This window comes from Salinivibrio sp. ML290 (assembly GCF_001995695.1).
Lineage (GTDB): Bacteria > Pseudomonadota > Gammaproteobacteria > Enterobacterales > Vibrionaceae > Salinivibrio > Salinivibrio siamensis.
In genome coordinates this window covers 113,740-170,963 of the sequence record NZ_MUEY01000001.1, presented here as the reverse complement: position 1 = coordinate 170,963, position 57,224 = coordinate 113,740, and the positions used below count along the sequence as shown (strand labels likewise).

The window sequence follows — 57,224 nt, the reverse complement described above, 5'->3', positions numbered from 1 at the left end:
ACGTTCTCAGCTCGTCAAGACTAAAGCCAGCTTGCTGCCCCGCAGTGATCATAGACAATACAGTTAGTGCTTCCGGCGGATAACGTCGGTAGCCATTTGACTGACGAGTCACTGTTTTGAGAAGCCCTATGCGTTCATAAAAACGTATACGCGAGGCCGATAATCCTGATCGGCGCGCAAGTTCTCCAATTTTCATGCTGTTATCGCTCTATATAGATCGCAGTACCTCGGCTAACTATAGCATTGAAGATTCGCCAATTTTGCATGTCGGACTAAAGGAGGGATTAATAAGGTGCTAAAAAATAGCACCTTAAATTCTAGCTCAGCGGCCTTAAATGGCGTAGGAAGCGGCGCTCCGCTAAGCGGAACATCCAAAGGATGCTAAATGTCAGCGCCATATAAAACACGCCGGCGGTCAAAAACGACTCGAACGGCGCATAATAGCGAGAGTTCACTATCCGAGCGGCACCGGTTAAATCGACAATGGTGATAATCCCTGCCACCGCTGAGCCGTGGAGCATAAACACCACTTCGTTACTGTACGCGGGTAACGCACGACGCATCGCACTCGGCAACACAATGCGCGAAAAGGCTTTATAGGGGCTCATGCCATAAGCAATCGCCGCCTCGACTTCCCCTTTAGGGAGGCCATTAATCGCGCCACGGATGATTTCCGCTGTGTAAGCGGCGGTGTTGAGCACAAAGGCCACCAAGGCGCAGAACCAAGCGTGCTGCCACAAGCTGTTCTCGACATTGATCACTTGGCTCAAGCCGTAATAAATCAGATACAACTGAATTAACAGCGGTGTACCCCGGAAAAAATAAATAAACGCCCACGCTGGGTAGCGCCATAAAGGGAATTGCGCATTACGCGCGACCGCTACCGGCACCGCGACCACTAAGCCAATCACCAACGCAGAGGCGACCAGCCATACGGTGGTCCAAAGGCCTTCTAAGTATATCGGCCAGGTTTCGAGTACGAGAGAAAAATCCATGGTCACCTACCGCGTGTGAATGCTAAAACGACGCTCCATCCAGCGTAGTCCCGTGGTCGAGATACTGGTAAAGAGCAAGAAAATCAGTGCAACGGTAAAGTAAAAAGTAAATGGCATTTGAGTTGAGCCGGCCGCCAACGCGCCTTTTCGCACCATGTCATCAAGACCAATAATCGACACCAGCGCAGTGGTTTTGAGCAGCACCAGCCAGTTGTTACCAAAGCCTGGCAGCGCATGTCGGATCATCTGCGGCAGCAAAATACGGCGGAATGCCAAACTGCTGCTCATGCCATAAGCACGTGCGGCTTCCATTTCCCCAGCGTCCACCGCCATGATAGCGCCACGGAAGGTTTCCGCCATGTAAGCACCAAAGATAAACCCGATGGTTAGGATCCCGGCAATAAATGGACTCACATCAATATAGTCAGGTAAATAAGATGTCCAGTCGTGATTGGGGTTTTGACCGGCCATGTATTCGTTAAGCCACTCATTGATGCCATACAAGCTGTTGTTCAGCAGCATTTGACCGCCGTAAAAAATCAGCATCATCAGCACCAGATCAGGGATCCCGCGTATGACCGTGGTATAGACCGTCGCTATCCCACGCAGCCAGCCAAATTTGGAGAGTTTCGCCAGTGCGCCCAGCATACCCAGTAGCATGGCAAGACCTAACGAGAGCAGCGCAACCTGAAGGGTCACCCATGCGCCTTCAAGCAGGGACCACTCGTAACCTTTCAAATCAATCATATGAATCGGGCAGCACTTTCATGCTGCCYGCCTGCCTATTACTCGCCGTAAACGTCGTAGTCAAAGTACTTGGCAGCAATCTCGTCATACACGCCTTTTTCACGCAACGAATCGATCGCTTGGTTGAGCTTCTTGGTCAGTTCTTTGTCTTGCTTACGTGTCGCAATCCCAAAGCCTTCACCAAACCACTCAGGGTCTGTCAGTGACGGGCCGATGAACGCAAACTCGTCACCCCCGTCTTTGTCGAGCAGCCCTTGCTGGAGTGCCGACGCATCGCCAAGGATTGACTCAATACGGCCTGCTTTTAGATCCAGGTAGGCTTCATCAAAGGTGCCATAACGCACGATATCCACCGAGTCACCATAGTTATCAGTCAGGTATTTGTCGTGCGTGGTCGCACGTTGTACACCAATTTTAACGCCCTCTAAGCCCTCTTTGGTAAAGGTCAGATCCGTGCCTTTTTCAGCCACAAATTTATTAGGGATCAGCGCGTATTTGTTGGTGAAGTCAACTTTTCGCTTCCGCTCTTCGGTAATGGACATCGCGGCGATAATGGCATCGTATTTACGTGCCAGCAGTGATGGAATAATGCCATCCCAATCCTGTGCCACAATCTTACACTTTGCCTGCATCTCTTCGCAGAGCGCATTGGCCATATCCACATCAAAGCCTTTCAGCTCGCCTTCGTTGGTGGTCCAGCTAAATGGAGGATAGGCCCCTTCGATACCGAAACGTACGACCTTCCAATCCTTGGCTGCTACGGAGGTTGACCCAACCGCGGCCATTACAGCGGCGGCAACTAGCCATTTTTTCATCTTCCTGTCTCCTGTCGTTTTTACGATGTTGTCAGGGCATTGCCCTATTGCATGGTTATGCTATTGATATTTTTAATAAATAGATTAGTAAATCGATGAGATAAACTGCTGCAAACGCTCTGATTCTGGCGAATCAAACAACTCTTTCGGGTTGCCTTGCTCTTCTACTAACCCTTGGTGCAAGAACATCACATGGTTAGAGACATCGCGCGCGAAGCTCATTTCATGGGTAACCACCAGCATGGTGCGTCCTTCCTCAGCCAGTGAGCGCATCACACCCAACACTTCTCCTACTAATTCAGGATCCAGCGCGGAGGTTGGCTCATCAAACAGCAAGACTTCTGGCTCTACCGCGAGTGCGCGCGCAATCGCTGCACGTTGTTGCTGACCACCAGATAAATGACCTGGGTAGTAATCGCGGCGCTCATAAAGCCCTACGCGGTGCAATAACGCTTCTGCTTCTTCAATCGCTTGTGCCTTAGGCACACCTAGCACATGCACGGGCGCTTCGATAACATTTTGCAGCACCGTCATATGCGACCAAAGATTGAACCCTTGAAACACCATCGCCAGCCGCGAACGAATGCGTTGCACTTGCTTGTCACTGACGGGGATGGGCTCACCGGCACGATTGTTTTTCATTTTGATCAACTCACCGTTGACCCAAATTTCACCGCCCGTGGGGGTTTCCAGCAGATTGATACAGCGAAGAAAGGTGCTCTTGCCGGAACCGGAAGAGCCGATAATGGAAATCACGTCGCCCCGGTGGGCGTCGAGGGAAATACCTTTGAGCACTTGATGCTGCCCAAAGCTTTTTTTAAGTGATTTTACCTGTAGCGCCACAGCATCCGTCATGCGCTAACTCCTGTCATCCGTGAAATCTGTTGTGTTTGTGGTTAAAGCGCACCAAATGCACTGAGTATGGATTGAAAATATCACCCCTCAACGCAATGAGCAACATTTTGTTAACCTTTAAAGTGCATTCATTATAGTCACTATTACTGCATAAAAAGTCAATCGTAAAATTTACTGCTGAAAAAACCAACAATTGCTTTGTCAGCCATTAGCCGTACTAAACCGGCTTTAACCGAGGTAAGTATAGAAGTTAACTTGAAGAAAGCTGGTTATTTTTATCGTGAAAGCTGACAAAAATTAGCGTTGGAGGGGATAGACGTGCAATTTATTTCATTTCAATGCGATCAGCGGTGCGTAACAAAACTGTGAACACCATAGTTAAACGCCTACTAAAAAAGACAGTGGCGCTTTTAAAGTAGGCAGCCTCTCACCTTATGACAGCCGCGCGTCGCGACGTTTCGCTCGCTTCGCTTTAAGTAGCTCTAAGGTGTCACGCCAGCGCTCGGCAAGGCCGGTAGGATCACGCGCCTCCCACTGTTCTAGCGCATAGTCTGCTAGTGCATAGTCCCCAGCTTTAATCGCACTGATGGATAACCACTGCCACAGCATACGATCATCTTTCAGGCCATAAGAGAGCGCCACTTGCGCGGTATCAATCACTTCCTGCCAATGATTAAGCTGATACGCTAACATAACCTGTAGTTTGAGCGTTTGCTTGTCTGGCTCGCTCAAATTCACTTCACTGATCCGGTTTAACGCCGCCACGCGCTGGTCTGTTTTAATCAAACACTGCACCAGAAATAACTGCTCATCACGCGTGGGTAGCCGGGTCAATTGCTGTAATCCCTGTTGCCAATATAGCAATGCCTGCTGTGAGGCCCCCAGCTCCATTTGGCCGGTGGAGAGAGTCCGGTAAAGGGCAATGTCAGCATTGGCACGCGCTAAATACTGGCGTGCCGCTTGGTGCGAGCCCGCTTTAGCGTGGGCGCGTGCGGCCTGCTCTAACCAACGAGGGGCCACATCGGGTTGATTGACCAACTTATCGAATGTCGCTGCCGCCGCCTTAAAGCGTGATAGCGCCACTTCACTGAGCCCTTTGGTTTGCAGGATAAATGCATCCTCCGCGCCGAGCTTTTTCAGCTGGCGCGCATACTCAATCGCCACGTCGAAACGAGACAGGGCATAAGCAGCCTGCATCGCGAAGCGAGCAGAGGTCGGCTGCAGTGTGTGCTTATCGCGGAGCTGGCGGGCATAGTTCAATACTTCTTCATATTGCTCGACTCGAAACGCCAAGCTAATCACGGCAGTTAACGCATCCGCCTCGCTCTCTTTGCTGAGCGCGTTCAATGCCAATGCAAGACGATAGGCTCGGTAGGCTTCGGCGCGCTGACCAAGGTAAAGGTGGGCGATAGCCTGCAAACGTTGCAGCTCCGCACGCTCGGAGGGTGCCAGCGCCTGCTGATCCGATGGAGTCAGCAATGTATCGACCTCGGTGAGCGCATATTGATAGTCGCCGTTTTGAATCGCTGCGCTCACTGTTTCTACCCCCGCGGCCTTGACAACCATTAAAGGACAAAACAGCAAGACACCCAAGCTCAAACAACGCCACTTTGGCATCAGCATGGGAGAACAAACAAACAGGCGGAACAATCGGCGCACCATAAGGATCCATTTTTAGAGGACAATATATCGACTATAACCTATCTTTTTTATTCACTACAGCGAGCAAGCGGTGGCTGTCTTTATTTATTGACACAGATTCAGGATGCCACCACGTCCGCTTTACATCAGGCGAGTTTATCTTACTGTTTTGTAGCACATATTCGCCGCTTAGATTGGTAATTAAATTACATAAATGCTGGTTTATCGGCGAGACCAGAGGAACACAGGGTCAAAAACCTCGGCACAAGTGGGCGTAGCACGTAAAAAAATTACACGGTAATGATCTAAGTCAACATTCTGCGCCCCCCCTGTTGTTAGCATGCTGATAACGAAACAGAACACGGCCACAAGGCCAGCGTTAACAACACATAAAGACTGGCTAAGCCACTGTTTCGAAAGCGTTTGCTTTCTGTACGACGAGGAAATTATGGCAACACATGCTCAAGACCGCAGTGTGAGTCACGAAGAAAAGAGCGAATATCAAAAGAAGCACAAGCCGGCTTCTTCATTTGCCTCCCGCGCTGACTACCTGAATCACGAACTACAAATTATGCGTCCGCGCCGTTGGGGCTTAAACTTGCCTGGCCGTGACTTCCGTTTTGAAATCGAAGACCTTGTCCCAGCGCTCGCGGGTACCATCGGCATTATCGCCATGTACTCTGCTGTGATGATGTCTTGGGCGGATGGTTTAACCGCCGCTTGGGATCACATCACCTTGGGTAAAGCGTTTGCCGTTGAAGTGGCGCGGGTAGAAATGCTTATCCCAGCGCTTCTGTTCTGTGTCCTGTTGTGCGGGTTTATAAACCCACGCGCCAACTTGGCCGGCAACCATGGGCCAATGATTCCGCTGGTCGGGACCATCGCGTTAGCAGGTGCTCACCCATTGGCATTGGGGATTCTGATTGGTGCCTTTGGCCTGATACTCAGTTACCTCAAAGGTGGCTCCAAATTAGTTAATTTGACCAGTCAAGGGGTCGCCGGTGGCTTGCTGATCTTCCTTGGCTTTGGTGGTGCAAAAGGCCAGATTGAGAGTCTGCTCGCATGGGGCGCGGCGATTGATATGGGCTATATCTCCATTTTAATTCTCGCCGTATCGATTGTGATCTATGCCTTCTTAGCGCGCATCGGTAAACGCTGGCTCGCGATTCCCGTGTGTGCGGTCACCGGCGGACTGATTGCTACCGCGCTGGGTGCTGGCTCTTCACTGGAGTTCGTTACTCAACCAGGTGTGCCTAACCTCAATCCGGTTTACTGGTGGGGCTCAACCGAGCAAGGCTGGCAGCTAGGACTTCCTAACCTGTCGCACTTCCTCGCATCCTTGCCATTTGCATTGCTCGCGGTAGCGATGTGGTCACCGGACTTTCTTGGTCACCGTATATTCCAGGAACTAAATTATCCGAAGAAAGCCGAAAAAGTATTGATGGACGTGGATGACACCATGACAGGTTGTTCTATTCGTCAAATGGTCGGGGCCTCAGTGGGTGGCGGTAACATCACCTCATCGTGGGGAACCTACATGATTCCAGCGGCGATTGCGCGTCGACCCATCCCTGGCGGTGCCATTGTATTGGGCCTGTTATGTATTGCCGTTGCCTTGATTGGCTATCCAATGGATGTCGCCACTTGGCCACCCGTGATGACCATCGCGCTACTGTCAGGTGTTTTCTTGCCCTTGCTTGAAGCAGGCATGCAGATGGTGAAAGACGCCAAGTCAAGCCAAGCAGCGGGTATTTGTATTTTCGCCTCCATGGCTGTTAACCCAGTCTTTGGTTGGGCAGTCACTATGCTCTTGGACAACAACGGCCTTATCGGTGATAAAGAGCGTCCTACAACGCTTTCTACCGTTGACCGTCTGGTGATTCCAACCGCCACAGTGATCATTTGTATTGCTGCCATGTTGGCAGTCGGAATGATTCCCGGCATTCCATCTTTGTTGTAATAACATTGCCCCGCTTTCGGGCGGGGTATCCGGATAAATCGATGGGTCGCAGGCGTCAGCCATACTGACAAATACGATGACTGAACCTGGTCCCAATACATATCTTTTTGAAAAGAGTACAGGTAGGTGCAACATGTCTGAGCACGTTTCCAATGCATGGGAAGGATTTGTTGAAGGTAACTGGAGCAAAGAAGTTGATGTTCGTGACTTCATCCAGAAAAACTATACCCCTTACGAGGGCGACGAATCATTCCTAGTTTCTGAGCCAACTGACGCCACTCGCAAACTGTGGGCGCGCGTGATGGAAGGCATCAAGCAAGAGAACGCGACGCATGCACCGGTTGATTTTGATACGTCTGTGGTTTCTACCCTGACGTCTCACGACGCCGGCTACATCGAGAAAGATCTGGAACAGATTGTCGGTCTACAGACTGACGCGCCGCTAAAACGCGCGATGCTCCCGTATGGTGGTATCCGCATGGTTCAAGGGTCATGCGACGCCTATGGCCGCGAACTCGACCCACAAGTGAAGAAAATCTTCACTGAATATCGTAAAACCCATAACCAAGGCGTTTTCGATATTTATACCCCAGAAATCATGAAGTGCCGTAAATCTGGCGTCTTGACCGGTTTGCCTGATGCGTATGGCCGTGGCCGTATCATCGGTGACTACCGTCGTGTTGCGCTATACGGTATCGACTTCTTGATGAAAGACAAGAAAGCCCAATTCGACTCCCTGCAAGAGAAATTCGAAAACGGCGAAGATCTGCAGATGACCATGCAGCTGCGTGAAGAAATTGCAGAGCAGCATCGCGCACTGGGTCAATTGAAAGAAATGGCCGCAAAATACGGCTGTGACATTTCTCGCCCAGCCGAAACCGCGCAAGAAGCCATTCAGTGGACATACTTCGGTTACTTGGGTGCAGTGAAAACCCAAAACGGTGCCGCCATGTCGCTTGGCCGTACCTCTACCTTCCTCGATATCTATGTAGAGCGCGATATCGCGGCGGGTAAACTGACTGAAGAGCAAGCGCAAGAGCTGATCGACCACTTCGTGATGAAGCTGCGCATGGTGCGCTTCCTGCGTACGCCTGAGTATGATGATCTCTTCTCTGGTGATCCAATTTGGGCAACAGAATCTGTTGCCGGTATGGGTGTTGACGGTCGTCCACTGGTTTCACGTACCAGCTTCCGTTTCCTTAACAGCCTATACACCATGGGGCCAAGCCCAGAGCCAAACATCACCGTGCTTTGGTCTGAGCAGCTACCAGAAGGCTTCAAAAAGTTCTGTGCCAAAGTGTCTATCGACACCTCGTCTATCCAGTACGAGAACGACGATCTGATGCGCACTGACTTTGACAATGACGACTATGCGATTGCGTGCTGCGTCTCGCCAATGATTGTTGGTAAGCAGATGCAATTCTTTGGTGCCCGTGCCAACTTGGCGAAAACGCTGCTCTATACCATCAACGGTGGTATTGACGAGAAGCTGAAAATCCAAGTTGCGCCTGAACACGCGCCAATGACTGACGAAGTGTTGGACTATGACAAAGTCATGGACCGCATGGATCACCTGATGGATTGGCTGGCTAAACAGTATGTGACTGCCCTAAACAGCATTCACTTCATGCACGACAAGTACAGCTATGAAGCGGCGCTGATGGCTTTCCACGACCGTGATGTGTATCGCACCATGGCATGTGGTATCGCGGGCCTCTCGGTAGCAGCTGACTCATTAGCCGCGATTAAATACGCCAAAGTGAAGCCTGTTCGTGACGAAGACGGTATTGCTATCGACTTTGATATCGAAGGCGAATACCCAGCATTTGGTAACAACGACGAGCGTGTTGACCAAATCGCTTGTGACCTGGTTGAGCGCTTCATGAACAAAATCCGTTCACTGAAGACCTACCGTGACGCGGTGCCTACCCAGTCTATCCTGACTATCACTTCAAACGTGGTATACGGTAAGAAAACGGGTAACACGCCTGACGGTCGTAAAGCCGGCATGCCATTTGGCCCAGGTGCTAACCCTATGCACGGCCGTGATGAAAAAGGCGCGGTTGCGTCACTGACATCTGTCGGTAAACTGCCATTTGCTCACGCCAAAGACGGTATTTCTTATACCTTCTCTATCGTGCCAAATGCACTGGGTAAAGATGAGAACGCACAACGCGCTAACTTGGCAGGCTTGATGGATGGTTACTTCCACCACGAAAGCGGTCAAGAAGGTGGCCAGCACTTGAACGTCAACGTGATGAACCGTGAAATGCTGCTGGACGCGATGGAGCACCCTGAGAACTATCCTCAGCTGACCATCCGTGTTTCTGGTTACGCGGTACGTTTTAACTCGCTGACCAAAGAGCAGCAACAAGACGTGATTACCCGTACCTTTACCTCTTCACTGTAAGAGATAAATAAGGGTTAACGCCTAAAGAAAAAACCGCCGGCAATGCTGGCGGTTTTTGTTTGTCTGTCGTTTTTCAGCGCTATGTCTTGCTTTGTCCGGGGGCAACGCCAAAAAGCCGACGCCCAACGAACAGTTGTTTAACCTGCCAGCTAGGCGCAATCAGCCATTACCCCACTTCAAAGCGGTCCAACTTACTGTCCAACTCACGTGCTGAATCGGCAAGCAGCTGGCTTTGCTCGGCAAGGTGCGACGCCGCACCGCTCACTTCGTTGGCCGAGTTGTGAATATTACTCACATTTTGGTTCATCTCTTCCGACACCGTCCCCTGCTCTTCTGCCGCCGCGGCGATTTGTACCACGCGGTCATTCGAGCCATGTAAGGCACTCACCATTTCCTTCAACTGCGCTTGGGTTTCTAGCGCCGTATTGACACTGTCTTCACTCGATTGATGACTTGATGTCATTGCCTCAGCGGCCTCAATCGCATTGTTGGTGAGCGATTCAATCGTGCCTTGAATTTGAGTGGTCGATTTTTGCGTGCCTTGAGCGAGCGAGCGCACTTCATCGGCCACCACCGCAAAGCCACGGCCTTGCTCACCCGCTCGCGCCGCTTCAATCGCCGCATTGAGTGCCAGCAGGTTAGTTTGCTCAGAGATGCCTTGGATCACCGTCGCCACATCACTGATCTCCATCACCCCTTGCTTCACTTGATTCACCAATTTATCCGCTGCGGCAATACGCTCAGCAACGTTGCGGATACTGGCCACCGTGCTATCTAGCTTATGGTTGCTATCTTCCGCCATCGACGAAATATCGTTGGTTGCTTGCGCAGTTTGCTCAGCGTGATCGGCAACATCGGCCACGGTAGCCGTCATTTCGTTCATCGCCGTGGCGAGCTGCTCAAGTTGTGCGCGCTGCGATTGAATGCTTTGCGCACTTTCCTCACTGGCTGACGCTATGGAGGAGGCCATGGTCGATGATTGCTTGGCTTCATCATGCGCAACACGCAGCGCCTCGCGGACACTGCTCATCGCGGTATCCATTCGCCGAGCGAGTTTGCCAATTTCGTCATGACGGGTATAACCACACTCGACCCGAAGATCGCCACCAGCAATGCGATCGAATTTTTCCACCAGCTCATCCAAGGGCACCACGATATCGCGGCTGACAAACCCACCGGCTACCAGCAAGATAGCGCCAGATAACAGGGTTAAACCACCGATTTGCCACGCAGATTGTATCACCCGCTCCTCAATATCACTGACATGCACGCCTGAGCCAATAATCCAATTCCAGCCATCAACGCGTTTCACATAGGAAATTTTCGGCTTCATCTCGCCCTCAGGTGAACGCCAGGTGTAATCGAGCACGCCGCCCTGCGCGCCTTGACTGACTTGTACCATCTCTCGCCAGTGGTGCTTGCCGTCACCATCGGTCAGCCCATCCGCACTGGTGCCGTTTAGCTTGGGCTTGATCGGGTGATTCACAATGGTGAGGTCGGGCTTGAGTACCCAAAAGTAATTATTCCCGTCGTAACGCAGTTTATTAAGCTGCGCGATCGCTTGTGCCTTTGCTTCTTCTTCGCCAATTTGTGGTGCCTGCTGGCGATAATAGGCCACCACACTTTGCGCCACCTCAATATTGGCACGCAAGGAAGCCGTCCGTTCAGCATAAGACTGCTCCCGCTCTTTGTTGATGGTGTACGCGCTGATCCCTGCCAGCAACACAACGGCAACCAGCATTAGTGCAACAAGCTTATTTTTCACTCTCAGATCACTGATTTTTCTCATTATAAGTCCTAGCATTTGCTTTGATCCTAGCCTGACACCAAGCATCTCCTTGCTTGCATGCAACCTGGCATAAGCATGTATCGCTTTGGCGACGTGTCGCACGTAAGTTTGGACAAAAAAACGAAAAGTCACAAAATCTGCATGGAATTTATCTGGTTAACGTCTCATTCGCTAGGCGACGAAAAACTGGAACTGTGATCAAGCTACGACAGGGATGCAACATAGAAGAAATACGAAGGTGAGAAGTGCGAAAAAGCCAGGAATTCCCTTATCTTCACACTGGGTTTGTAATAAAATGACGGTATAGCCATTCGCAGTCTGGAGACAGCTATGTCGACAATTGGTCGCATCCATTCGTTTGAGTCCTGTGGCACCGTAGATGGCCCTGGCATCCGCTTTATTGTCTTTATGCAAGGCTGCTTGATGCGGTGCAAATACTGCCATAACCGTGATACGTGGGACACGCACGGCGGCAAAGAAGTCACCGTGGATGAAATAATGAAAGATGTGCGTGCTTATCGCCATTTTATTACCGCCTCGGGTGGCGGGGTGACAGCATCTGGCGGTGAGGCCATGTTGCAACCTGAGTTTGTGCGTGACTTTTTCCAAGCCGCTAACGCAGAAGGGATCCACACCTGTTTAGATACCAACGGCTATATTCGCAAACATACCCCGGTGATTGATGAAGTCCTTGATGCCACCGATTTAGTGATGCTGGATTTGAAGCAACTCAACGATGAAGTCCACGAAGACTTAGTGGGCGTATCAAACCGGCGAACGCTCGACTTTGCTAAGTACCTGCACAAAATTGGGCAAAAAACCTGGATTCGTTACGTGGTTGTCCCCGGCTACACCGATGATGACGACTCTGCCCATCGTCTTGGCCAATTTATTCAAGACATGGATAACATCGAAAAAGTTGAGTTACTTCCCTACCACCAACTCGGCGCGCACAAATGGGAAGCGCTGGGTCATGAGTACGAACTGCAAGACGTCTCGCCCCCATCAAAAGAAGTGATGGATAGCGTCAAAGCGATTATTGCCAGTTACGGTCACAGTGTCACCTACTAAGCGTTAACCCCATAAAGCCGGCCATGCAGCCGGCTTTTTTCGCCTTACATCTCGCGTCGCCGCGCCTTCGTCATTCGAATGGCTTCTCGAATAATACAGTCACGCAACGGGTTATCCGCCGCGTCTGCTCGCCAGATAAACGACAATGTGCGGCGCATATTTAGCTCCGGCACATTCAGCGCCACCAGCTCTTCGCGTTCTATCCACTTCTCGACATCAAGATACGGCAAGCAACTGAGGTAGTTGGAGTTAGCCACCAAGGTGCGCAATACTGGCACCTGCTCATACTCACGACGCACATCAAGATCTTCGATAACGCCATGAATGGCACTATCAAAACTGTGTCGCGTCCCCGCTCCCGGCTCTCGCAATACCCACTGGGCTTGCTCAAGTTGCGCCAAACTTACTTGATCGCGCTGCGCGTAAGGGTGATGCTTGGCTGCCACCACCACCAAATGGTCATGGCACCACACCTGTTGCTTCAACCGGCTGTCGTCACAACGCCCTTCAATGATCCCCAAGTCGTGCTGATACCGACGCACACTATCAATCACCTTCTGGGTATTTTTCACCGTAAAGTCGATTCTCAGCTCGGGAAAATCACTATCAATAATACTGATAAGGTCTGGAATTAGGTGTTCTGCTGCGGTCTGACTGGCAATTAAGGCAATATCACCACTAATAATGTGCTGCCCATCAAACCCTGCTTCAATTTGTTGCGCGTCAAACAACAGTTGTCGTGCTTTGGGTCGCAACCATGCTCCCCAATAGGTGAGCTGCATTTGCTTACCTTGGCGCTCAAAGAGCGGCCTACCGAGTAGCTTTTCAAGCTGTGAAAGCGCCATGCTGGTCGCCGACTGAGTTAACGCTAAATGGTCGGCAGCACGGCTCACACTGCCCATCGCGGCAATCGCTTCAAACACAGCGAGCTGCTTGAGTGAGTAGCGCATCTAGGATCCTTACTGTCTGACTTTGATGACATTAGACTATCAATTTTTGTGATTATTACCCTAAGAAATATCAATTTTACTCCTGATAACCACACGCATAGGCTGGATTTATTCACATTCAGTCTAAAAAGGAGTACAACCAGTATGTTTTTTTGTCTTCAAGGTCGGGCACACATTGCCAAAAGAGGAGGCAGCCGATGGTAACCCCTATCCACACTGACGGCCCCGCTGCGCTGCTGGTGCAAGCCGAACAATACGCAGAGAGCAAATCGCGCAAATCGACCCGTATGGCCGTCGGGCTGGCGATGATGGCAGGCCTATTTATCGGGTTGGCATTCGTGTTTTACCTCACGGTGACCACGGGGAGCACGGCCGGCTGGGGGCTCACTCGGCTGATGGGCGGACTGGCCTTTAGCATGGGATTAATTCTCGTGGTACTCGGCGGGGCCGAGCTATTTACCAGCACGGTGCTGTCCATGCTTGCTCGCGCCAACGGCAAAATTAGTACACGTAGCCTGCTTTATACCTGGGCAAGGGTGTATATCGGCAACTTATGCGGCGCGCTATTGTTGGTGCTGATCGTGATGGCGGCGGGTTTATATCAGCTTGATGATGGACAGTGGGGGCTCAACGCTCTTCATGTCGCGCAGCACAAGCTGCATCACAGCTGGCTGCAAGCGTTCTCCCTCGGTGTGCTTTGTAACTTGCTCGTTTGTCTGGCGATTTGGATGACATTCACCTCGCAAAACCCGCTGACCAAAGCCGTGATGGTGATCTTACCTGTTGCCATGTTTGTCAGCACCGGTTTTGAGCATAGCGTGGCCAATATGTTCATGGTGCCTTTGGGCATGAGCATCGCCACCTTCGCACCAGACAGCTTTTGGCAAGCGGTGGGCAGTTCCCCCGCGGCCTTTAATGACGTCAATCTCATCCAGTTTATCAGTGCCAATTTAATCCCCGTCACCCTTGGCAATATCGTCGGTGGCGCTGGCCTGGTTGGTATGGGCTATTGGCTGATTATCAACCCAGAAAGAGAACACAAAACCGCGCACATTTCTGCATTGACGCTCCCGTCTGCGCCTTATTCTGAGAGACCTATTATGACCCAAGAAACCTTAACTATTGAAAACAACATGCAATCGGCTCAGTGTGCTTTAAAAGCCCAGCAATTTGTGGCGGACGCCCTAGAGCAGCTCAACCGCACCAAGCTTCAAGGCGCCCCTGTGGTAGACAGCCAAAATCAACTGGTTGGCTTTTTCTCGGTGCAAGATGTCTTAGTGGATCTATGGTGGAATGACTATCAACCCGACATGGATGCCAAAGTTGAAGATCTGATGCGCACCGAGGTACAAACCGTTGAGGCAGACCAATCGGTGATTGAGCTGGCGCAGTACATGAGCATTGATAACCAAGTGCTCTATCCGGTCAGTGATGCGGGCATTGCCACCCGCTTTACCAACCAATCGGCATTAGAGCGCGCCAAAACGCAAACACTGTCTCGTCCCTATATTTATCCGGTGATGAAAGACGAGCGCTTGGTGGGGGTGATCACGCGCGCCGATGTGATTCGAGCACTCGCGCCACTTTACGGTAATGCAATGGATATCCTTCCCGCCGATGCGAAAGAAGGCTTAGTCACCGCCTAACACTTAGTCACCACCTAACACAGAGATAGCCGTTATCGATCACGCCGCCGGTCAATACTGGCGGCATTTTTCATCGAGATGTTGCCGTCATCGCCGCATTGACACACGGCCTAACGCTCAGGTGATAAATACTCACGGTCATAAAAGGTGCGTAGCCAATGAGGCCGATATACCGCCATCACTGTCACCGCCATGCCATTTAATAACGCCTCAGGGAACCACATCAGGAGTGCAATTTGCAGATAGTTATGGACAATGTCTTGCCAGCTATGTCGCTCTGCCAGCCCGTACCACAACGATGTCACGGACAGCTGGAATACCATGGTCAGCGCCGCGCCGATAAAAGCGGCGATAAAAATATAAATAAACAGGTGGCGGGTTAAATAATGGTAACTGAGCGCGAAAATCGCATAACTAAAAGTGATTGGCAGCACCGCCGTGGTGAGCGCGGTCATCCCCAAGTCCGCGACAGGGACAAAACCAAACACCGCCATCAGTGTTAGAGGCACAGTGGCAATCCAAATAGCGATACGCCAACCATGGCACAAGGCGAGCGTGGTCACGCCTAAAAAGTGGATATCTAGCCCCGCTTTGATCCCTGCTTGAAGCGCCCATAAAGCAAACAACACCACCGCCGAGGAAAACGCCAAATGCTGGTAACCGGTTTCTTGACGCAGCTTAGAAAAAAATTCCGGCGGATAGGTTCGATACAGCACCGCTGCCCACAATAACCAGCCACTCCATTGCCAACCGCTCACTTCGGCGAACTCAAACATATTCAATCCCTAGTCACTGACCTTTTCTACCTTTGACTGACACAACAACTAGCGGGTGATAAACGTGCTACGGACATAGCCCAGATCAAGATTTCCCCCTCATAGAGCTGGTAGTCTCTATTTATTCCCTCATCAATTGATGAATGACTATTGTACCTTTGAGAGTTAAGAGGCCAACCGCGATGGATATGACCCCTGCACAACGTCTAATTTTATCTAATCAATACCAATTAATGTGCCACCTCGATCCCTCTAATAGCGAAAAGTATCGCCGCTTACAAACCATTATTGAGCGCGGTTACAGCTTGCAAATGGCAGAAGTGATCAGCCAGTTCGAGGCGCTATGCGAAACCCAGTGTCGTGAGATCATTGATATCATGGAAATGCACCATGCCATGCAGGCCTCATACAACCTCTTGGACGACGCCAACCAAGCCGCCTTATCACCGCGCCGCGTTCAATTCTGGGGCTTCGACGCCGCCACCGAAGGTGCGTTAGTGCATTATGTCCGCTTTCTTGTCGATACGGAGGGACTCTATCCGCAATTCGATCAGGGCGAGCATCGCTTTAACAGCCAAATGCCCATGTTGGACAAATACCGTCGCATGCTGGATGTATGGCGTCATTGCCCGCGCCAATTCCACTTAAGCTTAACCGAGATTGAGCAAATCCTCGCCGCCTAAACCGCAGAGCGCGACCATCCCGAATCCCAGCCGCCCGCGAGGCGGCTTTTTATTTGCGCGTCTCGCGCTTGTCGAATCCATCGCAAGCCCGTACCCTTAAGCCCATTCACGCTAACACACCGAACGACCATGATTTATCGATGCCCACTGTGCCAACAGTCTCTGCAAGCCACCTCACGTGGCGCCTATTGCGCGAACAATCACCAATTTGACCGCGCCAAAGAAGGCTACCTCAATTTGCTCCCCGTGCAATTTAAGCGCTCTAAAGATCCGGGCGACAACAAGGCCATGACCCAAGCGCGTCGGGCGTTTTTAAACGCTGGCCACTATGCGCCTATGCGCCAAGCGATGATTGACGCTCTCACCCAAGCGCTCGATGGCGAGCACAAAACCATCTTGGATGTCGGCTGTGGTGAAGGGTACTACACCCACGCGATTGCCGATCAAACCGCAGAGCAACAATGGTCGGTACACGGATTAGATATTGCCAAAGTGGCGGTGCGTTATGCGGCCAAGTGGTACCCACAGTGTCAGTTCTCGGTTGCCTCTTCCCAACGCCTGCCGTTTGCCGACAACAGCTTGGATGGTGTGGTACGGATTTATGCGCCCTGTAACGGTGAAGAGTTAGCGCGCGCGATTAAGCCTGGCGGCGTGGTGGTGACGGTTACGCCAGGTCCACGTCATCTATTTCAGCTAAAAGCCGGTATCTATCAAGAGGTGCGTTTACACGAAACGCCACCTGAAGCCCTACCAGGCTTCCAACTTGAAAGTGAGCACTCACTGCATTACTCGATGACATTGGCAGGTGAGCAAGCCCTGACTCTGCTGCAAATGACGCCCTTTGCCTGGCGCGCCTCGGATGAATGGCGTGACACCTTAGCGAACAGCGAGGCCTTTGAGTGCGACGCCGACTTCACCCTGCGCGTGTATCGCCATCACGCCGCCGAGCAATGATAGCCAAGGAGACATCCCATGAAACAAGGTCGCGTATCGGTTCGTATCATCAGCGCCTGGCTCGCCGCAGCCTGCATCGTATTCACCAGTTCGACGCTTCATGCAAAAACCGATGCGCTTGCCACTTTATTTGACTACCAAGTCACTCGCGCAGAGGGCGAATCATTGAGCCTGACCCAAGTGGCCCGCCAAGTGGCGGATGCCGATGTGGTACTCATTGGCGAATGGCACGGCCATCCAGGCGTGCACCGCTTTCAAGCTGAGCTACTCAGCCAGCTCGCCTCAGAACACCCAGTCGCCCTGTCGATGGAGCAATTCAGTCGCGATACACAACCCGTGCTTGACCAATATCTTGCTGGCGAGATCGGCGAAGACACATTAAAGCGACAAGCCAATGCATGGGATAATTATGATGGCAGTTACCGGCCCTTGATTGAACTGGCCAAGCAACGCCAAATCGAGGTGATTGCTGCCAACGCCCCCAAGCGACTGGTGCGCTGTATTGGTCAGCAAGGCTTGTCATATCTCGATAGTCTGTCCGAGCAACAGCGTAGCTGGTTTGCCGACACCATAGATACCCAAGATTCACCGTATAAGCGCAAGTTTAAGGCCAATATGCACCATGGCAGCGCCAGCCAAACAGACGCCCAGTATGCGGCTCAGCTTGCGTGGGATGCCACCATGGCCGAAAGCATCGTCGATCACCATACCGCTCAACCTGACAGCCAAATTGTGCATATCGCCGGGCGCTTTCACATCGCCGAAGGGTTGGGAACCGCGGCACAAATTCACGCCCGTAACCCTGAACTGCGCATTGCATTGATCACCGCGGTAAGCGACCAAGCCATGCTAAGCGACGACGCGCCCGACTTGCGCTTACACGTGCTACCCATGCCACAGCGCTGGCTGTCGATGGACGAAATGCGCCAAGCGGTGAGCCAAATGAAAGGGCAAGGTGCCGCCCAGTGCAAGCGCGCCACAAATAGCTAAGCGCTCACGCTTTCCCACAGACACTGTCCCACATACAAAAACGCCGACCAAACGGTCGGCGTTTTTGTTGTCGCTTCTTCTCTATATCTGTTCGCTAGTCGATAGCGACGACGCCGCGTGTCTGTTAGAACCAACGCTCCAACGCAGCGCGATCTACTTTAAACGCGCGGCTTAACGCATGCGCAAGCTCTTTGTATCGAGGCTGGTTTTTGATCGGCTGCATCGCATGTCCTTCACTGGTGATCTTTTGATGCAGCTCGCGATACCAACCCGCAAGCGCTGGCGGCAGAGGCGTATCACGACGCTTACCCAACCACCACAAACCTTGCACCGGCAAGCTCAATGCAAACAAGGCCACAATCACCGCCTGCGGCAGCCCTTGTACATTATTGGCCGACATCTGTAATAACACGCTAATCGCCGCCACCGCTGGCATCACTTTGATCGCAAAGCGAGTCATGGTAATCACACGGTTCTCGGGGAATACCGGTGCCAACTCCTTTCTCATTGGCCATTCCTGCATGTACTTCTGACCATCTTGCAGGCAACGCCAGATTGACTTATTCGTTGTCATACCTACCTCACTTACTCGTGTGACTCGCTCAGTGTGACACAAGGCGCTGTCACTCAACTTTTACAATAAAAATTAAACAAACTGTTTAAAAACTTTCAAAATTAACCAGTATTGCTCAAAAAATTTTTGTTATCTGTATCAAGTCCCGCTATCCTTAGCGCACTTTATCATTGTTGCTCGGATTCGATTGTCTCGCAACCTAATCTGGTTGTACTCGACGGAGCGTTCATTTATCCAGGACGGATAAAGATGGTTCTTTCCCCGCGACAACGCATGAGATAATTCTTTTTTTAAAAAGGTAGTGTCTCTGTTTGTCCACTATCCTTTTTGTTCAATACACTCTGTCTTACGAAACATAGGTAGTCATACATGTCCAAGCTGGTTCTCGTACTCAATTGCGGAAGCTCCTCTTTGAAGTTCGCCATTGTCGACGCTCAATCAGGCGATGAGCATCTTACCGGTCTAGCCGAATGCCTTCACCTTCCAGAAGCCCGCATCAAGTGGAAGATGGACGGTAAGCATGAAGCCCAACTCGGCGAAGGTGCCGCACACAACGAAGCGCTTAACTTCATTGTTGATACCATCCTGGCTTCTAAGCCTGAGCTTGCCGAGAACCTAGGTGCCATTGGCCACCGCGTTGTTCACGGTGGCGAGCACTTCACTCAGTCAGCATTAATTACGGACGATGTACTGAAAGGGATCCACGATGCAGCCAGCTTTGCACCGCTGCACAACCCAGCCCACATCGTAGGTATCGAAGCGGCGAAAAAAGCCTTCCCAGCGCTGAAAAATGTCGCTGTATTCGATACGGCATACCATCAAACCATGCCAGAAGAAGCCTACTTGTATGCACTGCCTTATAACCTTTATAAAGAGCACGGCATCCGTCGCTATGGCATGCATGGTACCTCGCACTACTTTATCGCTAACGCCGCCGCTGAGCAGCTTGGCAAACCTGTTGATGAAGTGAACATCATTAACTGCCACCTCGGTAACGGCGCATCAGTTTGTGCGATTAAAAACGGCAAATCCGTCGACACTTCAATGGGTATGACCCCGTTGGAAGGCCTGGTAATGGGCACCCGCTCTGGTGACCTAGATCCAGCGATTATCTTCCACCTGCACGATGCACTGGGCTACAGCGTTGAGCAAATCAACACCATGCTAACCAAAGAGTCTGGCTTACAAGGCTTGACCGAAGTGACCTCTGACTGCCGCTTTGTCGAAGACAACTATGGCGAGAAAGAAGAAGCCACTCGCGCGATGAACGTGTTCTGTCACCGTCTTGCTAAGTACGTGGCCAGCTACACCGCGACCCTCGATGGTCGCCTAGACGCGATTGTCTTCACCGGCGGTATCGGTGAGAACTCAGGCCCAATCCGCGAATTGGTACTCGAGCGCCTATCTCTGCTGGGTGTTGACGTCGACAAAGAACGCAACCTAAAAGCCCGCTTTGGCGGTGAAGGCGTGATCACCACAGACGAAAGCCGCGTGCCTGCGATGGTGATTTCAACCAACGAAGAGTTGGTCATTGCGCAAGACACCGCGCGCCTAACTGGCCTGTAAGACCATTCCCAACGGCTGATTCCACTCAGCCGTTTTTATATTTGTGCCGGCCTGTCCGGCACGCCAATCAGATAGTAAGAGGAAGTCAACGTGTCCCGTACTATTATGCTAATCCCAATCGGCTCCGGCGTCGGCCTGACAAGTGTCAGCCTCGGCGTGATGCGAGCGATGGAGCGTAAAGGCGTCCGCGTCTCATTTTTTAAACCCATTGCGCAGCCTCATCACGGTAGCGACACTGATGTCACTGACCTGACGACAGAAATCATTCACGCCAACAGTGACATGAAAGTCGCCGAGTCGATGTCAATGAACCAGGCCGAAGATCTGCTGCGTTCCGATCAAGAAGACGTGCTGCTAGAAGAAGTACTTGCACGCTTTACACGCGCCACCCAAAACACCGAAGTGGCACTGGTTGAAGGCTTGGTCACCACGCGTAACCATCCGTTTGCCAACCAAATCAACTACGAGATTGCCAAGACGCTGGATGCAGAGATTGTCTTTGTGACCACACCAGGTACCGACAACCCTGCGCAGCTAAAAGAGCGTATCGAGTTTGCTTGCACCAACTTTGGTGGCAGCAAAAACGGCAACATCTCTGGCGTGATCATCAACAAGCTCAATGCCCCTGTTGATGATGCTGGCCGCACCCGTCCCGATCTGTCAGAGATCTTTGACGATGCAGACGGCGCGCGTCCGACTAACGTTGAAGTGATGCAGATCTTCAACACGAGCCCAATCCGCGTACTGGGCTGTGTGCCATGGAAAATCGATCTGATTGCTACCCGTGCCAGCGATATGGCTAAGCACTTGAATGCCACCATCATCAATGAAGGTGAAATTCACTCGCGCCGTATCAAGAGCATTACCTTCTGCGCACGCTCTATTCCTAACATGGTTGAGCACTTCCGCCCTGGCTCACTGCTAGTGACCTCGGCAGACCGTCCAGACGTGATTGTCGCGGCCTGCTTGGCAGCAATGAACGGCGTGGAAATCGGTGCGCTGCTGCTGACCGGTGGTTACTCGATCCCTGATCAGCTCAAAGCATTGTGTGACCGTGCCTTTGAAACCGGCCTACCAGTGTTCACCACCGCAGGTAACACCTGGCAAACCTCACTCAACCTGCAAAGCTTCAGCCTCGAAGTCCCGGCTGACGACAAAGAGCGCGTTGAGTTTGTGAACGACCATGTGGCTAGCCACATTGATGGCAACTGGATTGAGTCACTAAGCTCTGGCTCTAACCGCGAGCGTCGTCTCAGCCCACCCGCTTTCCGTTACCAGCTCACCGAGTTTGCGCGTAAAGCCGCCAAGCGCATTGTGCTGCCAGAAGGTGACGAGCCACGCACCATTAAAGCGGCCGCTATCTGTGCGGAGCGTAAAATTGCTGAGTGTGTGCTTTTGGGTAACCCAGAAGAAATTAAACGTGTAGCCGATCAGCAAGGCGTAACCTTGGGCGCTGGCGTAGAAATCATTGACCCAGTGAAAGCGCGTGACAAGTACGTGGCCCGCTTGGTTGAGCTGCGTAAGAGCAAAGGCATCACCGAAGTGATTGCGCAAGAGCACCTGGAAGACACCGTGGTGCTGGGTACCATGATGCTAGAAGCCAACGAGGTGGACGGCCTGGTCTCCGGTGCCGTGCACACGACGGCCAACACCATTCGCCCACCGCTGCAGATCATCAAGACAGCCCCGAACGCCTCTTTGGTGTCGTCGGTCTTCTTCATGCTGCTGCCTGAGCAAGTGCTGGTATACGGTGACTGTGCGATCAACCCAGATCCAAACGCTGAGCAACTGGCAGAAATCGCCATTCAATCGGCCGATTCAGCCAGCGCCTTTGGTATCGAGCCACGCGTAGCGATGATCTCTTACTCGACTGGTAGCTCAGGTAAAGGGGCTGACGTGGATAAAGTTCGCGAAGCCACCCGCCTTGCCAAAGAGAAGCGCCCTGATCTGGTAATTGATGGCCCACTGCAGTACGACGCAGCAATCATGGAAAATGTTGCTAAGTCGAAAGCACCGGATTCACCGGTTGCCGGTAAAGCGACCGTGTTCGTTTTCCCAGACTTGAACACAGGTAACACCACCTACAAGGCGGTACAGCGTTCTGCTGAGCTGGTGTCTATCGGTCCAATGCTGCAAGGCATGCGCAAACCGGTGAACGACCTGTCTCGTGGCGCACTGGTCGATGACATTGTTTACACAGTGGCCCTGACAGCTATCCAAGCGAAACAAGCGGAAGACAACGGCCAAGTGTAATTTTCACCACGCCCTGTCGAGATAAAACAAAAGCCAGCACCTGTTGCTGGCTTTTTTGCGTTTGCGTTCACAACGTGACATGCAAACGCGATCTAGCATGGCGTATCCATTCTGGTTTTGGAGTCGAAGATGGCTAACGAGTTCGATCCCGTCACGCTACGGCATACCCTGCACCAAACCCCTGAGCTTTCTAACCACGAAGCCCTCACCGCACGTACTATCGCTGCCCAGTTGCGACAATTTGGCTTTCACCCAGCCACTGATGTCGGCGGCCACGGGATCCTGGTCACCATTCAAGGCGCTGCGCCAGGGCCCACCACCTTGCTACGCGCCGATTTTGATGCGCTCCCGATTGAAGAGCGTGGAACACAGGCTTATTGCTCCCAGCATTCGGGCGTGATGCATGCGTGTGGCCATGATGGTCATACCGCGGCGTTGCTGGCCGTCGCTGCCGAGCTTAGCCACACTCCGCCCGCTCGTGGTACTGTGCTGCTTGCCTTTCAGCCTGCAGAAGAAACCGGAGAAGGCGCAGCGCGTATGTGCGAGTCCCCCGCACTTACCAACGCGCATATTGATAACGTCTACGCCTTCCACAATCTCCCCGGCTTTAATCAGCATCAAATCGTGGTACGCCCAGGGACCTTTGCCTGTGCCTCGACCGGAGTCGCCATTGAGCTGTACGGAAAAACCTCTCATGCCGCCTACCCCGAACGCGGGATTAGCCCTGCCAGTGCGATGACAGGCGTGATGCATACCCTGACACAACTGCCCGACGCCTACCCTGAGGCCAACAGCCTTGTCACCTTGGTTCATGCCCAGTTAGGAGAGCCAGCCTACGGCGTCGCCCCCGGCCACGCGACCGTGATGGCTACCTTGCGCAGTGATGACAACGCCTGCTTTCAGGCCATGAAAGCCGACTTGATAGACAAAGTGAACACGCTGGCGGCTCGGGCAGGGTTGACGGTCAGTTTTAGCTGGCATGAGCCCTTTATCGCGGCCGAGAACAGCACACACCATACACAGCATGTCGCCAATGCCGCGCAATCGCTAGGGGTTGAGGTACATTGGCTTAATGAACCGATGCGTTGGTCAGAAGATGTGGCCGAGTTTCTCGCCCGTTGGCCGGGCGCGTTATTTGGCATTGGCAGTGGCGAGCATCATCCGCAACTGCACAACCCCGATTATGATTTTCCCGATGCGATCCTCCCCACCGCCAAAGCGCTCTTTACCGCTTTGGTCGCTGAGCATCACGGGCGTAACACGGATTGAGCACGTCCTACCCCAGCGCCAGCCACACGCCAACGCCTACCATCAAGGTGCCAGCGACACGGTTAAGCAGTTGCACGTTGCCTCTTTGCTGCAGAAACTGACGCAACGTGCGACCGCCACTGGCATACAACATCAAGCAGCTAAACTCAGTCAGCAGAATAATCAACACCAGCACACTTAACTGGCTGGGCAGCGCTAATTTAGGATTAATAAACGGGGGCAACAGTGAGATCATAAACGCCCAGCCTTTCGGATTAGCAATCGCGGTGACAAATCCTTGGGTCGCCAAGGACCACGCTGATGCTTCACTGGGGCTAGCGTCATCATCCTCAGGAATGGCCATTTTCCCGCGAGATCGCCACATTTGTACCCCAAGAAACGCCAGATAAGCACCACCGACGTATTTGAACACCTGAAAGATAGACGGATAGTTAAGCATCATTGCCGCCACCCCAATTACCGAGGCAATCGCTACTAGCCCCACGCCAATTAACTCACCCCACATCATATGCAGGCTACGCTTAACGCCGATGGTCATTCCCAGCGTCATCGAGAGGGTCATACACATCCCAGGTGTCACGGACACCAGAAAAAAGGTCGGGATGAACAAGGAAAGCATGGTGGTATCAATCAAAGCAGTTGGCATAAAGCGTAATCAGAACAAAGCACTACAGGGGCTCCTAGTAAACGCCCTTTATCGTTTGAGATCAAGCCTACTGTTGAGTTTATAACCAAGCGATTGGACTTATTGCCATTTAGACGTCCAGAAGTAAAAATATCCATTGACTTAATTTTGACTAACTCATAGCATCAATAACCAGAGCGACAGCAAGAATGTGGCACAAGCCGCTGAGTGAGTCTGCTGTGATCAAATTATTCGCCAAGGACATGTGATGATTGAGATAACCAACCTCAACAAGGTATTCGAACTCGGGGAACGCCGAATTCATGCCCTTAATGACATCAACTTATTTATTCCCAAGGGGAAAGTATTTGGTGTGATCGGTGCCTCCGGTGCAGGGAAAAGTACCCTGATCCGGATGGTTAACCTGCTCGAGCGCCCAACCAGCGGCTCAGTCAAAGTGGGTGGCACTAACCTCACTGCGCTACCCAGCCGCCAGTTGACCCAAGCGCGCCGTAAAATCGGGATGATTTTCCAACACTTTAATCTGCTCTCGTCACGCACCGTGTTCGACAATATCGCCCTGCCGCTTGAGCTAAGTGGCTCGAGCCGCGATGAGATTGAAACACGCGTGAGCGAACTGCTCGATCTGGTCGGCTTGGCCGATAAGCGTGATGTGTATCCTGCCAGCCTCAGTGGCGGACAAAAACAACGTGTCGCCATTGCCCGTGCATTGGCGCCAAGCCCCAACGTTCTGCTTTGTGATGAAGCCACCAGCGCACTGGATCCAGCCACTACGCAATCCATTCTGTCGCTGCTGCAAACCATCAACCAAAAGCTCAACCTCACCATTTTGCTGATCACCCACGAAATGGATGTGGTCAAACGTATCTGTGACGACGTCGCTATTATTGGCGATGGCGAGCTCGTCGAGTCCGGCCCGGTGGGCGAGATTTTTGCGCATCCCAAATCCGACTTGGCCAAACAATTTATTCGTTCAACCCTCGACTTGTCAGTGCCGCATGATTTTGCCCAGCGCTTACAACAAGAATACTTCGAAGGCAGTTACCCCTTGGTGCGCCTCGAGTTTACCGGCGCAACGGTCGATGACCCATTAATCAGCCAGATCTCGCGTCTGTTTGATATCGACATCAGCATTTTAAGCTCAGATATCGACTACGCCGGCGGCGTGAAATTCGGCCTACTCCTTGCGGAAATCATGGGTCCAAAAGAGGCGGTTGAAAACGCCATCACTTACCTCAACAAGCACCATGTCAACACGGAGGTACTTGGCTATGTTAATTGATCAACTCACCCACTGGGTCAATGAAAACAGCGCCCTTATCAACTTGCTCCTCGAAGCCACTGGCCAAACCCTGTACATGGTGTTTGCCTCCGGGATCATGGGGTTTGTGATTGGCATCCCATTGGGCGTGTTACTGCATGTGACCAAACCCGGTGGTTTGCTGGGCCAGCCGCAAGTTAACCAGGTGCTCGGCGCAATAGTGAACATTGGTCGCTCTATCCCCTTTATTATCTTGCTGGTGGCAATTATTCCGTTTACCCGCATGGTGGTTGGTACCTCGATTGGTACCGCAGCGGCGATTGTGCCGCTTACCGTCGGCGCGATTCCATTTATTGCCCGCTTGGTTGAAGGGGCGTTACTCGAGTTACCGGCTGGGCTAGAGGAAGCGGCCAAAGCGATGGGCGCGAACCCGTTCCAGATTATTTATAAAGTGCTCATACCTGAAGCGCTCCCCGGCATCATCAATGGCGCGACCATTACCCTGGTTACCTTGGTGAGCTACTCGGCCATGGCCGGTGCGGTCGGCGGCGGCGGCCTTGGGGATGTGGGCATCCGCTATGGCTATCAGCGCTTTGACACCACAGTGATGCTGATCACCGTTGTAATGCTGGTAGTCTTAGTGCAAGCGATTCAATCTTTTGGTGATTACTTGGTGCGACGCGCCGATCACCGCTAAATCAAACACAATAATGACGAATATGTTCCAAACAGGGAGACAGACAATGAAAACCACGATCAAAACACTACTTGCCACTCTTGGCCTTGCCTCAACCTTGGTGCTGACTGGCTGCGGCGAGAAAGAACAAGCCGCGACCGATACCAACAGCATCACCGTGGGCGTGATGGCCGGCGAAGAAGCACAAGTGGCTGAACACGCGGTGGAAGAAGCGAAAAAGCTCGGTCTTGAGGTAGAGCTGGTGACCTTTACCGATTACGTGTCACCGAACGCGGCACTGGATGATGGCTCGGTCGACGTGAATGCTTTCCAACACAAACCTTACTTGGACGCACAAATCAAAGACCGTGGTTATGAATTTGCGATTGCCGGCAACACCTTTGTGTATCCGATTGCGGCTTATTCTTACAAGCTAGATAGCGTCGAAGATCTACCAGAAGGCGGTAAAATTGCGGTGCCTAACAACCCATCGAACCTAGGCCGTTCACTGGTATTGCTTGAGCAGCAAGGGATCATCAAGCTCAAAGAAGGCGCAGGCATCAACGCGACTAAACTGGATATCGTTGAGAACCCGAAAAACGTAGAAATCATCGAGCTAGAAACCCCACAACTGCCTCGCTCATTGGAAGATGTGGACTTGGCTATCATCAACAACACCTTTGCAGCAGGCGTGGGCCTAACGCCAAGCAAAGACGGTATCTTTGTTGAAGACAAAGAATCGCCTTATGTGAACCTGATTGTGGCGCGCAAAGACAACGTCGACGCAGAAAACGTCAAAACCTTTGTTAAAGCCTACCAAACTGATGCGGTTTACAACGCCGCGATGGAAATCTTTGACGGCGCCGTGGTAAAAGGCTGGTAAGCCACTACGCGTAACAGACTGAAATAATAAAGCCCGTGCTGAAAAGTGCGGGCTTTTTGATGCAGAGAACAACCCAACTGACACTTAGGTCTGATTATTGGATTGACGATAAAACGCTTTTCTCCACTGATTAGGCGTCACTTCATAGCGCGCTTTAAACTTTTCTCTGAACATAAGCACCGAGCTAAAGCCTGTTTTTTCGACAACCTGCTCGATAGATAAGTCCGTAGATTCAAGCAAATCTTGAGCGACATTTAGTCGCTCGGTGGTCAACCACTCTCCAAATGACATTCCTGTCGCCCGGCTAAATTTTCTGGTAAACGTGCGGCGGGTCATCATCACAGACTCAGCGAGCACATCCAATGAGTGCTTTTGACTGAGGTTACGTCTGATATTCTCCATTAACGCATTGATACGAGAGTCGGATGACGTCACCGGTATGGGTTGGTCGATAAACTGAGCTTGTCCACCATCACGATATGGCGGCACGACCATTCTTCTTGCCACTCGGTTTGCAATGGTACTGCTGTAGAACTTGCGGAAAATATAGAGACAACAGTCAATCCCGGCAGCCGTACCTGCTGAAGTGATCACGCGATTATCCTCAACATACAAGGCATTCGTATCCAGCAAAACACACGGAAACCGTTGGCTAAAGTCTTGTTCTAGTTCCCAATGTGTCGACGCTCGCCTTCCTACCAGCAAGTCCGCATAGGCAAGCACATAGCTGCCAAGACATAAGCCAACAACGAATGCGCCTCGGGCATGAGCACGTTGAAGCGCAGCAAGCAGTGCTTCATTGGGGCGTTCATCAATGGTTCGCCAATAGGGAATGACGATGATGTCGCTGTGCGCTAGCGCATCCAGCTGATGCTCAGTATGAATTTCCATACCAATATCGGAAAGAATGGGACCAGGTTCTCCTGCGACTAACTTGAGGTCAAAAAAAGCCTCATTCAACGTGCTAGGCCCAAACACAATACTCGGGACGGAAATATGAAATGGGCTAAAGTGATTAAAAACGACAATAGCCACCGAGGGAAGTTTGTTACTGTCTGTGGGATACATAGGCCATTTCCATCGTTAAAACACAGAGTAATGAAGACGCACTACTCTGTGTTGCTCACCAGCACAGCATCTTATGATGCTTTATTGACCCACCCTAAAGGGTCACTGTCTCACCATCTTCTGGCACAAACACACACTCATGGATCATGTTAGCTTTTGCATAAGCGCGCATTTCTTGCGTTGTTACCAACGCATGATTCACAGCCCCCATATGTGTGGCGACAATTTTAGCTTCAGGCAGCACTTGATGTGTTTTGAGCACATCTTCCTTACCCATGATAATAGGGCCGAAACCAAGGACATGTGCCCAACCTGTGTTGAGAATAACCACACCTGGCTGTTGTTTTATCATGGTTTGTTCAACACTTGGGATCCAGATCGTATCACCAACCAAATACAGCTTTTCCTCCGTCGCGTGCGAGAAGATAACCCCCGTCACTTCACCTAATATGTCCGCCATTTGTTCATTTTGAAAAGCAGCATCAGAGCCGTGTTGGCATACCGTGCGGATAAATGAAATACCATGATAATCAACCTCTTCAGAAAAGATCTGCACATTGGTAAACCCTTGAGAGCGTAGAATGGCCTCATCCCGCTCATGTTGCACAAAAATCGTTTTATCTTTGGGGATTATGTTCACGGCAGCCTCATCCCAGTGATCTGGGTGCGTATGAGTTAATAACACCGCGTCCACATCAATAATACTTTCAATCGGTAAAGGTAATTCAACGGTGGGGTTCGATAGGTGCGAATTGGCTGTGCCTTCAAAGCCAGGGTACGTCCCCTTCGGGGCTAACATCGGGTCAATGAGGAATTTTTTACCTGCATATTCAATTATTTGTGTTGCATTACGAATTTGTGTGATTTTCATGATTGCGCTCCAGTGTCACTATGCTTTGCGTTAGTGACGAAATAATAAGCACCAAACCACACGCTCAAAAGTGGCTAAAAGGACATATAAAGATAGTATCGGGACAAAGACGCTCCCCCTTAACTTGACCCCCATAGCGGCGGCCAGTCATCATAGTTCATCACTCTTCACGTTTAGCTTGCGGTCATGCGTCTTGAATACACCGGCCCGATGCCAGAATGCATCGGCTTTCTTTTACTGCCCCGCTTCTCGATGATGGCCTTTTTCTCTGCCGTCGAACCGCTGCGTATTGCCAACCAAATCAGTGGCGAAGCGCTATTTGATTGGCAAATGATCAGTGAAGATGGCAAACCGGTGAAGGCGTCTAACGGCATGTCACTGCTGGCGGATAAAGCCATCGATGCGGTGCATGACCTGCCCTCGCTGGCCGTGTGTAGCGGTTTTGACCCAGAAGCCTATCTAAGCCGCCCCTTAATGCGCTGGCTGCACCGTCTTGATGCGGCGGGGGGCGCGCTCGGCGGGCTCGATACCGGCTGCTTTTTGCTGGCCGCTGCCGATTTGCTTAAAGGGGAACGTGTCACCTTGCATTGGGAAAGCCTACCCTCGTTTCAAGAGCGCTTCCCGGAGGTGAAAACCTCAGATGAGCTATTTGAACTGGGATCGCGGCGCTTCTCATGCGCGGGGGGCGCAGCGGCGATGGACATGGCGCTCGATGTGATTGCACGTCGCCACGGTACCCAGTTAGCGATCGACGTCTCTGAGCAGCTGGTGCACGAGCGCATTCGTACCCGACGCGATCAACAGCGAATGACACTCGCCCGCCGTTTAGGTACCCATCGCCGACGTCTGGTCGAAGCGGTGGATGTGATGGAACGCCATATAGAATCCCCCCTGCCTTTATCGGAGGTGGCTCAGCGCAGTGGTATCTCGCTTCGCCATCTGCAACGGCTTTTTGACAGCGAGTTGAACCAGTCACCACGAAGCTGGTATTTGGGGTTACGGCTAGAGCGTGCCCATTATTTGCTAAAAGAAACCGATCTTGATGTGTTATCGGTGGGGTTGGCGTGTGGCTTTAGCTCAAGCTCGAGTTTTTCTCGCGCGTTTCGCACCCACTACGGCGTGTCACCGCGCCAGATGCGCAAAGCCCAAAGCCAGTAAAAGAAGAAAAACAAGATAGACAAAAAGCCGCTCACCCCGCCACCTTAATCGGCAACGGAATGAGCAGCTTGTCTCGCGTTTAGCGCGTCTCGGAGCGACGCCTTAAACCGCTATTTTTTCGCGTCCAGCTATTTTTGGCGGCTAGCTTTTTTTAGCCGCCACTAGCGAGCGGCGCGATTCACCAAACAGTGAGATCAGCACCCCGGCGGTCATCACCAGGATCACCACGCTCAGTGGCAAGGCGGCGGCGATCAACGCCGTCTGTAGCGCCTTAAGGCCACCGGCCATCAGCAGCGTTGCTGCCACCAAGCCAATCACCACGCCCCAAATAATACGGAAACGCCGCGGTGGTTCTTCGTCACCCAGTGATAAGATGGTTGTCAGCACCAAGGTGCCCGAGTCCGACGAGGTCACAAACCAGCTCATCAGCAAGAACACCATCAGAGCCGAGAGTATCCAGCCGAACGTGCCGGTGCCGACAATGCCATCAGCTGCCGCAAATAAGGCCGCTGGCAGCTCCCAAGCATTAACCAAGTCGATAATGCCAGCACTGCCCACACCACCACTGGCATACAGCTCTTGATAGATAGCATTGCCGCCAAAAATCACCAACCAGACAAAGATCAGCAAGGTAGGCACAAACAACACGCCCAGCACGAACTCACGCAGGGTACGCCCTTTGGAAATACGCGCAATAAACAACCCAACAAAGGGTGCCCAAGCAAGCCACCAGCCCCAATAGAAAATAGTCCAAGCCTGCTGCCAATCTACCGTACCCGGCTCGTCGGCAAACCACAGCCCCATCAGGATAAAGTTAATCGCATAGTCGAGTAAGGTTTCACCAAACGCGCCGAACAACCACAGTGTGGGGCCGCCAATTAAAAAGACGCCAACGACAAACACCGACACCCAAATATTCATCTGCGAGATAATACGGATCCCGCGGCGCACACCAGAGACCGCCGAGACAATCGAGATAAACGAAATCACCGCAATCAACACCAGTTGAGTCGATAAGCCAGAGGCGATACCCATCAAGCGCTCCAGCCCCACGGCCATTTGACTCACGCCAAGCCCGAGTGAAGTCGCCACGCCAAACACGCAACCCAGCACCCCGAGGATGTCAAACAGATGGCCCCAGGCGCCGAAAATACGATCGCCGATAAAAGGATAAAGCGCCGAGCGCAGAGCCAAAGGGAGTTGCTTACGGTAGGCAAAATACGCCAGCGACATACCGACAATCACATAGATGGCCCAGCCATGCAGCCCCCAGTGGAACACGGTGACCCGCAGCGCATCGATGGCGCGCTCATAACCAATGGTCGCCGCGCCCGCCATGTCGGCGTGGGGGTTGTTGGGATAACCAAATCCACCGGTGTTGTCGAGATAAAAGATGGGCTCGGCCACCCCAAAAAACAGGATGCCAATACCAATGCCGGCAGAGAACAGCATCGAGAACCAGGAGAAATTACTAAACTCTGGACGACTGTCGTCAGGGCCAAGGCGCACGTTGCCGTACTTGCTGAAAACGATAAAACCGCACACGGTCAATAACAGCATCACGGTGACCAGGTAATAGCCACTAAAGGTACTTTCAATCCAGGTGCGCGTGGTGCCAAACAAGACACTAGCCGTCTCTGACTCAAAGCCGGTGAACAATACAAATGCCAGTACCAATACGGCTGAACAAATGGTCATGCCACGATGCATGCCTTGGAAGAAGCCACCTTGCGCAAGCTCGGTGACCATATAATCGGTCGAGGTAGCAGCCTGCTGGCTGTCACCGCGCTGGGGTGAGTTTGGGGGTGTTGAAGTAGCGATAATGATTCCTCCTTGAGCCGGAAGTCGGGCCGGCGATCCCGTTATCCGCCCAGGCTCTGCTGGGCGGGACCTCATGATGGCTCACCATCTCGGTGACGACGCGCTCACTGCCTACTGGGTAGACCGATGCGACGCCCCGCAAGCTGGGGCCACTCATTGTCGGATGCGGCAGGCAGCCGCTCAATCAAGCTGGCGACAGCATCCGGAAACGGCGCGGGGCGACCGGTTTGCGTATCGATGCCCATCAGCATCTGCTCGCTGGTGGCCAGCACCTCACCTTGGCTATCACACATTTGCATAAACACGTGCAGGCGCTTTTGATCACGCTCTAACACGGTCACGTCAACCACCAAGGTCTGACCTTGATGCGCCTCACGTCGATAACACAAATGGGTTTCTAGGGTATAAATGGTATAGCCATGCTGGGTGCGCCCGGCATCATCCAAGCCAATGGTGGCCATTAACGCATCGACACCCAGCGAGAACACGCGTGCGTACTCGGCATCGTTCATGTGCCCGTTATAATCGACCCATTCGGGGGCGACGTCTATCGTTAACAGTGCCATTAGATGCGCCCTTCCAAACCTTCAGCCTCTGGCCAGTACTTCTGCGCCAAGTCTAAAAGCTCGACCAAAAACGCATCACGGCGACGGTCTAGCTCAGAAACAGGGCGACCCGCGGCTTGGTGTTCACAGCCTTCGACCACTTTATCAATCAGCTCATCGGTCAGCTCAGGCGCTTCCAGCTTGGTCCACGGCAGTTTTAGCGCCGGGCCGAACTGCTCTAGCATATGGCGCATGCCCTGCTCGCCACCGGCCAGATGGAAGGTTAAGAAGGTGCCCATCAGTGACCAGCGCAGGCCGCAGCCATAAACCACTGCCGCATCAATCTCCTCGGTGGTCGCCACCCCATCGTTAACCAGGTGCAAAGCTTCACGCCACAGTGCTTCCATCAAGCGGTCAGCAATGTGCCCCTCGATTTCACGCTTAACCACCAAGGGACGCATTGCCAATTCTTGGTAGAGTGCATGAGCGCGACCGATATGATCGGATTGAGTGGCTTCGCCGCCCACCAATTCCACCAACGGCAGCAGATACACCGGATTAAAAGGATGCGCGACGATGACGCGTCCGGGAAGATGATCACAATCACTCTGCAGCTCAGTGGGTTTAAACCCAGACGTCGATGAGCCAATAATCGCGTTTGGCGCCGCAGCCGCATCAATAGCCGCCAAGGTCTCACGCTTAATATCAATGCGCTCCGGCACGTTCTCTTGAACCAGATCGGCCTCTTTCACCGCCTGCTCAAGGCTATCAACAAAGGTTAACCGGGCAGGATCTGCGTCTTCAGCCAGCCCTAGTTTTTCTAACGATGGCCAGGCATTGGCCACGAAGGCACGGGTGCGAGTAGGCGCTTGTGGGTCGGGATCATAAGCGACCACGTCCCAGCCTTGCGCCAAGGCACGCGCAATCCAACCATTACCAATCACGCCGGTGCCGATGACCGCTAACTGCTTGCTCATTGGTCACCTCCTTCAACCGGCTTACCGGTTTTAGGGTCAACCAGTTTCAGCGCAGCGCGCGTTTGGGCAGGTGTCATCACGCGACCGCCGAGGTTTTCAATAATGGTGCTCGCCTTTTCTACCAAGCCGCCGTTGGTCGCCATTACCCCTTTTTCCAGGTAGAGGTTATCTTCCAAACCCACGCGCGCATGACCACCCAACAACATGGCTTGCGCGACCATCGGCATCTGATGGCGACCAATGCCAAACGCCGCCCAGTTGGCGTTTTCCGGCAACTTATTGCGCATGGCCAGCATGGTTTCGGTGTCCGCTTCCGCGCCCCATGGAATACCTAAACACAGCTGAAACAGCGGATCGCCTTCGAGCAAACCTTCTTTTTGCAGCTGACGCGCAAACCAAACGTGGCCTAAGTCAAAGCACTCCAGCTCTGCTTTCACGCCCGCGACCTGGACCATACGGGCTTGCTCACGCAGCCAGTCGGCAGTGTTGATGTACACCATGTCGCCAAAATTCAGGCTGCCGCAATCTAAGGTACAAAGCTCAGGCAAGAGCTCGCCCACTGGCGCATGGCGCTCGGCTGGGGTTTGCATATCGGTGCCCGGGCCACCACGGCTTGGGTCTTGGGCATCCGGCACCCAATCCCCACCGCCACCGCCGGTGATGTTCATAACAATATCGACGTCTGATTCGCGAACGCGCTCCATCACCTCACGGAAGTGATCAATGTTGTGGCTAATGCCGCCCGTTTCAGGATCACGCACGTGAATATGAGCGACACTGGCACCAGCACGCGCCGCCTCAATACAGTTGTCGGCAATCTGTTTTGGCGTGACTGGCACATTGGGGTTTTTACCCGTGGTATCGCCCGCACCGGTAACGGCGCAAGTAAGAATGACGCTGCGATTCATGTTCGGCCTCTTGTCGCTTGATTAAACTGGCCACAGTGTGTCGGGAATACCACGTCATAACTTGACACTAGGCGACATAAAAACAGCAAAAAGAGACATTGTGAGTTATTGGCAGGCTGGTGGAATGGCGCAAATCACGGTAGAGCGCTAAACGTGATAGCGGTTTACGATGATAACGACACCCCCATTTGACCCAACAGCATTCTTGAACAACCAAGAAGCGCTGCAAACGGGCGATCTCGCATTTATCGCCGATGCTCTGGGTGTGAGCGCACGTGCCAAAGGGATGGCAGATATCGCCAAGCAAACCGGTCTTTCACGAGAAACGCTCTAGCGTACACTCAGCCAAAAAGGCAGTCCCTCAAGACACTGATGGCGATAGTGGATGCGTTAGGGTGGCGTTGAGGCTTGGTGGGGGCGTTGTTTCCTAAATCATTGAACTTATCACTCTAGCGGCGATCAGATCATCAAAGCCTCAAAACAGGTCACAGATGATGAGCAAAGCCAAGTACAAAATCAGCAATTGGAAGCAATACAATCAAGCACTGATTAACCGTGGTTCGATTACCTTTTGGGTTGATGACGCCGCTATCCAGGGCTGGCACTGTAAAAAGCATCATGGCAAACGAGGCAGAGGCTTTACGTTTACCGATGGTGCCATTGAAACAGCGCTGATGGTTAAAGGTATTTTCAAGCTCCCTCTTCGCGCCCTGCAAGGCTTTCTCGACTCGATATTTAGCCTGATGGACGTACCGCTAAAATCGCCGTCATACAGTTGTATCAGTAAACGGGCGAAGACGGTTGAGGTTAACTACCGATTACCCAGTCGTGGGCCCGTTGCTCACGTCGTCATTGATGCCACCGGTTTAAAAGTGTTCGGCGAGGGAGAATGGAAAATGCGCAAACATGGCAAGGAAAAACGCCGTGTTTGGCGCAAGCTGCATCTCGCGATTGACGATAGTACACATGAAGTAATTTCTGCCGTCGTTAGCTTAGCGTCTGTCGGCGACAATGAAGCGCTACCGACGCTGCTCAACCCGTTACGCCGAAAAATCGCCCAAGTCAGTGCTGACGGCGCTTATGATACAAAAGCCTGTCATCAGGTGCTCAAGAAAAAAGGCATCAAACCGACCATTCCACCGCGCAGCAATGCGGGTTACTGGGAGGACGGCCACCCTCGCAATGCAGCCGTCAGCGCCTTGAAATCGGGTAACTTGGAAGACTGGAAACAAGAAGAGGGTTATCACCAACGCTCTCTGTCAGAAACTGGCATGTCTCGATACAAAACGTTAATCAGCCCTGAGCTGACTCTACGTAACTACGATGCACAAGTTGGCGAAGCATTGGCCAACGTGAAAGCGATAAACAAAGTCATAAGACTTGGTATGCCTGTTAGTTACCGAGTTGACTGATGGGAGTAATCCCATTGGGATCAGTGCGTTAGATGAATGATTTGATCAACAACGCCCTTGGTGGGTCTAAGTCAACAAACGCGCAGTAGTCACTGCGGCGCTGCTGTCAAAGGTTGGTAAGCCAGCCGATACAATCCATCAAATGAGTGAGCCCGCGCTGAATAGTGCGGGCTTTTTTGCTATGAAGTAATAATACTGCGCGTCGATTGAATAGAAGCGTAGCGATCTCCCAACGCTGCCATTGATACTGTATGAACAGAGCGTTCATCAATAGTGCTGCCTTGCTGATCTGGCAATGAGCGTGACGCACAGGCATCTTCACAAACGATCACTTCATACCCTCGCTCTAGAGCACTAATCGTCGTCGCCATAACGCACATGTGACTCATAAAGCCTGCAACCAAAATTTGAGTACAACCGCTTCGTTTTAAGGCGCTTTCAAGCTCTGTGTTATAAAACGAGCTAGGTAGTGTCTTGTGTATCACCTTCTCGCTGGAAATAGGTGCCATGCAGCTGACTACATCAGACAGCTCACTATCACAGTTAAAAACGGGTGAACTTGAACTCCCTTTGTGTAAAACATGAAAAATCGGAACAGACAGATGGCGTGCTCTATCAAGGATTTTTTGGGCATTAAACAATGCCTTTTCTCCAGCTTCGCCTAAAGGCAAGGCACCGTGCACATATTCATTCTGATAGTCGATAAAAATAACCGCTACACTTTCCCAATTGACTTTACAGTTACTCGCTCCGGCAATATCTCTGAGTGTTTTAATCTCATTCATCGTCTTTCTCCTCGAAAACTAAGCCGATTATATCCACCTGCCGAAACGGATTAAGTGCTATTGATGCACATGGGATGTGCAAAAATGCTTATCAGTGAAGCGGTAGTCTTTGACTTACCTATTTTGGTACAACGAGGAGCGTGGCAAGCAAGCTAAATTATGGTTTGACATATCTTTGCCACTTCATCCATTACAATTTTCTTTGACGTGGAGGCATGCGTTCTTTTCGAGGAAAGTATCCAAATATCACGCTTTATGGGTTGGTCGGGCTCCAAAGTCACCAAAGGGCTGGAGCGAAGGGTTATCTCGGGTAATAGCGCAATACCATAGCCAAGCTCTGCCGCCTTTTTCTGTAGAGATACAGTATCAGCCTGAAATCGAATTGACTTAAGGCTGTGTCTTTCTATTAAAAATTGACATTCTCTTAAATGGCTCAGCTCAGAGGTATAAGTGACAATATTCACTGACTCACCGTTTTTCAACCTCTCAATCCAAAACGCGTTTCCTGCAATCAGAAAGGAACATTCTCCCACTTTTTTACATATGGACTCTCCTTGCTTAGGTAGTCCCATTCTTAACGCAATATCAACCTCTTGCTTCGATACATTCAGATTCCTAGTCGATGTATCTACCTCTATTCTCAGTTCTGGAAAACGGTCTTGAAGACTTTTTAGCTGCTCAACGAGCATGCTCTCAGCTAAAAATGGCACCATCGAAATTTTCACCGACTGGTTAAAACGAGCGTCTGGAGAAATTGACTCCGATAATCCATCAACCTCATCTCTCACAATCACAGAGCGTTCATAAAGCAACTCGCCCTCTATTGAGGGCGTAAATCCATCTCCAGTACGATCGAAAAGGTTGATTCGTAACGCGTCTTCAAGCCGATTAATACGCCTTGAAATCGTCGCATGGTTTACATTTAACCTCGCTGCTGCGTCGCTGACTTTGCCTGACTCATAAAGCGCCAGAAAGTACTTTAAATCGTCCCAATTTATCACCGCGAAGCTCTCCTAAAGATCAGGTAAAAATATAAACCGAATAAAAGCGTCCAACTACGCAGCCTAACACATAAAAACCTAAATATATGATATTGCCAAAAAAAACCTACCTTTCACGAGAAAGCTCTACCGCACACTCAGCCAAAAAGGCAATCTTAACCTCAAGACACTGATAGCGAATGTGGATGCGTTAGGGGTGGAGTTAAGGCTTGATGGTTCGAAGTCACTGCAGTCATAGTGGCTATTGCGGTGCTACTATCAAATGTGGAATGTCACTCAGCTGGACATACTGTGAAATGAGCAAGCCCGCACTAAACAATGCGGGCTTTAGGTGGAGTAACGCGAAAAGGGTAAGTCAACGTCATTTTGGCTTGGAAATGGATGGAAATGAGCTAGACCAAAAAGTCTAGCTCAGGTACTATAAATTAGGAATAGTAACGCAAATATAAACTAGAAGATCTTTATTTTAGCTACTTATCTAAGCTGTTAATTATCTTTTCAGTTAGCGTCTGTATCAGGTATCACCATTCTTACCTGATAGTCTCCTTTCTGCCCAGGTATAATTTCTGCTTTAAATTTAAATCCCTCAGAAAGCATTTTCCTTGTTGTTTCATCAAATATTGTTTTGTGAAAGAAAGCGTCCTGTTCAGAAGAGCCAAACTTACAAAACCCATATCCTCTATGAGAAAAGACTTTGGTTATAATGCAATCGTCTATAATTCTATCTTCTTTGTTATCAAGTACATAATGGACTCTCTCTATGTATATTCCATTATCACCTCTGGCAATATCACATCTTAAAATATCACCATCATGTACAAACTCAACACCTAAGTTTTTTAACTGCATTAGATCAAAATAGACGCTTTCCTCATAATTTTCCACATTCGCGAAGCCACTCTTGGCATTTACATCAAATGCGTCAACTACTGCATCTACGCCTCGTAAAATCGTCCCTTTCTTATAGTAATCACCGAAAGTCGATACCAATTCATCTTCTGGAGCTTTTCGAGTGCCAAAACCAGATATGTTTTTTATCATCAACACTTGATGCTCATACTTTTCTGAATGATTAGGTTCATATATGTACTTTTTATCCTCTTTTATCAAGTAGTCTGAAAACATATTCTTGATTCTATTTACTTTTTCAATAAACCTAATATTAGCCTTGTAAGTAGACCGGATTTTTTCAGAAGTATCAGGGCAATCGATCGGTGTTGTTAGCGCCATCTGGTAGAAATATACACTGTTTCTAGATGCCAATTGCAGATGAGAGCTACCTTTATAAGATATTGTAAATCTTTGTTTATCAGACAAACTACTCATCGATAAATCATATGGCTCAATTAAACCCAATTCTAAAAGCTCTATTAATGTATGCTCTATAGTTGCTTCATGAACACCCATGGTATCGAAATAGCTGATTATTGAAGGAACTGTTAAGTGCTTGTCTTCAATAGATCGATTCCCTTGCTGTGTAGCTTTTAGCAATGACAGAGCTCTTAATTTCAATAATGGCGATTGAATATAACCACCAGAAACAAAAAATATAGGGCATATTTCTGGAGCATCTCCTTGCTTATACACAGTGTAATCCCCCAAAATCAATGCTTCTATAAACTTAGTGAAATTAGTGGTAACCATATTTCCAGAAATATAAGATTTTATTAGATCTTCGATCCTTATGATAGGGGAGGTAATTACCCTCTGAGATAGCAAGAGAGTTCTTCGTATATTAAAATTGGTAAGCTCACCCAGTGTTTTAGATGTATAATCATGATTGACAAATACATCTTCAATTACTTTTGCAAAGCTATTGATGTCTGTAATCGATATACCAATACCTTTTTTAGAAAAGTAGAGCTTCTTGTCTTCTTCTGAGGACGGTGAAGATAGCTTTTCATTTATGTAGTTAATTCTCTTTCTAAAAACTTCTTTTGGCGACGGAGTTGGAAGAAAAAAAGACCGAGATTGATGAATACTAAATATATCAGTTTTAGAAAAAATCCAGGCTGATTTATCCGTAACAGGAAAAAATAGCATGCAGTGGTTAATTTCTCTCTTTATAGAATTAGATAATTGGAATATTCTAGTTTTAAACTCTAAAGAGAACTCATCTGTATTATCTATGACGATAATTGGTAACATTCGCCTATTTTTCAAGACGTCCTTTAAGATTCTATTTAAATATCCTTCCCTGTTTTTTTCTACTTCAGCCTCTAAAAATTCACCAAACTTAATTTTAAATGCCGACTTGTCTGTTTCATATAGTTCTTTATCTACTCCTCTAACTCTCCTGAGATATTGGCCATGATATAAGCCTCGTAAGTCATCCCAAGTTGGTATTCCATCAGCATATAATTGAGATTCTAATTGATCAATCAGTCTTTCTATCATCCAATTTACGATTGTCTGCTCATCACCTGATGCATCTAAGCAGTTAACATTTAGAACAATACACTTATCTCTAATCGTTTTAGAAAGAGTTTTACTAAAAAATCGCTCTAAAAATGTCGTTTTACCAGAACCTGTAGGCCCAACAATGAAAATAGATTGTTCCGACTCACCTATATTTTCCGTTTCAATAGTATTGGATATTATCCTAGACAGTTCTCCATCCACATTGTTTTTTTCACGAGAAAGATTCCCTAATACACTGGTGGTTATTTTTTCTAGAGAGTAATCAGCAATACGACTTTCATGAGATTCTACAAAACATTCTACCATCATGTCATCGTCATCATCTCCTGATAATCGCTCAAAGAAATTAGCAAAAACCTTTTCTAGGTCATAAGCAATATCTGATCTTTTTGTTAGTTTTATTTCCGTATCATCTATAGGAGCTTTTAGATTATGGCTTATCAACACCCTGTTATGATGAACATCATCAAATATTGAGTTAAAAACTCTATTCTCTACATTAGATTTTGATAGCAATTCAAAAAATGAGCTAAAATCATTTTTTATTGCTTCAAGCGACGGAAAAACAACACCTTGTTTATTTTTATAATTCTCTCCAGGGATATGTGTTTTAAAAACAACCCATATTAAGCCATCAGTTATAACGGCAATAGGTAGGCCATTCGGAGAAGCATAACTAAATGCTTGTTCAATCCCATCATTACACTTTTTGAGGGCAGAGCCGCTAAGCTTGAGGTATTTTATGGCATCTCTTTTAGCAACTTCTACATCCAGCCTTCCTACTCTCTTCGCTTCAACAACAAACTGAGGGGTATCACTTGTACGAAAGATGTAGTCGGAGAACCCATTTTCATGTTTAGTCTCAGCTTTGATATCACTAAACCCCCAGCCTAAACACTCTGTAAAAATTCTATTTATTATTTGAATTTTTGAGTCTTCCTCGCTAGCGATAGAGTCAAGATTATTGACAACTTCAGAATAGATTGTTTCAAACTTTGTTTCAGCTTCATCAATACTGAGCATTTATCACCTTCCACGCTAACCTAGTAGTTTTCCCTAACTTACAAAACATCGTAACATAGAAAAACTATTTTATTTAAAAATTGAAATTTTTACTTCCCTGTAGAGCTAATCGGAGCGTGATTTAGCTTCTTCCAAAAGCTCCATTGGTGTAAATTCGGTAGGGCGAAGGTGATTTGTCTAACAGTCTAATGACTTAATATTGCAGCAAGCCGCTGCAAAGTTTTTTCGCCGCAAAAATTATGCAAAGCCATTAGTAATAGTAATCATCCAACTCCTAAACACATTTCGGGGCACAAACGAGCCACCCCCTAATCCTTCCTATGCTGACTTTCCACTTCTTCGGCAAGCATGCCGTAGATCACGATCAGGTTATAACTGACCATACCGAGGACTTGGCCGTTTTCGATCACAGGGGCGCGGCTGATGCCGAAGCGTTCGAATAAGCGGGCGCAGTATTTCACATTCATATCGGGGGAGACGCTAAGCGCGGGTTTGGTCATAATTTCATAAACGTTGACCCGTGATGGGGCGCGGTTTTTGGCGAGCACTTTTTTGGCAATGTCGTTCATTAACACAATGCCGAATTCGTCATGCTCATCGCGTTTATTGACGATAATCGCTTTCACTTCTTGTTCGCGTGCAATGCGGATCGCTTCTTCGACCGTGGTGAGCCCATCAATACACACGGCATGGGCATGCATCACATCTCTTACCGTTTTATGTTGTTTCATAACTCGTCCTTCACCACTTCGGTTAATTCTCGCATTTGGTGGGCCACGCCCACGGCATCTTCCACATCAATTTGCACCGCGATGCCACTGCCGGAGGTGGCATCAAACTCGCCCACGTCATTAATGGTTTCGAGTATGGTGCGCGCTAAGTGCTCTTCCACCAGGAAGATGGCCACGTCCCGCTGCACATCCAGCGTCAGCCCTAAAAAGGTTTTCTTTTTCACCAAGCCTTCGCCACGCGCGTTGTTAATAATGGTCGCGCCGGTAGCGCCGGCTTGTCTGGCGGCATCGAGCACCGCATCGGTTTTGGCATCTTCAATAAACGCCATGATCAATTTGAACCGCATAGGCTCTCCTTACGATGAACGCTGTGCGTGCTTTTTCTGTAAATAGGCTGTGATTTGGGCATAACCCATCACGGTGATCATCGGAAACAAACTGGCAAACGCAATTAAGCCAAACCCATCGAGCATCGGGTTTCTTCCCGGTACGGTAGAGGCTAGCCCCAACCCTAGCGCCGTCACCAATGGCACGGTGACGGTTGAGGTGGTCACCCCTCCAGAATCATAGGCCAAAGGCACGATAAACGGCGGGGCAAAATAGGTTTGGAACACCACCACCACATAGCCGGTGATGATGTAATAATGGAGCGGATCGCCCACCACAATGCGGTAACACCCCAAGGCAATCCCCATGGCGACGCCCAGTGCCACTGAGGCGCGCAACCCGTTCACCCGAATCGCCCCGCCCGAGACTTTGGCCGCTTTGATTGCCACTGCGATCAATGAGGGTTCAGCCACCGTGGTGCTAAAGCCAATCGCTGCGGCAAACAGATACACCCAGTAATAGGCTTGCCAGTCGATCTCGCCGCCTGCTTTGAGTGCTGCGCCGACAAAATCAGTGGCAGTAAGCTGCTCGGCCATCGACGAACCGAGTGGAAACAATGCCAGCTCGAGCCCCATTAAAAACAGGCTTAAGCCGAGGATTACATAGAAAAACCCAAGGATAATTCGCTTGGGGTTATTGAGCGCTTTGCGCAATACAAACAGCTGAAAGCCAAAGATGATCGCGATAATCGGGATCACATCGCGCACGGTGGAGAAAAAGGTGTCGAGAAACAAAGTGAGTGGATTGTTCATGCCACCACCATGCCGTAGGCCATCACGAAGATCATCGGCGATAGCGAGGCAAAGGCAATTAAGCCAAAGCCATCCACCATAGGATTACGCCCTTTGATCACGGTCGCCAGCCCTACGCCGAGCGCGGTGACCAATGGCACCGTGATGGTCGAGGTGGTCACCCCACCCGAGTCATAGGCGATGCCGATAATACTCGGCGGTGCGACCATGGTCATCGCCACCACCAGCAAATAGCCGCCAATAATCAAACGGTGGATCGGCCAGCCTTTCATGATTCGCACCACCCCCAGCACAATCGCAAACCCAACCGAAAGCGCCACGGTTAGCCGCAGGCCGTTGGCATAGTTGTCTTTGGCTGCTTCGCTGGTGTGTATCATCCCGCCATTGGCCGCCACATCTGCCGCCTCTGCCGCCACCGCGGTGAGTGCGGGCTCGGCAATGGTGGTGCCAAAGCCGAGCAAAAACGCAAACGCAATCAACCAGCCTAAGCTACCTTTATGTGCAAGAGAGTGCGCCATGGATTCGCCAATCGGGAATAGCCCCATGTCTAAGCCGTATACAAATAGAGTCAGTCCCACCACCACCAGCACCAACCCAAAGGTAATTGAAATCCAGTTGGGCAGCGGTTGTTGCAGGACAATCACTTGAAAAAAGCCAATCACTAGGATGATGGGTAACAGATCGCGAAAGCTTCCTAGCAATGATTTGAATAACGCTTGCATGTAGGCGACATGACTCCCTGCGTAGTAAAATGAAAAACACACCTTTTATGTGCCTATTTATGTTAGCACTCCCAATTTGGCGTGCGAGGGGCAGAAGAGAAAACTGCGCGATCAAACCGATTTTGGTTGCGGTACGTAACAGGATACAAAGCAATCACTTGCGCTAAGTCTAAAACCCTCTTAGCGTTATCTATATCACCCATTACTCGACGTTAGGACATCAGGCATGAAACTGTTAATCACTGGCGGCACTGGCCTGATTGGTCAGGCGTTAATTCCTCGCTTGCTGACCGAGCATCAGGTCACTGTGTTATCGCGCTCCAAGCAAAAGGTCACCCAGTGCTTTGGCGATAAAGTCACGCCGTTAGAGCGCCTTGATGATCTCGCCCACCTGAATGATATTGATGCGGTTATCAATCTGGCGGGCGAGCCGATTGCCGACAAACGCTGGAGTGAGCAGCAAAAAGGGATCATCTGCACCAGCCGCTGGGGATTAACGGAAAAACTGGTGGAGAAAATCCATGCCAGCAGCACGCCACCACACACCTTTATTAGCGGCTCAGCGGTTGGCTATTACGGCGATCAGCAAGATCGCAGCTTTGATGAAACCTTAGTGGTCCATGCCGATGACTTTGCCCAGCATGTGTGTCATCAGTGGGAAAAGATTGCCTTGAAAGGCGCGTCGCAACAAACACGGGTGTGCTTGCTGCGCACCGGCGTGGTGTTAAGCGCTGAGGGTGGCGCGCTCAAACGGATGATGCTGCCGTATAAACTTGGGTTAGGCGGCCCAATTGGTAAAGGCCAGCAATACATGCCGTGGATCCATATAGAGGATATGGTCGGCGCGATTATCCACCTGCTCAACACTCCTGAGCTTAAAGGGCCGTTTAACTGCACCGCGCCAGAGCCGGTCACCAATAAACGTTTTAGCCAAGCGCTGGCCCGAGCCTTAAAACGCCCACACGTGCTCTTTGTCCCTACCTTGGCGATTAAAACCATGATGGGGGAAGCCTCGCACTTGCTGCTCGATAGCCAACGCGCCCTGCCCCATGCGTTGGAGGACGCGGGCTTTGAGTTCCAGCACCCCAAGGTGGAAGAAGCGATGCAATCTTTGTTTAAGTAGCGGCTTTGTTTTTCGCACAAGCGGTGTTGCTAGCTAGACATTGCACACAAAAAAGCGGGTACCAATTTTCTTGATACCCGCTTTGTTATCGACGAATCAGATATGTTTTATCGCGTTAACGCCGTTGCGGGTCAATCAGTTTACGCAGCATCGAGGCGACCGTGACAAACACCAGCGCCACCGCCAACACAGGCAACACCGCCCAGAGCTCAGGATGCAGACGTACTTCCATTTCAAAGCCCCATTTCAGCAGGCCGACCATCGCCGCTTCTGCGCCAAGCACCGCCATTAAGCCCGATACAAAGGCCATCACGCCGTATTCGCTCCACAAGGTGCGTTGAATACGGGTGCGGCTCGCACCCAAAGTGCGATAGAGGTTTATCTCCTGCTGGCGTTCGCTCAGGCTGATACGCAGCAAAGTCAGTAGCAGCAGCAAGCCGCTGATCACCGCCAGCCCTGCCAAGACCGAAAGCGACAAGCCAATTTGACGCAAAATCGACTGAATACGGCTGCTCATGGTGCGCAAATCAAGCAGCGTGACGGTCGGATACTCCCGTGCCAAGCGATTGAGCAGCGGGGTTTGTGATTCATCGAGCCTGAAGCTCACCAGCCAGTTGGCCGGTTTGTCGGCGAGCGTCTCGCGGTCGAAAATAAAGTAGAAGTTAGGCCGCATATTGCGCCACTCGACTTCACGAATCGAGTTCACCATGGCGGTAAAGTCTTGGCCGGTCACGCTAAAAGTCAGGCTGTCGCCAATCTCAATCTCCAAACGCTCGGCAATGTCGGCCTCTACCGACACGCCATTCTCGGTTGGCCAGTCTCCGGCAATCACCTCGTTGTGCGACGGCAAGCTGTCACGCCAGGTAAAATTAAGCTCGCGGCGCAAGGCCTCATCCGCTTCATCGCGCTCGGCCTCGTCGGTTGGGAGCTGATAACGCTCACCGTTTTTGCCCACCAGCCGGCCACGCACGATGGGGTAGGCATCGGAGCGCATTAGGCTGGCTTCGTCGAGTTCACCCACATAGTCTTGCTGCTCACTCGGGGCGATATTCAGCGCAAACACATTAGGCGCATCGGGCGGCAGCATCCGTCCCCAATCGGCAAGCAAATCGGTGCGCAGCAGCCAGATAATCGCCAAGAGCATAAAGGAGATCGCGAGCGCCCCTAACTGCACGCTACTAGCCAGTTTGTTGCGGGTAATTCGGCTTAAGGCGAGCTTGACCGACGGTGCACGCACCCGTGATTTCACCAACCTAAGCAGGCCTAACCCTGCCAGCGCCAGCAAGACGATCATCACCGCCATCGCCCCCAGCACTGTCCATAGCAAGGTGTTGTCAAACGCCCACAGCGCAAGCGCCCCCACCGGTATCGCAATCAAAACAGCCGCGGTGCCACGACGGCGACGTCCGATGGCAGCCTGCGATTGCACGGCGGCCAACGCGGGCGCATCCAGCAGTTTAAGCAGCGGCACCCCCAAGGCTGGCAGCGCCACCAACAGCGCGACACCGGGCGCAAGCACCCAAGGCACCCAGCCATAGCTTGGCAATGGCGAAGGCAGAACATCGGTCAGCGGCAAGCGCAATAGCACTTCGAGGGTGTAACCCGCCGCTAACCCCACGGCGGTGGCAAGGACAAACAATAAGGTTAACTGCCGTGCCAACCAGCGCCGCACCCATTGTTGGCTGGCACCGAGGCTTTTTAGCATCGCCACCAAGTCCGCACGGCTTTTGGCATAATGCTGACAGGTTAAGGTTAAGGTGGCCGCGGCCATCACAATCACCAGCACCACGGTTAACGACAAGTACTGACGGCTGCGATCCAGCATATCGCCAGTGCGATCGGAGGTGTTTTCATCCACCCAGCGCTCGCCATCTTGCAGCGTGTAGCTGGCTTTAGCTGCACTTAAGCTGGGCTCGTCACCGGTTAAAAAGTAGCGATAACGCACGCGACTGCCTTCGCGCACCACGCCGGCAGCCGGCACATCGGCACGGTGCATCATTACCGCGGGCATTTGGCTAAAGGGGTTAAATGAGAGCTCCGGCTCAGCGGCCAATGTGCCGCTGACGTTCAGATCGAGATTACCAATCGAGACGGTGTCGCCGGGTTTAACATCCAGCAAACTAAACACCCGCTCAGACAGCCATAGCTCACCAGGCTGAATGCGTCGGTCGCCGCCAATCGCTTGACCGTTTTGCTCCAACACCAAGTCGCCGCGTAGCGGATAAAGGCTATCCACCGCTTTCACGCTCACCAGCTGCATGTTTTGCTCGCTGAACGCCATGGTGCCAAAGCGGGTTTGGGCAGATACCGTGGCACCGGCTTGTTTAAACGCCTCAATTTGTTCGGTGTTAAGCGCCTGACGAGTACGCAGCACGGTATCGGCGGCAATCAGATTGCGCCCTTGCTGGGTGAGCACGTTTTCAATGCGATCGGCCAATGCCGACAGCGCAAACACACAGGTGATGATCAGTGCCAGCGCCACCGCCACTGGCCAAATTTGCCCGTGTAACAGTTCGCGCCACGCCCAGCGATTGAGTAGTCCGTTTTTACTCGCCATTCACTCGCTCCTGTAGTTTGCCGCTGTCCATCATCAAGGTACGCTGACAACGCTTTGCCAGCGCCGGATCGTGGGTGACCAACACCAAGGTGGTGCCATGCTTTTCGTTCAGTTCAAACAATAAATCGATGATGGTCGCCGCGGTTTTTTGGTCAAGGTTGCCGGTCGGCTCATCGGCAAACAGCACTTGTGGGCGGATAATAAACGCACGCGCCAAGGCCACCCGTTGTTGCTCCCCGCCAGAGAGTTGCGACGGCAAATGGCTTTCGCGCCCTTGCAAGCCCACCGAGGCCAGCAGTTGCTTGGCGCGGGTTTCATCTTCTTCCTCACCGCGAATGGTGAGCGGCAGCATCACGTTCTCAAGCGCGTTCAGTGACGGCACCAGTAAAAAGCTTTGGAACACAAACCCCACCGATTCAGCCCGCAGCGCCGCGCGCGCATCTTCATCCAAGGTGGAAAGCTTGTGGCCGAGCAGATCGACCTCGCCTTCACTGGGCGTATCTAGTCCTGCAAGCAAGGTCATTAAGGTGGATTTTCCTGCGCCGGACACACCCATTAATGCAATCGACTCGCCTGCCTCGATTTGTAGCGAGACATCCTGCAGAATGGTAAGCGGCTGTTCGCGTGTCACGACATGTTTTGCAATTTTTTCGGCTCGAATAACAGGAGAGGCCATGTTACGCATCCTTACTTTGTTGTGTTTTTTGTGGGTGAGCAGTGCCAGTGCACAAACGCTCCTTGTCCTTGGTGACAGCTTAAGCGCTGGCTACCAAATGGCGGCTGAACAAGCCTGGCCTGCCAAGCTGCCGCGCGCGCTCAACGACCATGATGTCGAAGTTGAAGTGATTAACGCCAGCATTTCCGGTGACACCACCGCCAATGGCCTGCAGCGTCTGCCCCAATTATTAGAACGCCACCAGCCCGAATGGGTGCTGATTGAACTCGGCGGCAATGATGGCCTACGCGGTTGGCCATTTAACCGTATACGAGACAACCTTAAGCAATTGATCACTCAAACCCGCGCAGCCGATGCCACGCCGTTGTTGGTGCAAATTCAAATCCCGCCTAATTATGGTCAGCGCTATGCACAAGGATTTGCTGATATTTATCCTACACTGGCAGAGCAAACACAAACCCCCTTGCTGCCCTTTTTTATGGAGACTGTGATCCAAAAGCCTGAATGGATGCGTGATGATGGCATTCACCCGATGCCGGAAGCACAACCTTGGATTGCCGATTTTATGGCAGAAAAGCTCGCGCCTTATTTGTCTGGTGCGACTCAATCATGAACGGGGATCTTATGGACGCTGCCTCACCGCTCAATAACGCCATTTTAATCACCGGCTGCTCCACCGGCATCGGCTATGCCTGCGCCAAAGCCTTGCATGAGCAAGGGCACACGGTGATCGCCAGTTGCCGAAAGCCTGACGATGTCAGCCGTTTACAGCAAGAAGGCTTAACCTGTATCCAATTGGATGTATCAGACACGACCAGCATCAACCAAGCAGTTGAGGCGGTTGAGCAACTGACCGGCGGTAAACTCTTTGCACTGTTTAATAACGGTGCTTATGGCCAACCCGGCGCACTGGAAGATTTGCCCACCGATGCCTTACGCGCTCAGTTTGAGACCAATGTGTTTGGCTGGCACCATTTAACCCAAGCCTTGTTGCCGATGCTGCTCAATTACGGCGAGGGACGCATTGTGCAAAACAGCTCGGTGCTGGGCATCGTGGCATTGAAATATCGCGGCGCCTATAACGCCAGCAAGTTTGCCCTCGAAGGCTGGACCGATACCCTGCGTTTAGAGCTGAGCGATACGCCGATTAAGGTGAGTTTGATTGAGCCAGGTCCGATTGAAACCGCGTTTCGTGCCAATGCGCTCAGCGCCTTTAAACACTGGGTCGACCCCAATAAAAGCCGTCATCAGCAGGCCTACCAAGCCCAACTTGACCGCCTCGCGGCGGACGAAGGCGGCAACAAATATACCCTGCCCGCCGACGCGCTTGTCGCGCCATTGACGCATGCGCTGTTCTCGCCTCGCCCTAAGATACGTTATCGCGTGACCCAACCGACAGTGTGGATGGCAATCCTCAAACGGCTCCTTCCCAGCTGTTGGCTTGATCGGGTATTGCTCAAAGGCGGGTGATGCAACAGCGAAAAAATCGCCAAAAAAGCGTGGCTGCTGTCGCATTTGTCATACTTTTGTCACAGACAGGGGCTAATCTCATCATCATTGGTGGACAACATCTGTTGGATCAATCCTCACCGATAAAGCAACACCCTCGATAACAATCATAAAGGAGCCGGCTGATGACCTTACATCAATTGAACTGGCTCTGCTTGAGCGTCGCTTTGTGCGTGGTGCTCGTGTTGTAACTCGCACTTGCTTTGTAATGACTTCGCTTGCAGACCGACGAAACAGGCCACCTTCGGGTGGCTTTTTCGTGCCTGTTACGTTTTGCCCCTTTTCGCCTTTCGGTACGATCCGCCATCACTCGCCCAAATACACGCCCAGTTGCTTGAATTTCTGCACGTTTGCCCCCACCCTTAAGGAAAATCCACTTGGTCAGGATCCATGATGAACGCAAACTATATCGTCGAATTAACCGAGCATAATTTTCAGCAGATTCTCGAGTCGTCGTCTCGCACGCCGGTGCTGGTGTACTTCTGGGCGAACATGATGCCTGAAAGCGTGGAGCTTAAGCCCACGGTTGAACAAATTGCTCACGACAGCCATGGCAGCTTTACGCTGGCAACTATCGACTGTGAAGCGCAGCAGCTAATTGCCGCGCAGTTTGGCGTGCGTGCGCTGCCAACCTTGGCGCTGTTTAAAGACGGTCAACCTGTGGATGGCCTTGCCGGCCCGCAAAATGAAGAGACTGTGCGCGAGATGCTTAACAAGCATTTGCCCAGCCCGGAAGATCAAGCGTTTGAGCAAGCGCGTCAGCTCATGGCCGAAGGCAATTACACCGATGCCTTGGTGATTTTAAAGCCACTGGAAACCAGCCACGGCGATAAAGGCGAGTATAAGTTGGCGATGGCAGAATGCTTGGTCGAGACTCATCAGTTTGATGCGGCGCAAGCGCTGCTGGATACCGTGCTGATGCAAGACCAAGACGCGACCTACAAAAGTTTGGTCGCCAAGATTGAGCTGCATAACCAAGCGATTGATGCCCCTGAAATTCGCCGTCTGCAGGCCCAACTCGAAGAGAACCCAGACGATGCCAACGTCGCCTATGAGTTGGCGGTGCAATTTAATCAGATTAATCGCAGTGAAGAGGCGCTGGAGTTACTGATGAACATTCTTCGCCGCGATATGAATCATGCCGAGGGTGAAGCCAAGAAAACCCTGATGGATATTCTTACCGCGCTCGGCCAAGGCAACGAAGTGGCATCGCGTTATCGTCGTCAGCTCTACTCGCTGCTTTACTAATGGTTAGTTTGTCAGGGACGATTCAGTCTCTGACGCGCAACAACTTGAGGAGCTGGGGTCTAACTCACCTAGCTCACTGTCTCCGCGCAGTGCTTCGATGATCGGGCACTGCGCATCTCCATCACCGGGGCACGCTTGGGTGAGCGCTTGAAGGGTGGTTTTCATCGCCGCCAGTTCCGTGATTTTCTCATCAATTTCTACCAGTTTACTTTCGGCGCGCGCTTTGACATCGGCACTGCGTAACGACGGATCGCGCGATAACGCCAACAAATCCGCACTTTCTTCCAAGGTAAACCCCACCAATCGTGCACGGCGGATCATTTGCAGCTCACTCACGTGCTGCGCGCGATAGTCCCGATAGCCATTCTCCGCCCGATGCGGCGGGGTGATCAGCCCTTTTTGTTCGTAAAAACGAATGGTTTTGCTAGTTAGGCCGGTTTTCTCTGCCACTTGTTGAATTTTCATTTTGCTCGCTTGACCTTCCAGTAGCTATAAGGTTTACAGTTTAGCCTAACGAAAATTGCGACAATCGCCAACATGAATCATGTCAGGCGATAAGGAGAGGCAATGACTACCACCGACACTAATATCACCTACTACACATTGCCGCTGAGTGGCTTAAGCTGCCAAGGCTGTGTGAAAAAAGTGACAAAAGCGCTTGAGGATATCGACGGGGTTCGCATTGAGGACATTGATACCCAGTCAGTGTCATTAGAAGCCCTGGGTGAGAGCACTGAGTACCCGCTACGCCAAGCGGTTACCGCGATTGAAGCGTTCGGCTATCAGGTCGGCTACCGTCACTACTTCACCTTAAGTGGGCTAAACTGCGGCCGTTGTGTGGCCAAAGTCGAAGCAGCGCTGGACGAGCAGCCCACGGTGTTTTCTCATTCGGTGAGTAAAACAGAGGCGCACGTCCACACCAGCTTAACTGCTGATACGTTGATTAAAATGGTTGATCAGCTCGGCTATCAGGCTGAGCTTGCCACCAACGATGACCAAAGCGCTCACACTGACCATGACGCAACCTCAGACATGGACAGTGATAAAGAGTCAGACGCCGAGCCCAGTGACAGTTCACACAACCGCTCCGCCGCTTCTGGCTCTGAACAAGCGCATTCATCCAGCGATGACACCGCAAAAACTACCAACCAGACGACCCGTCAGCAATACGTATTATCAGGGATGACCTGTGCCAGCTGTGTAAGCAGTGTCGAAAACGCGATCAACAGCGTTGATGGTGTGGCCAATGTGAGTGTGAATCTGGCCGAGCGCAGTGCGATTGTAAAAGGTAATGCCGCACCTGACGCCATCGTTGAGGCCGTGGAAAACGCTGGCTATGGCGCGGAGAAAGTCGAGGATGACAATGATCGTCGCGAGCGCCAGCAGCACCAACAAGCCGCCGAGTTAAAAAACTTTAAACGCAGCACGCTCGCTGGCTTGGGCCTGGGTGGCCCGATAATGGCTTGGGGGATATTTGGTGGCAGCATGACCATTCAATCCAGCCAGGATCAGTGGGCGTGGGGCGCGGTAGCCATCCTTACCCTCTTGCTTTTGGCTACGGGTGGCCGTCACTTCTTTGCCAATGCTTGGCAAGCACTGAAGCACAAGCGTGCCACCATGGATACCTTGGTGGCGCTCGGGACAGGCGCGGCATGGCTGTATTCTACTGCGGTGGTGCTCGCCCCTGCCTTGTTCCCGGAGCAGGCGCGTCATGTGTATTTTGAAGCCTCAGCGATGATCATTGGTTTGATTAGCCTAGGCCACGCGATTGAGGCGCGTGCGCGTGCCAATACCTCCAAAGCGCTTGACCAGCTGCTTGATTTGCAGCCGCCCACGGCGCTAGTTATCGAGAACGGCCAGGAGACGGAGCGTCCGCTTGATGAAATCAAACAAGGGATGACACTGCGGGTAAAACCGGGGGCGAAAGTGCCGGTAGATGGCGAAGTGGTCGATGGCAGCAGCTATATCGATGAGTCGATGCTCACGGGTGAGCCCGTGCCGGTCAGCAAACAACAGGGAGACCCCCTGCACGCGGGGACAGTCAACCAAAAAGGGAGCTTGACGTTTAAAGCCACCGGCGTCGGTAGTGATACCATGCTGGCGCGTATTATCGATTTGGTGCGCGAAGCTCAAAGCAGTAAACCCGAGCTGGCCAAGCTTGCCGACCGCATTTCCGCGGTGTTTGTACCGATCGTGGTCGCCATTGCGTTGGTCACAGCGGCTATCTGGTATGTTGTCGGCCCCGAGCCGTCGGTCAGCTACATGCTAGTCACCGCCACCACGGTGCTAATTATCGCGTGTCCATGTGCGCTTGGCCTCGCCACGCCTTTATCGGTCACCGCGGCGGTCGGTCGCGCTGCCGAAGTCGGGGTATTGATTCGTGATGCGGATGCGCTACAAACCGCGGCAAAACTCCACACTTTGGTCTTTGATAAAACCGGGACATTGACACGCGGCCAGCCGGAAGTAACCCATGTAAAAGCGATTAACGACGACCAAGCACGCTTGATGGCGATCGCCGCCTCGCTGGAGCAACACTCCGAGCACCCGCTGGCACAGGCCATTGTTAATTATGCCAAGGCACAGGATCTCTCGCTGCCAACGTCAAACGACTTTAACAGCGAATCTGGCAAAGGGATCCAGGCGCAGATTGATGGTACGCGTTACTTCATTGGCAACCAAGCCTGGATGGACGCACAAGGGATCGAGACTTCCTCCCATCAAAGTGACATTGATGCCATGACTCAGCGTGGCGAGACCGCTATCTATCTTGCCAATACAGACAGTGTGCAAGCGCTGATTGGCGTCAGTGACCCCATTCGTGACGATGCGATTGACGCTGTGGCTAACCTGCAATCGCAAGGCCTCGAAGTGATCATGCTCTCTGGTGACCACCCTGATACCGCCAATGCCATTGGTCGTCAGCTAGGGATTGATCACGTGATTGCTGGGGTGCTACCCGATGAAAAATCGGAACAAATTCAACAGCTGCAACAGCAAGGCAAGCGCGTCGCTATGGTTGGTGATGGCATTAATGACGCCCCTGCACTTGCACAAGCCGATGTGGGTGTCGCTATGGGCAGTGGCAGTGACATTGCCATAGAAAGTGCGCAAATCACTCTAATGCACCAGCACCTCGGCGCTCTCGCCAACGCGATTGCTTTGTCTCAAGCCGCCGTGCGCAATATGAAGCAGAACCTCTTTGGTGCCTTTATTTATAACACCTTAGGGATCCCAGTCGCTGCCGGCATCCTTTACCCATTCACTGGCATGTTGCTCAGCCCAGTTATCGCAGGGGGCGCAATGGCGCTATCTTCGATTACGGTGGTGACCAACGCCAATCGACTACGTTTTTTCAAAATAAAATCAGACGATAAGTAACAAGGAGCGATAATGAAGCGTTTACAACTACTTGTAGCAACAGTGGGTCTAATGAGCGCCTCGGCAATGGCCGCGAGCGGTGTGGTGTATAAATCTCCCAGCTGTGGCTGTTGCGATGACTGGGTTGAGCATATGGAGCAAGCCGGTTTTGAGCTAGAGGTCAAATCGCATGATGATATGGCATCCATCAAGCAAGAGATGGGTGTGCCTGCCGATATGCAGTCGTGCCACACAGCACGCATCAACGGCTATGTGATTGAAGGGCATGTGCCAGCCAAAGAGGTGAAAAAACTTCTCGCTACCAATACTGGGTTAGAAGGCCTAGCAGTGGCCGGCATGCCGATGGGCTCGCCGGGTATGGAATATGGTGACCGCCACCAGCCTTACACGGTGATGGCGTTTGATGACGAAGGCAACACACAAGCCTTCCAGCATTACCCAAAACCATAAGCTCACCGTCAGCATAACGAAAAAACCCCAGCCTCTCGGCTGGGGTTTTGCGTTGGTCGGTGAAGAGGGATTCGATTGGACCGGCTTCCGGACCCCGACTAAATACGCTCTCCACTACCCGAATAGTGGTCGGTGAAGAGGGATTCGAACCCCCGACCCTCTGGTCCCAAACCAGATGCGCTACCAAACTGCGCTATTCACCGTTAATGCTTTTTACGTCAACCAAGTAACCTTCGATCACTCAGTTTTAAAATAATGGTCGGTGAAGAGGGCTTCGATGGGGCGGCCTTCCGCGCGACCGGGCTTCCGGCCTCCGACCAAATGCGCTCTCCACTACCTTAATAGTGGTCGGTGAAGAGGGATTCGAACCCCCGACCCTCTGGTCCCAAACCAGATGCGCTACCAAACTGCGCTATTCACCGACAATGTTCTTTACATCAGCCAAGCAACCCTAGATTACCGAGCTTAAAAATAGTGGTCGGTGAAGAAGGGTTCGATTGGACCGGCTTCCGGCCCCCGACCCTCTGGTCCCAAACCAGATGCGCTACCAAACTGCGCTATTCACCGACATCTCTGACAAGTTTTACGAATAGGTATCAAACTTGTCAAGCAGCTCAGTATGCGTTTAAGTGCATCCTGCCTGCTGAGGTCGCCTATCATACTCAAGCATCGCAAAACCTCAAGCCCTAGCGGCGTATTTTTTCATTCAACCACTTTAAACGGTGAAACTCGCATCAGTTGCGCGCAGTTTGTGATCAGATCGTTGTTAACAAATGTTGATAATTTGTTCGACATTTCTCTTGATCCTGATCAGTATTCAACCCGATTCCTATTGGCATCCTGATCCTACATTAACGGACACGAGGGTACAGACTATGGACTTTTGGCTTGATCTACTTTTCGGCAACGCCGTGGGCTTGTCATCCATGATTGTCATCATCTGTACATTTGGCCTGATCAGCTTTTTCGGCGGCTATTTTGTCTACAAAGTGATGACTTCCAAACCTCAATAACCTGTTTTATTGCCTACCTATCTTTAAGCAAACTTGCTTAACCTAGAGTTGCATGGTTGGTCACAGAGTGTGACTCTAGGTTTCTTTTTTTATTTTCGTTTATACTGTCCCCAAATGACTCCACGACGCACATGGCAATGTAGTGATGAGTGATAAAAACGAATTTGAGCTGTTCCGAGAAATGATGTCAGATGTCGCGCCCATCAAGCAGGACACGGTTGAGGATCAAACAGGATCGCACCAGCCTACTGAAGCCCAGCTTGCACGCCAACAGGCCGCGCAAAAATTGGCAAACAGCGACCCTGAATATCTGTCACTCGAGTACGCGCACATGGTAAAACCCGACGAGGTAATGGCCTACAAGCGTGATGGTGTTCAAGATGGGGTGTTTCGCAAGCTGCGACTCGGCAAATATGACATCAACGCACGGCTGGATCTGCACAAGATGTCATTAGAAAAAGCCCGCGATGAAATTTTACGCTTTTTAAAACAAAGCCAGCGCATGGATGTGCGCACCGTGATCATTGTGCATGGAAAAGGCGAGCGCAGTAACCCACCGGCAATGATGAAAAGCTATGTCTGTCAGTGGCTACAACAAATTTCAGACGTGCTCTGCTACCATTCGGCTCTGCGTCACCAAGGCGGTACCGGCGCGTTGTATGTGATGATCAAAAAAAGCCAAGAGAAGAAGCTAGAAACCCGCGAGCGCCATTTAAGCCACCGCCCCTAAATGCAAAAAGACTGGCTAGCTGCCAGTCTTTTTAATAACGCGTCCGTCTGCATCCCTTGCAGCGTCTCGCTATTGCAGCGTAACCACCACACGCACGGCTAATGCAATCAATACCACGCCCGAGAGCTTATCCACCCACGCGCCATGGTGACGTAGCTTGTCGACGATGGCAGGGCTGGATAACAAAAAGGCTATCAAGGTGTACCAAAGCCCATCAATCAATAATGGCGTCAACACAATCACACTACGGCTAAATAAATCCGTGCCCACCGCAACAAACTGGCTAAACAAGGCAATAAAAAACAGGGCCAGTTTGGGGTTGAGCATTGAGATCATCGCCCCATCGCGTGCCGCCTCACCTAAACTGGCGGGTTGTCCCGCTTCTAATTTAGCYGCMACCCCRCCTTTACTCAGCAAGGACTTCACCCCTAACCAAGCAAGGTAGCCAGCGCCGGCATAGGCAATAATGGTAAAGAGCAACGGGGACTGCTTAAAAATAACCGCCAACCCTAGCATGGTAATGAGCGCATAGAGGCCTACCCCCA

At 51.3% G+C, this 57,224-nt stretch carries 52 protein-coding genes and 3 tRNA genes (2 of these 55 only partly in view); 24 read left to right on the top strand and 31 right to left on the bottom strand.

The genetic code is table 11. The features are described 5' to 3' along the window. The 6 genes from BZG23_RS00865 to BZG23_RS00840 all read right to left on the bottom strand — a co-directional run. Positions 1 to 196 carry the start of a MerR family transcriptional regulator gene (locus BZG23_RS00865; RefSeq protein ID WP_077578550.1) on the bottom strand. The gene continues 245 nt to the left of window position 1, outside the view, so the window shows 196 of its 441 coding nt (coding positions 1-196); its start codon is at positions 194 to 196; its stop codon lies off the left edge, out of view. Positions 197 to 317: 121 nt separating this feature from the next. After that, complete coding sequence (locus tag BZG23_RS00860) at positions 318 to 995, bottom strand: ABC transporter permease (protein ID WP_046073644.1); 678 nt, start codon at positions 993 to 995, stop codon at positions 318 to 320. A 6-nt stretch (positions 996 to 1,001) separates the two neighbouring features. Next, a complete protein-coding gene (locus BZG23_RS00855; RefSeq protein ID WP_046073645.1) occupies positions 1,002 to 1,742 on the bottom strand; it encodes an ABC transporter permease in 741 nt (246 codons plus the stop codon). 38 nt (positions 1,743 to 1,780) lie between these two features. Continuing rightward, complete coding sequence (locus BZG23_RS00850) at positions 1,781 to 2,557, bottom strand: ABC transporter substrate-binding protein (RefSeq protein WP_077605873.1); 777 nt, start codon at positions 2,555 to 2,557, stop codon at positions 1,781 to 1,783. Positions 2,558 to 2,641: 84 nt separating this feature from the next. After that, positions 2,642 to 3,412 (bottom strand): ABC transporter ATP-binding protein, encoded by a 771-nt coding sequence (locus tag BZG23_RS00845; RefSeq protein ID WP_046073647.1) that lies wholly within the window; start codon positions 3,410 to 3,412, stop codon positions 2,642 to 2,644. A gap of 432 nt (positions 3,413 to 3,844) precedes the next feature. After that, positions 3,845 to 5,074 (bottom strand): tetratricopeptide repeat protein, encoded by a 1,230-nt coding sequence (locus BZG23_RS00840; RefSeq protein ID WP_077605872.1) that lies wholly within the window; start codon positions 5,072 to 5,074, stop codon positions 3,845 to 3,847. Between the two features lie 427 nt (positions 5,075 to 5,501). Between BZG23_RS00840 and BZG23_RS00835 the strand changes: the two genes are divergently transcribed. Together BZG23_RS00835 and pflB are read left to right on the top strand one after the other, a co-directional pair. Next, complete coding sequence (locus BZG23_RS00835) at positions 5,502 to 7,013, top strand: DUF3360 family protein (protein ID WP_046073649.1); 1,512 nt, start codon at positions 5,502 to 5,504, stop codon at positions 7,011 to 7,013. A gap of 133 nt (positions 7,014 to 7,146) precedes the next feature. Continuing rightward, positions 7,147 to 9,423, top strand: coding sequence for a formate C-acetyltransferase (gene pflB / locus BZG23_RS00830; RefSeq protein WP_046073650.1), 2,277 nt, complete (start codon positions 7,147 to 7,149; stop codon positions 9,421 to 9,423). 166 nt (positions 9,424 to 9,589) lie between these two features. Here pflB and BZG23_RS00825 read toward each other — a convergent pair whose 3' ends face one another. Beyond that, positions 9,590 to 11,212: a methyl-accepting chemotaxis protein gene (locus BZG23_RS00825; protein WP_241828647.1), complete on the bottom strand. Its 1,623-nt coding sequence runs from the start codon at positions 11,210 to 11,212 to the stop codon at positions 9,590 to 9,592. A gap of 330 nt (positions 11,213 to 11,542) precedes the next feature. On the opposite strand from BZG23_RS00825, the gene pflA reads away from it, so the two are divergent. Next, complete coding sequence (gene pflA, locus BZG23_RS00820) at positions 11,543 to 12,283, top strand: pyruvate formate lyase 1-activating protein (protein WP_046073652.1); 741 nt, start codon at positions 11,543 to 11,545, stop codon at positions 12,281 to 12,283. 44 nt (positions 12,284 to 12,327) lie between these two features. On the opposite strand, the gene BZG23_RS00815 is transcribed toward pflA, so the two are convergent. Continuing rightward, positions 12,328 to 13,233 (bottom strand): LysR substrate-binding domain-containing protein, encoded by a 906-nt coding sequence (locus BZG23_RS00815; RefSeq protein WP_046073653.1) that lies wholly within the window; start codon positions 13,231 to 13,233, stop codon positions 12,328 to 12,330. 197 nt (positions 13,234 to 13,430) lie between these two features. On the opposite strand from BZG23_RS00815, the gene focA reads away from it, so the two are divergent. Further along, positions 13,431 to 14,879: a formate transporter FocA gene (gene focA, locus BZG23_RS00810; protein ID WP_077578554.1), complete on the top strand. Its 1,449-nt coding sequence runs from the start codon at positions 13,431 to 13,433 to the stop codon at positions 14,877 to 14,879. Positions 14,880 to 14,989: 110 nt separating this feature from the next. Here the strand turns inward: focA and BZG23_RS00805 are convergent, their stop codons facing one another. Continuing rightward, complete coding sequence (locus BZG23_RS00805; protein WP_077605870.1) at positions 14,990 to 15,655, bottom strand: energy-coupling factor ABC transporter permease; 666 nt, start codon at positions 15,653 to 15,655, stop codon at positions 14,990 to 14,992. A gap of 182 nt (positions 15,656 to 15,837) precedes the next feature. On the opposite strand from BZG23_RS00805, the gene BZG23_RS00800 reads away from it, so the two are divergent. The 3 genes from BZG23_RS00800 (at position 15,838) to BZG23_RS00790 (ending at position 18,282) form a co-directional block, all read left to right on the top strand. Beyond that, complete coding sequence (locus BZG23_RS00800; protein ID WP_077578556.1) at positions 15,838 to 16,338, top strand: YfbU family protein; 501 nt, start codon at positions 15,838 to 15,840, stop codon at positions 16,336 to 16,338. A 129-nt stretch (positions 16,339 to 16,467) separates the two neighbouring features. Continuing rightward, the gene (gene rlmA / locus BZG23_RS00795; RefSeq protein ID WP_077605869.1) at positions 16,468 to 17,292 is read left to right on the top strand and encodes a 23S rRNA (guanine(745)-N(1))-methyltransferase; all 825 of its coding nucleotides are present in this window, start codon (positions 16,468 to 16,470) and stop codon (positions 17,290 to 17,292) included. An 18-nt stretch (positions 17,293 to 17,310) separates the two neighbouring features. After that, positions 17,311 to 18,282: a ChaN family lipoprotein gene (locus BZG23_RS00790; protein WP_077605868.1), complete on the top strand. Its 972-nt coding sequence runs from the start codon at positions 17,311 to 17,313 to the stop codon at positions 18,280 to 18,282. Between the two features lie 124 nt (positions 18,283 to 18,406). Here BZG23_RS00790 and yfbV read toward each other — a convergent pair whose 3' ends face one another. Next, the gene (yfbV, locus tag BZG23_RS00785; RefSeq protein WP_077578559.1) at positions 18,407 to 18,856 is read right to left on the bottom strand and encodes a terminus macrodomain insulation protein YfbV; all 450 of its coding nucleotides are present in this window, start codon (positions 18,854 to 18,856) and stop codon (positions 18,407 to 18,409) included. Between the two features lie 369 nt (positions 18,857 to 19,225). Between yfbV and BZG23_RS00780 the strand changes: the two genes are divergently transcribed. From BZG23_RS00780 to BZG23_RS00770, 3 genes are all read left to right on the top strand, one after another. After that, entirely contained in the window at positions 19,226 to 20,422 is a 1,197-nt protein-coding gene (locus BZG23_RS00780) for an acetate kinase (protein ID WP_077578560.1), read from the top strand. A gap of 105 nt (positions 20,423 to 20,527) precedes the next feature. Beyond that, entirely contained in the window at positions 20,528 to 22,675 is a 2,148-nt protein-coding gene (gene pta / locus BZG23_RS00775; protein WP_077578561.1) for a phosphate acetyltransferase, read from the top strand. 129 nt (positions 22,676 to 22,804) lie between these two features. Next, positions 22,805 to 23,944 (top strand): amidohydrolase, encoded by a 1,140-nt coding sequence (locus BZG23_RS00770; RefSeq protein WP_077605867.1) that lies wholly within the window; start codon positions 22,805 to 22,807, stop codon positions 23,942 to 23,944. 7 nt (positions 23,945 to 23,951) lie between these two features. Here BZG23_RS00770 and BZG23_RS00765 read toward each other — a convergent pair whose 3' ends face one another. Next, positions 23,952 to 24,590 carry a LysE family translocator gene (locus BZG23_RS00765; protein WP_077578563.1) on the bottom strand — a complete coding sequence of 213 codons (639 nt, stop codon included), beginning with the start codon at positions 24,588 to 24,590 and terminating at the stop codon, positions 23,952 to 23,954. Positions 24,591 to 24,837: 247 nt separating this feature from the next. Here BZG23_RS00765 and metN point away from each other — a divergent pair, with 247 nt between their 5' ends. The 3 genes from metN to metQ are packed head-to-tail and all read left to right on the top strand — an operon-like array spanning position 24,838 to position 27,410. Then, positions 24,838 to 25,872: a methionine ABC transporter ATP-binding protein MetN gene (metN, locus tag BZG23_RS00760; protein ID WP_077605866.1), complete on the top strand. Its 1,035-nt coding sequence runs from the start codon at positions 24,838 to 24,840 to the stop codon at positions 25,870 to 25,872. Next, complete coding sequence (locus BZG23_RS00755; RefSeq protein WP_077578564.1) at positions 25,862 to 26,548, top strand: methionine ABC transporter permease; 687 nt, start codon at positions 25,862 to 25,864, stop codon at positions 26,546 to 26,548. The genes metN and BZG23_RS00755 overlap by 11 nt, the downstream gene beginning before the upstream one ends. A 46-nt stretch (positions 26,549 to 26,594) precedes the next feature. Then, positions 26,595 to 27,410, top strand: coding sequence for a methionine ABC transporter substrate-binding lipoprotein MetQ (metQ, locus tag BZG23_RS00750; RefSeq protein WP_077605865.1), 816 nt, complete (start codon positions 26,595 to 26,597; stop codon positions 27,408 to 27,410). A gap of 84 nt (positions 27,411 to 27,494) precedes the next feature. Here the strand turns inward: metQ and BZG23_RS00745 are convergent, their stop codons facing one another. Together BZG23_RS00745 and BZG23_RS00740 are read right to left on the bottom strand one after the other, a co-directional pair. Further along, entirely contained in the window at positions 27,495 to 28,478 is a 984-nt protein-coding gene (locus BZG23_RS00745; protein ID WP_021023979.1) for a GlxA family transcriptional regulator, read from the bottom strand. Between the two features lie 94 nt (positions 28,479 to 28,572). After that, complete coding sequence (locus tag BZG23_RS00740) at positions 28,573 to 29,349, bottom strand: MBL fold metallo-hydrolase (RefSeq protein WP_077605864.1); 777 nt, start codon at positions 29,347 to 29,349, stop codon at positions 28,573 to 28,575. Positions 29,350 to 29,535: 186 nt separating this feature from the next. Between BZG23_RS00740 and BZG23_RS00735 the strand changes: the two genes are divergently transcribed. Further along, on the top strand, positions 29,536 to 30,507 hold the full coding sequence (locus BZG23_RS00735) for a GlxA family transcriptional regulator (protein ID WP_077605863.1): 972 nt from the start codon (positions 29,536 to 29,538) through the stop codon (positions 30,505 to 30,507). A gap of 141 nt (positions 30,508 to 30,648) precedes the next feature. Here BZG23_RS00735 and BZG23_RS00730 read toward each other — a convergent pair whose 3' ends face one another. The 4 genes from BZG23_RS00730 to BZG23_RS00715 are packed head-to-tail and all read right to left on the bottom strand — an operon-like array spanning position 30,649 to position 34,758. Beyond that, positions 30,649 to 32,403: a BCCT family transporter gene (locus tag BZG23_RS00730; protein WP_241837163.1), complete on the bottom strand. Its 1,755-nt coding sequence runs from the start codon at positions 32,401 to 32,403 to the stop codon at positions 30,649 to 30,651. 29 nt (positions 32,404 to 32,432) lie between these two features. Beyond that, positions 32,433 to 32,894, bottom strand: a complete 462-nt coding sequence (locus BZG23_RS00725; protein WP_077605861.1) for a thioesterase family protein — start codon at positions 32,892 to 32,894, stop codon at positions 32,433 to 32,435. Beyond that, on the bottom strand, positions 32,894 to 33,850 hold the full coding sequence (locus tag BZG23_RS00720; protein WP_077605860.1) for an L-carnitine dehydrogenase: 957 nt from the start codon (positions 33,848 to 33,850) through the stop codon (positions 32,894 to 32,896). Before BZG23_RS00720 ends, BZG23_RS00725 begins: the two co-directional genes overlap by 1 nt. Beyond that, on the bottom strand, positions 33,847 to 34,758 hold the full coding sequence (locus BZG23_RS00715) for a 3-keto-5-aminohexanoate cleavage protein (protein WP_077605859.1): 912 nt from the start codon (positions 34,756 to 34,758) through the stop codon (positions 33,847 to 33,849). The genes BZG23_RS00720 and BZG23_RS00715 overlap by 4 nt, the downstream gene beginning before the upstream one ends. Positions 34,759 to 34,927: 169 nt before the next feature. Here BZG23_RS00715 and BZG23_RS00710 point away from each other — a divergent pair, with 169 nt between their 5' ends. Beyond that, positions 34,928 to 35,092, top strand: coding sequence for a helix-turn-helix domain-containing transcriptional regulator (locus BZG23_RS00710; RefSeq protein WP_241837162.1), 165 nt, complete (start codon positions 34,928 to 34,930; stop codon positions 35,090 to 35,092). Positions 35,093 to 35,252: 160 nt separating this feature from the next. Continuing rightward, a complete protein-coding gene (locus BZG23_RS00705; RefSeq protein ID WP_077605858.1) occupies positions 35,253 to 36,170 on the top strand; it encodes an IS5 family transposase in 918 nt (305 codons plus the stop codon). Positions 36,171 to 36,349: 179 nt separating this feature from the next. On the opposite strand, the gene BZG23_RS00700 is transcribed toward BZG23_RS00705, so the two are convergent. The 7 genes from BZG23_RS00700 to BZG23_RS00670 all read right to left on the bottom strand — a co-directional run bounded on the left by BZG23_RS00700 (position 36,350) and on the right by BZG23_RS00670 (position 43,992). After that, a complete protein-coding gene (locus BZG23_RS00700; protein ID WP_077605857.1) occupies positions 36,350 to 36,955 on the bottom strand; it encodes a cysteine hydrolase family protein in 606 nt (201 codons plus the stop codon). Positions 36,956 to 37,107: 152 nt separating this feature from the next. Beyond that, a complete protein-coding gene (locus BZG23_RS00695; RefSeq protein WP_077605856.1) occupies positions 37,108 to 37,956 on the bottom strand; it encodes a LysR family transcriptional regulator in 849 nt (282 codons plus the stop codon). A 498-nt stretch (positions 37,957 to 38,454) separates the two neighbouring features. Further along, positions 38,455 to 41,400, bottom strand: a complete 2,946-nt coding sequence (locus BZG23_RS00690) for an AAA family ATPase (protein WP_077605855.1) — start codon at positions 41,398 to 41,400, stop codon at positions 38,455 to 38,457. Positions 41,401 to 41,708: 308 nt separating this feature from the next. After that, entirely contained in the window at positions 41,709 to 42,131 is a 423-nt protein-coding gene (locus tag BZG23_RS00685; protein WP_077520243.1) for a CBS domain-containing protein, read from the bottom strand. Next, positions 42,128 to 42,478 (bottom strand): P-II family nitrogen regulator, encoded by a 351-nt coding sequence (locus BZG23_RS00680; RefSeq protein WP_025674528.1) that lies wholly within the window; start codon positions 42,476 to 42,478, stop codon positions 42,128 to 42,130. Before BZG23_RS00680 ends, BZG23_RS00685 begins: the two co-directional genes overlap by 4 nt. A gap of 9 nt (positions 42,479 to 42,487) precedes the next feature. Continuing rightward, positions 42,488 to 43,270, bottom strand: a complete 783-nt coding sequence (locus tag BZG23_RS00675; protein ID WP_077605854.1) for a DUF1538 domain-containing protein — start codon at positions 43,268 to 43,270, stop codon at positions 42,488 to 42,490. After that, a complete protein-coding gene (locus BZG23_RS00670; protein WP_074213141.1) occupies positions 43,267 to 43,992 on the bottom strand; it encodes a DUF1538 domain-containing protein in 726 nt (241 codons plus the stop codon). Before BZG23_RS00670 ends, BZG23_RS00675 begins: the two co-directional genes overlap by 4 nt. Before the next feature lie 226 nt (positions 43,993 to 44,218). Between BZG23_RS00670 and BZG23_RS00665 the strand changes: the two genes are divergently transcribed. After that, on the top strand, positions 44,219 to 45,115 hold the full coding sequence (locus BZG23_RS00665) for a TIGR01777 family oxidoreductase (protein ID WP_077605853.1): 897 nt from the start codon (positions 44,219 to 44,221) through the stop codon (positions 45,113 to 45,115). A 115-nt stretch (positions 45,116 to 45,230) separates the two neighbouring features. Here BZG23_RS00665 and BZG23_RS00660 read toward each other — a convergent pair whose 3' ends face one another. After that, complete coding sequence (locus BZG23_RS00660; protein ID WP_077605852.1) at positions 45,231 to 47,672, bottom strand: ABC transporter permease; 2,442 nt, start codon at positions 47,670 to 47,672, stop codon at positions 45,231 to 45,233. Beyond that, positions 47,662 to 48,348 carry an ABC transporter ATP-binding protein gene (locus BZG23_RS00655; RefSeq protein WP_077479687.1) on the bottom strand — a complete coding sequence of 229 codons (687 nt, stop codon included), beginning with the start codon at positions 48,346 to 48,348 and terminating at the stop codon, positions 47,662 to 47,664. Before BZG23_RS00655 ends, BZG23_RS00660 begins: the two co-directional genes overlap by 11 nt. Here BZG23_RS00655 and tesA point away from each other — a divergent pair. The 3 genes from tesA to BZG23_RS00640 all read left to right on the top strand — a co-directional run bounded on the left by tesA (position 48,347) and on the right by BZG23_RS00640 (position 51,105). Next, entirely contained in the window at positions 48,347 to 48,961 is a 615-nt protein-coding gene (gene tesA / locus BZG23_RS00650; RefSeq protein WP_077605851.1) for a multifunctional acyl-CoA thioesterase I/protease I/lysophospholipase L1, read from the top strand. The genes BZG23_RS00655 and tesA overlap by 2 nt on opposite strands. Further along, the gene (locus BZG23_RS00645; protein WP_241837161.1) at positions 48,958 to 49,818 is read left to right on the top strand and encodes an SDR family oxidoreductase; all 861 of its coding nucleotides are present in this window, start codon (positions 48,958 to 48,960) and stop codon (positions 49,816 to 49,818) included. Before tesA ends, BZG23_RS00645 begins: the two co-directional genes overlap by 4 nt. Before the next feature lie 432 nt (positions 49,819 to 50,250). Beyond that, on the top strand, positions 50,251 to 51,105 hold the full coding sequence (locus BZG23_RS00640) for a co-chaperone YbbN (RefSeq protein ID WP_077606006.1): 855 nt from the start codon (positions 50,251 to 50,253) through the stop codon (positions 51,103 to 51,105). Positions 51,106 to 51,108: 3 nt separating this feature from the next. Here BZG23_RS00640 and cueR read toward each other — a convergent pair whose 3' ends face one another. Then, entirely contained in the window at positions 51,109 to 51,570 is a 462-nt protein-coding gene (cueR, locus tag BZG23_RS00635) for a Cu(I)-responsive transcriptional regulator (protein WP_077605849.1), read from the bottom strand. Positions 51,571 to 51,672: 102 nt separating this feature from the next. Here cueR and BZG23_RS00630 point away from each other — a divergent pair, with 102 nt between their 5' ends. After that, the gene (locus BZG23_RS00630; protein WP_077605848.1) at positions 51,673 to 54,486 is read left to right on the top strand and encodes a cation transporter; all 2,814 of its coding nucleotides are present in this window, start codon (positions 51,673 to 51,675) and stop codon (positions 54,484 to 54,486) included. Positions 54,487 to 54,498: 12 nt separating this feature from the next. Continuing rightward, complete coding sequence (locus BZG23_RS00625) at positions 54,499 to 54,936, top strand: DUF411 domain-containing protein (RefSeq protein ID WP_077605847.1); 438 nt, start codon at positions 54,499 to 54,501, stop codon at positions 54,934 to 54,936. A gap of 126 nt (positions 54,937 to 55,062) precedes the next feature. Here BZG23_RS00625 and BZG23_RS00620 read toward each other — a convergent pair. The 3 genes from BZG23_RS00620 to BZG23_RS00610 form a co-directional block, all read right to left on the bottom strand. After that, positions 55,063 to 55,139, bottom strand: a tRNA-Pro gene (locus BZG23_RS00620). Positions 55,140 to 55,281: 142 nt separating this feature from the next. Then, a tRNA-Pro gene (locus BZG23_RS00615) sits at positions 55,282 to 55,358 on the bottom strand. A gap of 53 nt (positions 55,359 to 55,411) precedes the next feature. Beyond that, a tRNA-Pro gene (locus tag BZG23_RS00610) sits at positions 55,412 to 55,503 on the bottom strand. A gap of 308 nt (positions 55,504 to 55,811) precedes the next feature. Between BZG23_RS00610 and BZG23_RS00605 the strand changes: the two genes are divergently transcribed. Beyond that, the gene (locus BZG23_RS00605; protein ID WP_046073685.1) at positions 55,812 to 55,949 is read left to right on the top strand and encodes a DUF3149 domain-containing protein; all 138 of its coding nucleotides are present in this window, start codon (positions 55,812 to 55,814) and stop codon (positions 55,947 to 55,949) included. 145 nt (positions 55,950 to 56,094) lie between these two features. Beyond that, positions 56,095 to 56,679, top strand: coding sequence for a DNA endonuclease SmrA (gene smrA / locus BZG23_RS00600; RefSeq protein ID WP_077605846.1), 585 nt, complete (start codon positions 56,095 to 56,097; stop codon positions 56,677 to 56,679). Between the two features lie 69 nt (positions 56,680 to 56,748). On the opposite strand, the gene BZG23_RS00595 is transcribed toward smrA, so the two are convergent. Next, positions 56,749 to 57,224, bottom strand: the 3' portion of a protein-coding gene (locus tag BZG23_RS00595; protein ID WP_077605845.1) for a LysE family translocator. Its footprint extends 142 nt past the window's final position; the window shows 476 of its 618 coding nt (coding positions 143-618); the start codon falls outside the window, past its right edge — the gene reads right to left on this strand; its stop codon occupies positions 56,749 to 56,751.

What these genes read in the sequence shown, in the direction of transcription:
- BZG23_RS00860 (WP_046073644.1), bottom strand. Translation starts at nt 995, where the DNA reads ATGGATTTTTCTCTCGTACTCGAAACCTGGCCGATATACTTAGAAGGC.
- BZG23_RS00855 (WP_046073645.1), bottom strand. Translation starts at nt 1,742, where the DNA reads ATGATTGATTTGAAAGGTTACGAGTGGTCCCTGCTTGAAGGCGCATGG.
- BZG23_RS00850 (WP_077605873.1), bottom strand. Translation starts at nt 2,557, where the DNA reads ATGAAAAAATGGCTAGTTGCCGCCGCTGTAATGGCCGCGGTTGGGTCA.
- BZG23_RS00845 (WP_046073647.1), bottom strand. Translation starts at nt 3,412, where the DNA reads ATGACGGATGCTGTGGCGCTACAGGTAAAATCACTTAAAAAAAGCTTT.
- BZG23_RS00840 (WP_077605872.1), bottom strand. Translation starts at nt 5,074, where the DNA reads ATGGTGCGCCGATTGTTCCGCCTGTTTGTTTGTTCTCCCATGCTGATG.
- BZG23_RS00835 (WP_046073649.1), top strand. Translation starts at nt 5,502, where the DNA reads ATGGCAACACATGCTCAAGACCGCAGTGTGAGTCACGAAGAAAAGAGC.
- pflB (WP_046073650.1), top strand. Translation starts at nt 7,147, where the DNA reads ATGTCTGAGCACGTTTCCAATGCATGGGAAGGATTTGTTGAAGGTAAC.
- BZG23_RS00825 (WP_241828647.1), bottom strand. Translation starts at nt 11,212, where the DNA reads ATGAGAAAAATCAGTGATCTGAGAGTGAAAAATAAGCTTGTTGCACTA.
- pflA (WP_046073652.1), top strand. Translation starts at nt 11,543, where the DNA reads ATGTCGACAATTGGTCGCATCCATTCGTTTGAGTCCTGTGGCACCGTA.
- BZG23_RS00815 (WP_046073653.1), bottom strand. Translation starts at nt 13,233, where the DNA reads ATGCGCTACTCACTCAAGCAGCTCGCTGTGTTTGAAGCGATTGCCGCG.
- focA (WP_077578554.1), top strand. Translation starts at nt 13,431, where the DNA reads ATGGTAACCCCTATCCACACTGACGGCCCCGCTGCGCTGCTGGTGCAA.
- BZG23_RS00805 (WP_077605870.1), bottom strand. Translation starts at nt 15,655, where the DNA reads ATGTTTGAGTTCGCCGAAGTGAGCGGTTGGCAATGGAGTGGCTGGTTA.
- BZG23_RS00800 (WP_077578556.1), top strand. Translation starts at nt 15,838, where the DNA reads ATGGATATGACCCCTGCACAACGTCTAATTTTATCTAATCAATACCAA.
- rlmA (WP_077605869.1), top strand. Translation starts at nt 16,468, where the DNA reads ATGATTTATCGATGCCCACTGTGCCAACAGTCTCTGCAAGCCACCTCA.
- BZG23_RS00790 (WP_077605868.1), top strand. Translation starts at nt 17,311, where the DNA reads ATGAAACAAGGTCGCGTATCGGTTCGTATCATCAGCGCCTGGCTCGCC.
- yfbV (WP_077578559.1), bottom strand. Translation starts at nt 18,856, where the DNA reads ATGACAACGAATAAGTCAATCTGGCGTTGCCTGCAAGATGGTCAGAAG.
- BZG23_RS00780 (WP_077578560.1), top strand. Translation starts at nt 19,226, where the DNA reads ATGTCCAAGCTGGTTCTCGTACTCAATTGCGGAAGCTCCTCTTTGAAG.
- pta (WP_077578561.1), top strand. Translation starts at nt 20,528, where the DNA reads ATGCTAATCCCAATCGGCTCCGGCGTCGGCCTGACAAGTGTCAGCCTC.
- BZG23_RS00770 (WP_077605867.1), top strand. Translation starts at nt 22,805, where the DNA reads ATGGCTAACGAGTTCGATCCCGTCACGCTACGGCATACCCTGCACCAA.
- BZG23_RS00765 (WP_077578563.1), bottom strand. Translation starts at nt 24,590, where the DNA reads ATGCCAACTGCTTTGATTGATACCACCATGCTTTCCTTGTTCATCCCG.
- metN (WP_077605866.1), top strand. Translation starts at nt 24,838, where the DNA reads ATGATTGAGATAACCAACCTCAACAAGGTATTCGAACTCGGGGAACGC.
- BZG23_RS00755 (WP_077578564.1), top strand. Translation starts at nt 25,862, where the DNA reads ATGTTAATTGATCAACTCACCCACTGGGTCAATGAAAACAGCGCCCTT.
- metQ (WP_077605865.1), top strand. Translation starts at nt 26,595, where the DNA reads ATGAAAACCACGATCAAAACACTACTTGCCACTCTTGGCCTTGCCTCA.
- BZG23_RS00745 (WP_021023979.1), bottom strand. Translation starts at nt 28,478, where the DNA reads ATGTATCCCACAGACAGTAACAAACTTCCCTCGGTGGCTATTGTCGTT.
- BZG23_RS00740 (WP_077605864.1), bottom strand. Translation starts at nt 29,349, where the DNA reads ATGAAAATCACACAAATTCGTAATGCAACACAAATAATTGAATATGCA.
- BZG23_RS00735 (WP_077605863.1), top strand. Translation starts at nt 29,536, where the DNA reads ATGCGTCTTGAATACACCGGCCCGATGCCAGAATGCATCGGCTTTCTT.
- BZG23_RS00730 (WP_241837163.1), bottom strand. Translation starts at nt 32,403, where the DNA reads ATGAGGTCCCGCCCAGCAGAGCCTGGGCGGATAACGGGATCGCCGGCC.
- BZG23_RS00725 (WP_077605861.1), bottom strand. Translation starts at nt 32,894, where the DNA reads ATGGCACTGTTAACGATAGACGTCGCCCCCGAATGGGTCGATTATAAC.
- BZG23_RS00720 (WP_077605860.1), bottom strand. Translation starts at nt 33,850, where the DNA reads ATGAGCAAGCAGTTAGCGGTCATCGGCACCGGCGTGATTGGTAATGGT.
- BZG23_RS00715 (WP_077605859.1), bottom strand. Translation starts at nt 34,758, where the DNA reads ATGAATCGCAGCGTCATTCTTACTTGCGCCGTTACCGGTGCGGGCGAT.
- BZG23_RS00710 (WP_241837162.1), top strand. Translation starts at nt 34,928, where the DNA reads ATGATAACGACACCCCCATTTGACCCAACAGCATTCTTGAACAACCAA.
- BZG23_RS00705 (WP_077605858.1), top strand. Translation starts at nt 35,253, where the DNA reads ATGAGCAAAGCCAAGTACAAAATCAGCAATTGGAAGCAATACAATCAA.
- BZG23_RS00700 (WP_077605857.1), bottom strand. Translation starts at nt 36,955, where the DNA reads ATGAATGAGATTAAAACACTCAGAGATATTGCCGGAGCGAGTAACTGT.
- BZG23_RS00690 (WP_077605855.1), bottom strand. Translation starts at nt 41,400, where the DNA reads ATGCTCAGTATTGATGAAGCTGAAACAAAGTTTGAAACAATCTATTCT.
- BZG23_RS00685 (WP_077520243.1), bottom strand. Translation starts at nt 42,131, where the DNA reads ATGAAACAACATAAAACGGTAAGAGATGTGATGCATGCCCATGCCGTG.
- BZG23_RS00680 (WP_025674528.1), bottom strand. Translation starts at nt 42,478, where the DNA reads ATGCGGTTCAAATTGATCATGGCGTTTATTGAAGATGCCAAAACCGAT.
- BZG23_RS00675 (WP_077605854.1), bottom strand. Translation starts at nt 43,270, where the DNA reads ATGAACAATCCACTCACTTTGTTTCTCGACACCTTTTTCTCCACCGTG.
- BZG23_RS00670 (WP_074213141.1), bottom strand. Translation starts at nt 43,992, where the DNA reads ATGCAAGCGTTATTCAAATCATTGCTAGGAAGCTTTCGCGATCTGTTA.
- BZG23_RS00665 (WP_077605853.1), top strand. Translation starts at nt 44,219, where the DNA reads ATGAAACTGTTAATCACTGGCGGCACTGGCCTGATTGGTCAGGCGTTA.
- BZG23_RS00660 (WP_077605852.1), bottom strand. Translation starts at nt 47,672, where the DNA reads ATGGCGAGTAAAAACGGACTACTCAATCGCTGGGCGTGGCGCGAACTG.
- tesA (WP_077605851.1), top strand. Translation starts at nt 48,347, where the DNA reads ATGTTACGCATCCTTACTTTGTTGTGTTTTTTGTGGGTGAGCAGTGCC.
- BZG23_RS00655 (WP_077479687.1), bottom strand. Translation starts at nt 48,348, where the DNA reads ATGGCCTCTCCTGTTATTCGAGCCGAAAAAATTGCAAAACATGTCGTG.
- BZG23_RS00645 (WP_241837161.1), top strand. Translation starts at nt 48,958, where the DNA reads ATGAACGGGGATCTTATGGACGCTGCCTCACCGCTCAATAACGCCATT.
- BZG23_RS00640 (WP_077606006.1), top strand. Translation starts at nt 50,251, where the DNA reads ATGAACGCAAACTATATCGTCGAATTAACCGAGCATAATTTTCAGCAG.
- cueR (WP_077605849.1), bottom strand. Translation starts at nt 51,570, where the DNA reads ATGAAAATTCAACAAGTGGCAGAGAAAACCGGCCTAACTAGCAAAACC.
- BZG23_RS00630 (WP_077605848.1), top strand. Translation starts at nt 51,673, where the DNA reads ATGACTACCACCGACACTAATATCACCTACTACACATTGCCGCTGAGT.
- BZG23_RS00625 (WP_077605847.1), top strand. Translation starts at nt 54,499, where the DNA reads ATGAAGCGTTTACAACTACTTGTAGCAACAGTGGGTCTAATGAGCGCC.
- BZG23_RS00605 (WP_046073685.1), top strand. Translation starts at nt 55,812, where the DNA reads ATGGACTTTTGGCTTGATCTACTTTTCGGCAACGCCGTGGGCTTGTCA.
- smrA (WP_077605846.1), top strand. Translation starts at nt 56,095, where the DNA reads ATGAGTGATAAAAACGAATTTGAGCTGTTCCGAGAAATGATGTCAGAT.